This is a genomic window from Streptomyces caeruleatus (genome assembly GCF_001514235.1).
Lineage (GTDB): Bacteria > Actinomycetota > Actinomycetes > Streptomycetales > Streptomycetaceae > Streptomyces > Streptomyces caeruleatus.
Window position 1 is genome coordinate 26,538 of sequence record NZ_KQ948950.1, and the last position, 46,704, is coordinate 73,241.

General features: G+C 70.9%; 49 protein-coding genes, 1 tRNA gene and 1 pseudogene. 23 read left to right on the top strand and 28 right to left on the bottom strand.

The features are described from left to right. Window positions 1-683 (top strand): tetratricopeptide repeat protein (locus AQJ67_RS43075; protein ID WP_159058938.1); only part of this gene is annotated, 683 nt, incomplete at its 5' end. Window positions 684-692: 9 nt separating this feature from the next. On the opposite strand, the gene AQJ67_RS43080 is transcribed toward AQJ67_RS43075, so the two are convergent. The 9 genes from AQJ67_RS43080 to AQJ67_RS43120 form a co-directional block, all read right to left on the bottom strand. Continuing rightward, on the bottom strand, window positions 693-3,233 hold the full coding sequence (locus AQJ67_RS43080; protein ID WP_062725454.1) for a SpoIIE family protein phosphatase: 2,541 nt from the start codon (window positions 3,231-3,233) through the stop codon (window positions 693-695). 50 nt (window positions 3,234-3,283) lie between these two features. After that, a complete protein-coding gene (locus tag AQJ67_RS43085; protein WP_062725457.1) occupies window positions 3,284-4,096 on the bottom strand; it encodes an Fpg/Nei family DNA glycosylase in 813 nt (270 codons plus the stop codon). 119 nt (window positions 4,097-4,215) lie between these two features. Continuing rightward, complete coding sequence (locus tag AQJ67_RS43090; protein WP_062725459.1) at window positions 4,216-5,535, bottom strand: TerD family protein; 1,320 nt, start codon at window positions 5,533-5,535, stop codon at window positions 4,216-4,218. A 25-nt stretch (window positions 5,536-5,560) separates the two neighbouring features. Beyond that, window positions 5,561-7,588: a beta-galactosidase gene (locus AQJ67_RS43095; RefSeq protein ID WP_062725461.1), complete on the bottom strand. Its 2,028-nt coding sequence runs from the start codon at window positions 7,586-7,588 to the stop codon at window positions 5,561-5,563. Next, entirely contained in the window at window positions 7,585-8,901 is a 1,317-nt protein-coding gene (locus AQJ67_RS43100; protein WP_062725463.1) for a glycoside hydrolase family 36 protein, read from the bottom strand. Before AQJ67_RS43100 ends, AQJ67_RS43095 begins: the two co-directional genes overlap by 4 nt. Before the next feature lie 46 nt (window positions 8,902-8,947). After that, on the bottom strand, window positions 8,948-9,838 hold the full coding sequence (locus AQJ67_RS43105) for a carbohydrate ABC transporter permease (protein WP_062725465.1): 891 nt from the start codon (window positions 9,836-9,838) through the stop codon (window positions 8,948-8,950). Then, window positions 9,835-10,824, bottom strand: coding sequence for a carbohydrate ABC transporter permease (locus AQJ67_RS43110; protein ID WP_062725467.1), 990 nt, complete (start codon window positions 10,822-10,824; stop codon window positions 9,835-9,837). Before AQJ67_RS43110 ends, AQJ67_RS43105 begins: the two co-directional genes overlap by 4 nt. Before the next feature lie 79 nt (window positions 10,825-10,903). Then, window positions 10,904-12,217: an ABC transporter substrate-binding protein gene (locus tag AQJ67_RS43115; RefSeq protein ID WP_062725469.1), complete on the bottom strand. Its 1,314-nt coding sequence runs from the start codon at window positions 12,215-12,217 to the stop codon at window positions 10,904-10,906. A 236-nt stretch (window positions 12,218-12,453) separates the two neighbouring features. After that, window positions 12,454-14,310, bottom strand: a complete 1,857-nt coding sequence (locus tag AQJ67_RS43120; RefSeq protein ID WP_062725471.1) for a copper resistance CopC/CopD family protein — start codon at window positions 14,308-14,310, stop codon at window positions 12,454-12,456. A gap of 213 nt (window positions 14,311-14,523) precedes the next feature. Between AQJ67_RS43120 and AQJ67_RS50010 the strand changes: the two genes are divergently transcribed. Next, window positions 14,524-15,048, top strand: a complete 525-nt coding sequence (locus AQJ67_RS50010; protein ID WP_063807424.1) for a hypothetical protein — start codon at window positions 14,524-14,526, stop codon at window positions 15,046-15,048. 126 nt (window positions 15,049-15,174) lie between these two features. Next, window positions 15,175-15,759 (top strand): SUKH-4 family immunity protein, encoded by a 585-nt coding sequence (locus AQJ67_RS43130; RefSeq protein ID WP_079056546.1) that lies wholly within the window; start codon window positions 15,175-15,177, stop codon window positions 15,757-15,759. Between the two features lie 11 nt (window positions 15,760-15,770). Here AQJ67_RS43130 and AQJ67_RS43135 read toward each other — a convergent pair whose 3' ends face one another. Genes AQJ67_RS43135 through AQJ67_RS43160 form a run of 6 tightly spaced genes read right to left on the bottom strand, consistent with a single transcriptional unit; the run spans window position 15,771 to window position 20,829 of the window. Beyond that, the gene (locus AQJ67_RS43135) at window positions 15,771-15,965 is read right to left on the bottom strand and encodes a hypothetical protein (protein ID WP_062725475.1); all 195 of its coding nucleotides are present in this window, start codon (window positions 15,963-15,965) and stop codon (window positions 15,771-15,773) included. A 48-nt stretch (window positions 15,966-16,013) separates the two neighbouring features. Next, window positions 16,014-16,544, bottom strand: coding sequence for a hypothetical protein (locus AQJ67_RS43140; protein WP_159058939.1), 531 nt, complete (start codon window positions 16,542-16,544; stop codon window positions 16,014-16,016). A 43-nt stretch (window positions 16,545-16,587) separates the two neighbouring features. Continuing rightward, window positions 16,588-17,379 carry an SDR family NAD(P)-dependent oxidoreductase gene (locus AQJ67_RS43145; RefSeq protein ID WP_062725479.1) on the bottom strand — a complete coding sequence of 264 codons (792 nt, stop codon included), beginning with the start codon at window positions 17,377-17,379 and terminating at the stop codon, window positions 16,588-16,590. Then, a complete protein-coding gene (locus AQJ67_RS43150; RefSeq protein ID WP_062725480.1) occupies window positions 17,376-17,849 on the bottom strand; it encodes a cupin domain-containing protein in 474 nt (157 codons plus the stop codon). Before AQJ67_RS43150 ends, AQJ67_RS43145 begins: the two co-directional genes overlap by 4 nt. Window positions 17,850-17,858: 9 nt before the next feature. Next, a complete protein-coding gene (locus tag AQJ67_RS43155) occupies window positions 17,859-18,467 on the bottom strand; it encodes a GNAT family N-acetyltransferase (protein ID WP_062725482.1) in 609 nt (202 codons plus the stop codon). Beyond that, window positions 18,460-20,829: a penicillin acylase family protein gene (locus AQJ67_RS43160; RefSeq protein WP_062725483.1), complete on the bottom strand. Its 2,370-nt coding sequence runs from the start codon at window positions 20,827-20,829 to the stop codon at window positions 18,460-18,462. The genes AQJ67_RS43155 and AQJ67_RS43160 overlap by 8 nt, the downstream gene beginning before the upstream one ends. An 84-nt stretch (window positions 20,830-20,913) precedes the next feature. Between AQJ67_RS43160 and AQJ67_RS43165 the strand changes: the two genes are divergently transcribed. The 5 genes from AQJ67_RS43165 (at window position 20,914) to AQJ67_RS50335 (ending at window position 23,795) form a co-directional block, all read left to right on the top strand. Beyond that, entirely contained in the window at window positions 20,914-21,636 is a 723-nt protein-coding gene (locus tag AQJ67_RS43165; protein WP_062725485.1) for a siderophore-interacting protein, read from the top strand. A gap of 177 nt (window positions 21,637-21,813) precedes the next feature. Next, complete coding sequence (locus AQJ67_RS43170) at window positions 21,814-22,407, top strand: HhH-GPD-type base excision DNA repair protein (RefSeq protein ID WP_062725487.1); 594 nt, start codon at window positions 21,814-21,816, stop codon at window positions 22,405-22,407. Window positions 22,408-22,486: 79 nt separating this feature from the next. After that, window positions 22,487-23,167, top strand: a complete 681-nt coding sequence (locus AQJ67_RS43175) for an HdeD family acid-resistance protein (protein ID WP_062725489.1) — start codon at window positions 22,487-22,489, stop codon at window positions 23,165-23,167. A gap of 86 nt (window positions 23,168-23,253) precedes the next feature. After that, window positions 23,254-23,604, top strand: coding sequence for a hypothetical protein (locus AQJ67_RS43180; RefSeq protein ID WP_063807425.1), 351 nt, complete (start codon window positions 23,254-23,256; stop codon window positions 23,602-23,604). A gap of 65 nt (window positions 23,605-23,669) precedes the next feature. Further along, window positions 23,670-23,795 carry a hypothetical protein gene (locus AQJ67_RS50335; protein ID WP_279616928.1) on the top strand — a complete coding sequence of 42 codons (126 nt, stop codon included), beginning with the start codon at window positions 23,670-23,672 and terminating at the stop codon, window positions 23,793-23,795. A gap of 33 nt (window positions 23,796-23,828) precedes the next feature. On the opposite strand, the gene AQJ67_RS50535 is transcribed toward AQJ67_RS50335, so the two are convergent. Together AQJ67_RS50535 and AQJ67_RS50930 are read right to left on the bottom strand one after the other, a co-directional pair. Then, a complete protein-coding gene (locus AQJ67_RS50535) occupies window positions 23,829-23,963 on the bottom strand; it encodes a hypothetical protein (protein ID WP_341846202.1) in 135 nt (44 codons plus the stop codon). Window positions 23,964-24,068: 105 nt separating this feature from the next. Next, window positions 24,069-24,155: pseudogene (locus tag AQJ67_RS50930) on the bottom strand (hypothetical protein); the annotation flags it as partial. Window positions 24,156-24,502: 347 nt separating this feature from the next. Between AQJ67_RS50930 and AQJ67_RS43190 the strand changes: the two are divergent. Both AQJ67_RS43190 and AQJ67_RS43195 read left to right on the top strand, forming a co-directional pair. Beyond that, on the top strand, window positions 24,503-24,799 hold the full coding sequence (locus AQJ67_RS43190; RefSeq protein WP_003999914.1) for a type II toxin-antitoxin system VapB family antitoxin: 297 nt from the start codon (window positions 24,503-24,505) through the stop codon (window positions 24,797-24,799). A gap of 149 nt (window positions 24,800-24,948) precedes the next feature. Next, window positions 24,949-25,569 carry a LytR C-terminal domain-containing protein gene (locus AQJ67_RS43195; protein ID WP_062725494.1) on the top strand — a complete coding sequence of 207 codons (621 nt, stop codon included), beginning with the start codon at window positions 24,949-24,951 and terminating at the stop codon, window positions 25,567-25,569. 67 nt (window positions 25,570-25,636) lie between these two features. Here AQJ67_RS43195 and upp read toward each other — a convergent pair whose 3' ends face one another. After that, entirely contained in the window at window positions 25,637-26,272 is a 636-nt protein-coding gene (gene upp / locus AQJ67_RS43200; RefSeq protein WP_062725539.1) for a uracil phosphoribosyltransferase, read from the bottom strand. Between the two features lie 159 nt (window positions 26,273-26,431). On the opposite strand from upp, the gene AQJ67_RS43205 reads away from it, so the two are divergent. The 8 genes from AQJ67_RS43205 (at window position 26,432) to AQJ67_RS43240 (ending at window position 30,881) form a co-directional block, all read left to right on the top strand. Next, window positions 26,432-26,617 (top strand): hypothetical protein, encoded by a 186-nt coding sequence (locus AQJ67_RS43205; RefSeq protein WP_062725495.1) that lies wholly within the window; start codon window positions 26,432-26,434, stop codon window positions 26,615-26,617. A 315-nt stretch (window positions 26,618-26,932) separates the two neighbouring features. Then, a complete protein-coding gene (locus tag AQJ67_RS43210) occupies window positions 26,933-27,463 on the top strand; it encodes a tRNA adenosine deaminase-associated protein (protein ID WP_062725497.1) in 531 nt (176 codons plus the stop codon). A gap of 65 nt (window positions 27,464-27,528) precedes the next feature. Next, window positions 27,529-27,960, top strand: a complete 432-nt coding sequence (gene tadA / locus AQJ67_RS43215; RefSeq protein ID WP_244190799.1) for a tRNA adenosine(34) deaminase TadA — start codon at window positions 27,529-27,531, stop codon at window positions 27,958-27,960. A gap of 84 nt (window positions 27,961-28,044) precedes the next feature. Then, window positions 28,045-28,129, top strand: a tRNA-Ser gene (locus tag AQJ67_RS43220). Window positions 28,130-28,213: 84 nt separating this feature from the next. Further along, window positions 28,214-28,393 (top strand): hypothetical protein, encoded by a 180-nt coding sequence (locus AQJ67_RS43225; RefSeq protein WP_062725501.1) that lies wholly within the window; start codon window positions 28,214-28,216, stop codon window positions 28,391-28,393. An 11-nt stretch (window positions 28,394-28,404) separates the two neighbouring features. After that, window positions 28,405-28,698 (top strand): Dabb family protein, encoded by a 294-nt coding sequence (locus AQJ67_RS43230; RefSeq protein ID WP_062725503.1) that lies wholly within the window; start codon window positions 28,405-28,407, stop codon window positions 28,696-28,698. A 164-nt stretch (window positions 28,699-28,862) separates the two neighbouring features. Then, on the top strand, window positions 28,863-29,726 hold the full coding sequence (locus AQJ67_RS43235) for an RNA polymerase sigma factor SigF (protein ID WP_208615148.1): 864 nt from the start codon (window positions 28,863-28,865) through the stop codon (window positions 29,724-29,726). A 267-nt stretch (window positions 29,727-29,993) separates the two neighbouring features. Next, window positions 29,994-30,881, top strand: a complete 888-nt coding sequence (locus AQJ67_RS43240; protein ID WP_062725507.1) for an RNA polymerase sigma factor SigF — start codon at window positions 29,994-29,996, stop codon at window positions 30,879-30,881. Between the two features lie 36 nt (window positions 30,882-30,917). On the opposite strand, the gene AQJ67_RS50545 is transcribed toward AQJ67_RS43240, so the two are convergent. Both AQJ67_RS50545 and AQJ67_RS50550 read right to left on the bottom strand, forming a co-directional pair. Continuing rightward, window positions 30,918-31,196, bottom strand: a complete 279-nt coding sequence (locus AQJ67_RS50545) for a hypothetical protein (protein ID WP_062725508.1) — start codon at window positions 31,194-31,196, stop codon at window positions 30,918-30,920. Window positions 31,197-31,250: 54 nt separating this feature from the next. After that, window positions 31,251-31,436: a hypothetical protein gene (locus tag AQJ67_RS50550; protein ID WP_062725510.1), complete on the bottom strand. Its 186-nt coding sequence runs from the start codon at window positions 31,434-31,436 to the stop codon at window positions 31,251-31,253. Here AQJ67_RS50550 and AQJ67_RS50555 point away from each other — a divergent pair. Then, entirely contained in the window at window positions 31,411-31,701 is a 291-nt protein-coding gene (locus AQJ67_RS50555) for a hypothetical protein (RefSeq protein ID WP_062725512.1), read from the top strand. The genes AQJ67_RS50550 and AQJ67_RS50555 overlap by 26 nt on opposite strands. Before the next feature lie 12 nt (window positions 31,702-31,713). On the opposite strand, the gene AQJ67_RS43260 is transcribed toward AQJ67_RS50555, so the two are convergent. Beyond that, window positions 31,714-31,914 carry a hypothetical protein gene (locus AQJ67_RS43260; RefSeq protein ID WP_062725514.1) on the bottom strand — a complete coding sequence of 67 codons (201 nt, stop codon included), beginning with the start codon at window positions 31,912-31,914 and terminating at the stop codon, window positions 31,714-31,716. A gap of 205 nt (window positions 31,915-32,119) precedes the next feature. On the opposite strand from AQJ67_RS43260, the gene AQJ67_RS43265 reads away from it, so the two are divergent. The 4 genes from AQJ67_RS43265 (at window position 32,120) to AQJ67_RS43280 (ending at window position 36,586) form a co-directional block, all read left to right on the top strand. Further along, window positions 32,120-32,584 carry a MarR family winged helix-turn-helix transcriptional regulator gene (locus tag AQJ67_RS43265; protein ID WP_062725516.1) on the top strand — a complete coding sequence of 155 codons (465 nt, stop codon included), beginning with the start codon at window positions 32,120-32,122 and terminating at the stop codon, window positions 32,582-32,584. A gap of 88 nt (window positions 32,585-32,672) precedes the next feature. Beyond that, window positions 32,673-35,114, top strand: coding sequence for an MFS transporter (locus AQJ67_RS43270; protein WP_062725541.1), 2,442 nt, complete (start codon window positions 32,673-32,675; stop codon window positions 35,112-35,114). Between the two features lie 160 nt (window positions 35,115-35,274). Beyond that, window positions 35,275-36,108, top strand: a complete 834-nt coding sequence (locus tag AQJ67_RS43275) for a YceI family protein (RefSeq protein WP_062725518.1) — start codon at window positions 35,275-35,277, stop codon at window positions 36,106-36,108. Between the two features lie 4 nt (window positions 36,109-36,112). Continuing rightward, entirely contained in the window at window positions 36,113-36,586 is a 474-nt protein-coding gene (locus AQJ67_RS43280) for a PPOX class F420-dependent oxidoreductase (RefSeq protein ID WP_062725520.1), read from the top strand. 76 nt (window positions 36,587-36,662) lie between these two features. Here AQJ67_RS43280 and AQJ67_RS43285 read toward each other — a convergent pair whose 3' ends face one another. From AQJ67_RS43285 to AQJ67_RS43315, 7 genes are all read right to left on the bottom strand, one after another. Beyond that, window positions 36,663-37,448: a TetR/AcrR family transcriptional regulator gene (locus AQJ67_RS43285; protein ID WP_062725522.1), complete on the bottom strand. Its 786-nt coding sequence runs from the start codon at window positions 37,446-37,448 to the stop codon at window positions 36,663-36,665. A 145-nt stretch (window positions 37,449-37,593) separates the two neighbouring features. Continuing rightward, entirely contained in the window at window positions 37,594-39,087 is a 1,494-nt protein-coding gene (locus AQJ67_RS43290) for an MFS transporter (protein ID WP_062725524.1), read from the bottom strand. Window positions 39,088-39,215: 128 nt separating this feature from the next. Continuing rightward, window positions 39,216-41,525: an ArnT family glycosyltransferase gene (locus AQJ67_RS43295; RefSeq protein ID WP_079056544.1), complete on the bottom strand. Its 2,310-nt coding sequence runs from the start codon at window positions 41,523-41,525 to the stop codon at window positions 39,216-39,218. Then, window positions 41,522-42,985 (bottom strand): bifunctional glycosyltransferase family 2/GtrA family protein, encoded by a 1,464-nt coding sequence (locus AQJ67_RS43300; protein ID WP_062725527.1) that lies wholly within the window; start codon window positions 42,983-42,985, stop codon window positions 41,522-41,524. Before AQJ67_RS43300 ends, AQJ67_RS43295 begins: the two co-directional genes overlap by 4 nt. A gap of 14 nt (window positions 42,986-42,999) precedes the next feature. Further along, window positions 43,000-44,586 (bottom strand): sensor histidine kinase, encoded by a 1,587-nt coding sequence (locus AQJ67_RS43305; RefSeq protein ID WP_208615149.1) that lies wholly within the window; start codon window positions 44,584-44,586, stop codon window positions 43,000-43,002. Beyond that, window positions 44,583-45,323, bottom strand: coding sequence for a response regulator transcription factor (locus AQJ67_RS43310; protein ID WP_062725543.1), 741 nt, complete (start codon window positions 45,321-45,323; stop codon window positions 44,583-44,585). The genes AQJ67_RS43305 and AQJ67_RS43310 overlap by 4 nt, the downstream gene beginning before the upstream one ends. Before the next feature lie 446 nt (window positions 45,324-45,769). Then, window positions 45,770-46,684, bottom strand: a complete 915-nt coding sequence (locus AQJ67_RS43315) for a DUF2797 domain-containing protein (protein WP_062725531.1) — start codon at window positions 46,682-46,684, stop codon at window positions 45,770-45,772. Window positions 46,685-46,704: the final 20 nt, after the last annotated feature.

The following is a 46,704-nucleotide window of genomic DNA, read 5'->3' on the forward strand; positions in this document are numbered from 1 at the left end:
GTCAGGCGGCCGGAGACATCGAACGGGCCATGCCCCTGCACGAGGCGACCCTCGCCCAGCACAGGCGGGTCCTGGGCGAGACCCATCCAGACACGTTGGTCAGCTGCAACACGCTCGCCTGGGCGTATGCGACGACAGGGAGTCCGAAGCGGGCCGTCCCGCTGTGCGAGAGCGCCCTCGCCCAGCACGAGCGGATCCTGGGCCACACCCACCCGGACACCCTGAACAGCCGCGACACCCTCGCCTACGCCTATGTGACGGCAGGGGACCTGGACCGGGCCGTTCCCCTGTGCGAGAGCACCCTCGCCCAGCACGAGCGGATCCTGGGCGACACCCACCCGGGCACCCTGAACAGCCGGAACACCCTCGCCTTCGCCTACCGGGCGGCCGGGGACCTCGAACGGGCTCTTCCCCTGTACGAGGCGGTCCTCGCCCAGCGCGAGCGGATCCTGGGTGACCTCCACCCCGACACCCTGCACAGCCGCGGCCAGCTTGCCTGGGCCTACCTGACGGCAGGGGACCTGGACCGGGCCGTCCCCCTGTGCGAGACCTCCCTCGCGCAGCACGTGCAGGTCCTGGGCGACACCCACCCCGACACCCTGAACAGCCACCATGCCCTCGTGCTCGCCCGCGCCGCCGCCGCTGCCGCTGCCGCTGCCGCGGAACAGGGTGGCATCCCCTAGCCGGGGACCCTAGCCCGGGACCAGACGCTGTTCCGCCCAGATGGTCTTGCCCTTGGTCGTCTGGCGGGTACCCCAGCGCTGGGTCAGCTGGGCCACCAGGAGGAGGCCGCGGCCGCCCTCGTCGTAGGTGCGGGCGCGGCGGAGGTGGGGGGCGGTGGTGCCGCCGTCGGAGACCTCGCAGATGAGGGAGGTGTCGTGGGTGAGGTGGATGAGGCGCAGCTGGATGGGGGGTTCCGCGTGCCGGATGGCGTTGGTGACGAGTTCGCTGACGACGAGTTCGGTGATGAAGGCGGCGTCCTCCAGGCCCCAGGCCTCCAGCTGGGCCAGGGCGTCCTTGCGGGTCTGGGCGACGGCGGAGGGGTCGTACGGGACGGCCCAGGTGGCGACCTGACTCGTGTCGAGGGCCCGGGTGCGGGCGATGAGCAGGGCGACGTCGTCGGGTGGGCGGGGCGGGAGGAGGTCGGTGAGGATGCGGTCGCACAGGGCGTTGAGGGTCGGCTCCGGGCCGGTGAGCAGGTGGCGGAGGCGCAGGACCCCCTCGTCTACGTCGCGGTCGGGGGACTTGATCAGACCGTTGGTGTAGAGGGCGAGCAGGCTGCCCTCCGGCAGGTCGATCTCGGCCGACTCGAAGGGCAGGCCGCCCAGGCCCAGCGGGGGGCCGGCCGGGAGGTCGACGAGGTCGGCGGTGCCGTCGGGGCTCACCACGGCCGGCAGCGGATGCCCGGCCCTGGCCAGGGTGCAGCGCTGGGAGATCGGGTCGTACACGGCGTACAGACAGGTCGCGCCGACCTCACCGCCGGCGTCGGCCTCGGCGGTCGGCCGGGCGCCCTCCCGGTCGGTGGAGAGGCGGGCGACGAGGTCGTCCAGGTGGGTGAGCAGTTCGTCCGGAGCCAGGTCGATGTCGGCGAGGGTGCGTACGGCGGTCCGTAGCCGGCCCATGGTCGCGGAGGCGTGGATGCCGTGGCCGACGATGTCGCCGACGACGAGCGCCACCCGTGCCCCGGACAGCGGGATCACGTCGAACCAGTCGCCGCCGACACCGGCGTGCGCGCCCGCCGGGAGATAGCGGGAGGCGACCTCCACCGCCGCCTGCTCGGGCAGCCGCTGGGGCAGCAGGCTGCGCTGCAGCATCACCGCCGTACCGCGTTCGCGGGTGTAGCGGCGGGCGTTGTCGATGCAGACGGCCGCCCTGGCCGCCAGTTCCTCGGCCAGCACCACGTCGTCCTGCTGGAAGACCTGCGGCTGGCGGTGGCGGACGAGGACGGCGACGCCCAGGATGGTGCCGCGGGCCGACAGCGGCACCGCCATCGCCGAGTGCATGCCGAACTCGCGGACCCGGGAGGCCCGGACCGGGTCGCGGGCCACCAGCGCGGTGATCGCGGGGTGCGTCATCTCGTACACCCTCGCCTGTCCCGAGCGGAGCGTCTCGACCTGCGGAGAGCCCTCCGGGTACTCGTCCACGGCCCCGAGGGCGACGACCGCCTCCGGCAGGCCCAGGGTCACGGACTGGTGGGCGGCCCGGCGCAGCGCGAGCGGGCCGGCCGGGGGGCCGGTTCCCGGGAGGGGCTCGTGCGGGTCGTCGAGGGAGGTCAGCAGGTCGACGCTGACGAAGTCGGCCAGTTCCGGGACCGTCACGTCCGCCAGTTCCTGCGCCGTACGCATCACATCGAGGGTGGTGCCGATCCGCCGGCCGGCCTCGGCGATCAGCTGGAGGCGCTTGCGGGCCCAGAACTGCTCGGTGATGTCGTGCGCGGTGAGGCAGACGCCCCGCACCTCGCCCGAGGCGTCGCGCAACGCCGAGAGGAAGACCGACCAGGCGTGCTCGCGGTTCTCACCGGTGGCGCGCAGGAAGTTCTCCTGGTACTCCGGCTCGCCGGTCCGCAGTACCCGCGCCATGGCCGCTTCCGCCCGGTCACCCGCCAGGTTGTCCACGATCTCGTTGACGCGCAACCCGATCATGTCCCGCTCGGTGAGGGCGACCGAGCGTTCCATGTCCGCGTTGGCGCGGCGCAGGCGGAGCCGGGTGTCGTAGAGGGCCAGCGCACAGCACGGGGACTGGGCGAAGCTCCAGGTCACGAAGGTGTCGTCGAGCGGCTCGGGCTCCTGCCCGGTCAGGGCGGAGACCAGCAGCCACTCGCCCGCGCCGACACCGGTGCCGGTTCGGGTTCCGGTTCCGGTTCCGGTTCCGGTTCCGGTTGCGGTTGCGGTTGCGGTTGCGGTTCCGGTTGCGGTCTCGGGGGTGCGGTGGTGTGCCAGGACCCTGATCTCCAGCCGTCGGCCGTCGCGGTGCCGGACGGCGACGTCGCCGTGCCATCGGGGCAGCCGTGCGAAGGGGGGCAGCTCCTCGGCGGGGACGGGCTCGGCCAGCAGCTCGGCCGCCGGGTGCCCGACGATCTGGTCGGCCGGGTACCCCAGCAGCCGTTCCGCTCCCGCGTTCCACCCGGTCACCGTGGAGCGTTCGTCGACCGTGACGCGGGCCGTGAGGGCCTCACCGACCACCTCGTCGAGCGGCCGTGTCGTCGTCCGGCCGGTGATGACGGGCTCGTCCATGATCTTTCATCTCGCTTCGGTATCGCGGGGGCCCCGGCACCGCACACGGCTCACGCCTCTCCCCCCTTCCCATCCCCGTTCGTCTGCCCCTGACACCCCGGGCACCACACCGTCGTACGGCCACCCACCCGCGACCGGCGCAGAGCGGCACCGCAGCGCGGGCAGTGCGGGTCGGGGCTGTCGCGGTGGCCGGTGAGCCACCCAGGGCGTGGGGGGACCCGGCCCGCGGTGACCGCGGGGCGCAGGGTGCGGCGCATCTGGGTGTAGAGGCGGCGGCGTTCCGGCTCGGTGAGGGTGTTGGCCGGGGCGGCGGGGCGCAGCCTCGCGCGCCACAGGATCTCGTCGGCCAGGAGGTTTCCGAGACCGGCCAGGACCGACTGGTCGATCAGGACCGCCTTGACGCGGCCGCGGTGCGAGGCGAGCGCGGTCTCGAACTCCGCGCGGTCCACCGTCAGGGCGTCGGGGCCCTGGTGCGCCAGCAGCCGTTCGACGTCGGAGTCGTCGTGGGCCAGCCAGAGGCCCTGGAGTTTGCGCTGGTCGCGGTAGCGGAGCTGGCGGTCGCGGGCCAGGGTGAACAGGACCCGGTCGTGGGGTTCGGGCGTGTCGTCCGGGTGGGCGCAGAGCAGCAGGCCGGTCATGCCGAAGTGCAGCGCGAGGGTGGGGCCGCCGGTGCGGGCCAGCAGCCACTTGCCGTGCCGCCGCGTCCCGGTGATCCGGCGGCCCTCCAGCGCGTCCCGCAGGCCCCGCGCGCTCACCCCGTGCAGGACGCCCGGGTCGCGCACGTCGACGCGACGGATGACCCTGCCCTGCGCACAGGACCGGAGCACCTCGCGGAAGCCCTCGACGTCCGGCAGCTCAGGCATGGGGGCCGGTCTTCGGGGCGCGGATGCCGTGCATCTTTACTGTTTGCCCCTTTTGGCGCTATTTGCACCTCGCGAGATGCTCGGCCCTCGCGAGGTGCTCGGCCCGGCCGGCCCCCGCGTCAGCGCCTCTTGAACTCCACCGGCCCCGCGTTCATCTCCACCGTGCCGTCCGCGTGGAGCACCGGGCGGCGCTCGGTCATCCGACCGCTGTAGGCCTCGACGTGGTGGATCGCGGCCCCGTCGGACTCGGTGAAGTCGACCAGGGCGATGGCCACCCAGTAGCGGGTCTTGGTGTTCTCGAAGAGCGGGACCGTCACGGTCGAGCCGCGGCCGTCGGTGACGACGACCTTCGCGCCGAAGCTGCGGAAGGAGCCGAAGCCGTTGCTGACCGCGGAGTAGGCGCAGAGCAGGACGTAGCCCTGCTGGTCGGGGCGGACGATACGGAGGGTCTCGCGGCCGGGGACCCGGGCGTCGCCGTCGAGGTGGATGAAGGGACGGTTCTTCAGCGAGCCGAGGCGCTTGTAGTAGACGACGTCCCCGCCCTTGCCCTTCTTCGCCGAGTCCGGGTCGGCCGCGGGGCGCGACTTCTTCTTCGGCGTGACGAGGGTGCCGGGCGGCCGCTCGCCGCGTATCGCCTTGGACGCCGGCACGAACAGGGCGTAGAGGTCGAGGTCGGCGCCCCGCCTGCGGCGCTCGTCGCTGCCGCCGTCCCACTCCAGGGTCGCCGTGACCACCAGCTCGCGGTCCGCCTTGTCCAGGCTCATCGAGACCTGGCCGCCCTTGTCGAGGCTGATCTTGCCGAGCGGGGGCTTGCGCAGGCTCATGGGCGGTGCGGCGGGGGCCGCCTGAGCCTTCTGAGGCTGCCGCGCGGACTCCTCGGGTACGTCCGGCGCCCCGGGCCCCTCCTCCGGTTCCGCCTCCGCCTCGGCCACCTCTATGCCGAAGTCGGTGGCGAGGCCGGCCAGCCCGTCGGCGTATCCCTGGCCGATGGCACGCAGCTTCCAGGCCTCGCCCCTGCGGTAGAGCTCCACCAGGAGTACGGCGCGTTCGCCGTCGGTGAGGGCGGGCGGACGGAAGTGGACGGGGTCCGCGCCGAGTTGGGAGGCGCGGACCATGACGTCCTGCACCTCGCGGAAGGTGCGGCTCGTGTCGTCGGGGTCGCAACTGCCGACCAGGACCACGCGGTCCACGTCCGCGGGGAGCGCGGCCGGGTTCATCTCGACACGCTCGGGCCCCTGGGCGTCAGCCGCGACGTGCCGTACGGCACCGGACTCGGCGGACGGCTGGTTGTAGAAGACCAGGTCGTCGTCGGACCTGACCTTGCCGTCCGCCGCCACCAGCAGGGCACTGAGATCGACGGTGCCGCCCACGGCGTGCAGTTCGGCGAGGAGGGGCCCGGAGCCCACCACGGTGTTCCCGCCCTTGCTCAGCTCCGGCATGCCGCCCCCGCCCCTCGAACGCCCCCTACGAAATGTCCTCCCACCCTGCCACTCGGCGCGGCTCCCGCACCACCGCCGTCTCCCCCGCCGCGACGCTGACCGCCCCCGGCACCGGCCTGCCCGTGAGCAGTTCGGTGGCGTCCGACGCGACCGCGACATGGGCGGGTCGGTCGGTGTGGTTGATCAGGAAGAGGTAGTCGGCCTCCGGGCCGCGCCGCAGGACCGCCTCGACGCCCTCCGGGGTGCCGCGCACCGGCTCGACTCCCGCCTCCGCGCGGATACGGTCCATCAGCGCGGCCAGCGTGTCCGGATCCGGCAGCGTGGCGAGGTACCAGGTCACGCCGGTGCCGTGCGCGTTGCGGGTCACCGCCGGGACACCCCTCAGCGGGCCGGAGGTGTACGCCGTGACCGACTCGGCCCCGGCGAGGCGCACCCGCTCCGACCACAGGGTCCCGGCGCCGCCGTCGCTCAGACCCACCGACTCGCCCGGCAGCAGCGGGAACAGCTCGTCGGTGCGCACGCCGAGCGCCTCCCGGAACGCGCCCGGGTAACCGCCCAGCCGGACATGGCAGTTCTCGTCGACCGCGCCGCTGTGGAACCCGACGGCCAGGGTGCCGCCGCGCTCGGCGAAACCGGTGAGGTTGGCCGCGCCCTCGTCGTCCACCAGGTAGAGGCTCGGGGCCAGGACCAGCCGGTATGCCGACAGGTCGGCGTCGGGACGTACGAAGTCCACGGCGACGCCCGCGCGCCACAACGGCTCGTACCAGGAACGGACCAGGTCGTGGAAGCGGAGCTCACCGCTCGGCTGGGAGGGGAGTTCCATCGCCCAGCGGGCGTTCCAGTCCCAGACGATCGCCACCTCGGCCGTGCCGACACTGCCGCGCACCTCGGCGAGCGCCCGCAGGTCCGCGCCCAGTCGGACGACGTCCCGCCAGATCTGGCTGTCCGTGCCCGCGTGCGGAAGCATCGCCGAGTGCCACTGCTCGGCGCCCGCCTTGGCCGCCCGCCACTGGAAGTAGGCGATGCCGTCCGCACCGCGCGCCACATGGGCGAGCGCGTTGCGCCGCAACTCCCCCGGCCCCTTCGCCCGGTTCACCGGCTGCCAGTTCACCGCACCGGTCGAGTGCTCCATCAGCAGCCAGGGGCCGCCCGCGAGGGAGCGGACCAGGTCGCCGCTGAGCGCGAGGTCGATCTGCGACTCGGGGTCGGCGGACTGGAGGTAGTGGTCGTTGGAGACGATGTCCAGCTTCGGGGCCCAGCGCCAGTAGTCGAGGGCGTCGAAGTTGAACATCGCCATGAAGTTGGTGGTGGCGGGGATGTCCGGGGCCGCCTCCAGCAGCACCTCGCGCTCCGCCTCGTACAGCGACAGCAGCTCGTCGCTGCAGAAGCGGCGCCAGTCCAGCTGGTGGGTGGGGTTCGGGACGGCGCCGGTGGGGCGGGGCGGGATGATCTCGTCCCAGTCGTAGTACCACTGGCTCCAGAAACGGGTGCCCCAGGCGTCGTTGAGGGCGGTCAGGTCATCGGCGTACCGCCTGCGCAGCCAGCGGCGGAACGCGGCCGCGCTCTCGTCGCAGTAGCACTCGGCGTTGTGGCAGCCGTACTCGTTGTGGACGTGCCACATCGCCACCGCCGGATGGCCCGCGTACCGCCGGGCGATCTCCCCCGCCATCCGCAGCGCCGCCTCGCGGTACGCCGGGCTGCTCGGGCAGAACGTCTGACGGCTGCCGTACGACAGCCCCCGGCCGTCCTTGTCGACGGGCAGTGCCTCGGGGTGGGCCCTGAAGAACCACGCCGGGGGCGCCGCCGTCGGGGTCGCGAGGTCGGCCGCGATGCCGTGGGTGTGCAGCAGTTCGAGGACGCGGTCGAGGAGGGAGAAGTCGTACGCGCCCTCCTTGGGCTCCAGCAGCGCCCAGGAGAAGATGCCGACGCTGACCATGGTGACCCCGGCCTCGCGCATCAGGCGCATGTCCTCGGCCCAGACCTCCTCGGGCCACTGCTCGGGGTTGTAGTCGCCGCCGTAGGCGATGCCGGGGACGGAGAGTTCGCGCTTCACCGGGCACCTCCGCCGAGGAGACGGCGGGTGGTGGTCACGCCCCACTCGTCCAGGGACAGCAGCCGGTCGCTGGAGGCCATCAGACCGCCGGTCGCCTCGACGTGCGCGGCCCACTGCTCCCGGGTCTCGACGGCCGGGCGGGCCATCAGACAGTCCGGGTCGTTGATCCAGAGCCGGCCGTGCTGCCATTGCCGTCCGGCACCCGTGAACTCGGCGGCGTCCTGGCCGGGCTGGCTGTAGTCGTCGGCCTCGGGACGGCGGTGCGGTGCCGTGTCGGGGCTGACCCGCATCGCGTCGAACAGGCCGATCGACGCGAGCAGGGGTGCGCCGCAGCCCAGCAGGTAGGCGTCCTGGCCGATCGCCTCACGGATCAGCTCGATCCCGGAGCGGTACGCCGTCAGCGCGTCCGCCTCCGCGTCGTGCCGTACGCCGTCCAGGGCGCCCGCGTAGAGGAAGTCCACCTTGAAGTAGTCGTAGCCCTCGGCGCGCAGCGTCCGGAAGACCTCCGTCAGATACGCCGCCGCCTCGGGGTGCGTGGTGTCCAGGACGCGCAGGTCGTGGCCCCAGTTGCGGCCGGCGTGGGTGAAGCCGCCGTCCTCGTCCCGGACCAGCCACTCGGGGTGCTCGGCGGCCAGGTCGCTCGCCGGGTCGACCAGGAACGGCGCCGTCCAGATGCCGGCGCGGCGGCCCCTCGCCCTGATCGCGTCCGCGATGCCCGCGCGGGAGCGGAAGCGGCCGGAGAGGGTGAGCCAGTCGCCGAGGGCCTTCTGGTAGCCGTCGTCGATCTGGACGACGTCGATGGGCAGGTCGAGGGTGTCCATCGCACGGAGGTTCTCGTGGATGTCGTCCTCGGTGACGGCGGTGAAGTACTCGTACCAGGAGCACCAGACGGTGGGCGCCGGGCCGGGGGCGGGCAGCTGGAGGCTGTCGGCCCAGTCTCCGAGCACCGACTGGACGGTGGCGCCCGTCCACTCCTTCACCGGGCCGTCGGCGCTGACCTCCGCGACCGCGCCGTCCGTCACGGTCAGCCGGATCGACGGCACCTCACGCGTCGGGTCGACGGCCGCCCACAGCCGGACCGGCGAGCCGTGACCGGGGTCGAGCGCCAGCAGGCCCTCGCCCTGGAAGGTGTCCTCGGGGGCGGTGACGCCGGGCCGGTAACAGACCGTCGCCCAGTTGTCGTTCGTCGGGCGGTACGGCTTGTCACCGAGGGCGTAGGAGCCGCTGGGGCTCCAGGACTGCCAGCCCTCCTCGTGGACGCGGGCGTTGGCCGGGTCCACGGGCACGGAGGCGACGGGGGTGAAGGGGTGCACGGGTGTCTCTTTCAAGAAAGGGGCCGTCAGCCCTTGTTGACGCGGATCAGCCCTTGTTGGCGCCGAGCGTCAGACCGCTGACGAACTGCCGCTGGAGCACGAAGTACACGATCAGCGTGGGGATCGCGGTGAGCAGGGCGCCGGCGGCGACCAGGTTGGGGTCGGTGAAGTACGCGCCGGTGAGGTTGTTCAGCGCCGAGGTGATCGGCATGTTCTCGCCGGTGGAGATCAGGACGAGGGCCCAGAAGAAGTCGTTGTAGATCCAGATGGAGAGAAGGGTGCCCAGGGCGGCCATCGCCGGGCGGCACAGCGGCAGCACGATCTGCCAGTACTGCCGCCACACCGAGGCGCCGTCGACGAGGGCGGCCTCGGTCAGCTCGTGCGGCAGGCTGCGCATGTAGTTGCTGAGCACGAAGGCGCAGAACCCGGACTGGAACGCGACATGGATGAGGACGAGCCCGAGCGCGGAGTCGTAGAGCTTGCCGCTCATGGTGATGCCGGGCAGGTCGATCAGCAGGTACAGCCGGTACAGCGGGGTGATGATGACCTGCTGCGGGAGCAGGTTGCCGGCCGTGAAGACCAGCAGCAGCGCGAGGTTGACACGGAAGTCGAAGCGGCTGACGTAGAACGCGACCATCGAGGACAGGAACAGCGTCAACAGCACCGCCGGGACGGCGATGATCATCGTGTTGACGAAGTAGTGGCTCATGTCCGACTGCGTGAACGCGTTCGTGAAGTTGTCGAAGTTCAGCGTGTCCGGCCAGGACACGTATCCCTTCTCGCTCGTCTCGCTGTACGGCCGCAGCGCCGAGTAGATCGCCCAGGCCAGCGGCGCGATCCAGACCAGCGCCATGGAGGCGAGGAAGAGGTGCAGCAGGATCCGGCCGGGGCGGACGGGCGTGCGCTGCTTGCCCAGCGTGGCGGTGGGGGTGCTCATGCGCGCCGCTCCTTCCGGAAGGTGGCCACCAGGTAGGGAATGATCACGACGAGGGAGATCAGCAGCAGGACGACCGCGATGGCGGAGCCGTATCCGATGCGGCTGGACTCGCCGATGATGTTGTTGGTGACCAGGATCGAGAGCAGTTCGGTGCCCTCGGCGCCCTTGTTGAAGACGAAGACCAGGTCGAAGCAGCGCAGGGCCTCGATGATGGTGACGACCAGGACGACGGTGTTGGTCGGCCGCAGGGTCGGGAAGATGACGTTCTTGAACGTCTGCCACTCGTTGGCCCCGTCCAGCGCGGAGGCCTCCCGCAGTGAGGGGTCGACGCCCTTCAGGCCGGCCAGGTACAGGATCATCATGTAGCCGGTGTGCCGCCAGGACGCGGCGACGAGAATCGCCCAGAGGTTGAGGTCCGGGTCGCCGATCCAGTCGATGTACTTACCCGGCTCGTTGGCCCCGATGATGCTGTTGATCAGGCCCGTGTCGGGGTTGTAGATCAGCTGCCAGACGAACCCGATCACGGCCATGGACAGCACGACCGGCAGGAAGAACGCGGTCTGGTACACCCTGCTGAACCGGATCTTCTTGTCCAGCTGCACGGCCAGGAACAGGCCGAGCGGCGTCGGGATCACGATCAGCACGACGAACCAGATGACGTTGTGCTCGACGGCGGGCCAGAACTGCGGGTTGTTGGTGAACAGCTCCTTGAAGTTCTGCAGCCCGACCCACTTGATGGAGTCGAAGCCGATGCCGTCCCAGGTGGTGAAGGCCAGCGCGATCGAGGCCAGCGCGGTCACCCAGACCAGGGCGATGTGCAGGATCGTCGGCACACCGGCCATGAACCCGAGGGTGATCCGGTCACGGCGGGTCAGCAGGCGCTTGTGCCCCTGGGGCACCTTCTTGGGGCCGTTCTCGGCGGGGGCAGCGCCCGGAGGCGGCACGGCGGCCGCCTCCGGGTTCTCCTTGGTGATGTCTGTAGTCATGTGAATCAGCCAGATCTGCCGTATCAGTCGGTCAGCCGGTCAGTCGGTCAGTCGGTCAGTCGGTCAGCCGCACAGTCGGTCAGCCGGACGCGAAGATCGTCTTCTTCTGGCGCTCGATCGAGGACAGCAGACTGTCGACGCCCTTGGGGTCACGGATGAACTTCTGCAGCGCGGGCTGCATCACCGTGGAGGTGAAGTCCGGACGGCTGTCGCGGTCCATGAACTGGGTCAGGGACTTGGCGCCGGCGATCATGTCGTACGCCTTCTTCTGGATCGGGGTGTACGACGACGTGTCGGCCTTGGTGGAGGCGTGGACCACGCTCGGGTCGGACTTGAGGTAGATGTCCTCGGCGTCCGGGGTGCCCAGGTACTCCAGGAGCTTGACGGCCTCGGCCTTGTTCTTGGGGCTCTTGCTCATCATGAAGCCGTCGGTCGGCGCCTCGACGGTGTCCTGCCCGTACGCCGGGTCGATCTCCGGGAAGGCGAAGAAGTCGAGGTCGTCCAGGTCGGCCTTGTTGGTGAACTGCTGGGCCACGAAGGTGCCGAGGAGGTACATGCCGGCCTTCTTCGAGGCGAGCGTCTGGGCCGCGTCCTGCCAGGTGCGGCCGACCGCGCCCTCCTGGTGGTAGGGGAGGATCTCCGCCCACAGGTCGAAGGCCTTGCGCACCTTGGCGTCGGTCCAGGAGGCCTTGCCGGCCATCAGCTCGACGTGGAAGTCGTAGCCGTTCTGGCGGAAGTTGATCTGGTCGAAGGTGCCGAGCGCGGGCCAGGCGTCCTTGTCACCGAAGGCGATCGGGACGAGGCCGTCCTTCTTCATCTGCTTGCACAGCGCCACGAAGTCGTCCCACTTGGTGGGGACTTCGTAGCCCTTCTCCTTGAAGACGCTCTTCCGGTAGAAGATCGCCCACGGGTACGTGTACAGCGGCACGAAGTAGTACTTGCCGTCCTCGCCCTTGGCGAGCTTCTGCATCGCCTCGGGGAAGTTGCCCGCGATGGTCTTCCACACGTCGTCGATCGGGGTGGCCAGGCCCTTGGCCGCGAAGAACTGCATCCGGTAGCCGGCGAACCAGGTGAACACGTCGTCCGGCGTGCCCTGGAGGTAGGAGTTGATCTGCTCCTGGAAGGTGTTGGAGTCCTTGGTGTTCACGTCGACCGTGATGCCGGTCTTCTTCTTGTAGGCCGCGTAGATGTCGGCGAACGCCTTCTTCGGCACCGGGTCGGACGCCTTGGAGCCGAGGGTGACGGTCTTCGGGTCACTCGCCGAACCGCTGCCGCCGCAGGCGCTCAGCAGCGGGATTCCGGCGCCGAGGACGGCGGCGCCGCCTATGCCGCGCAGCAGGGAGCGGCGGCTGGGCGAAGGCAGTGAGAGACCGGAGGGAGAGAGGTGCGGCATCTACGGCTCCTGATGGCAAGGTTCGATCATGAGGGTTTGGGCGTTGTCGAAGCCCGTCGTAACCGATCAGAAATCAACTTGACCGAACACGGTGGCGCAATAACAGCCGTTTGTCAGGTCATGCGTCAAGAGATGACGATCGCCGTTTTGGAAACGTGACCGACATCTCGAACCAACCCTCAACACTGTGTTGAACGCCCCCGCGACCCCGCGAAGATCGCCCCGCCGGCGCGGTCTCAGCGCACGACCACCGACTCGGTCTCGCTCACCTGGTCCACCTCCGAGATCCGCACGGTCACCTTCATCTCCCAGGTGCCGGCGATGGGCAGGTTGAGGAAGCTGTTGGCCCAGTAGCCGCCCTTGTCGGTGAGTTCGGCGTCGAGGGGGCCGATGTCCTTGGCCGGGTGGGTGAAGGAGATCCGCAGCTCGGGCACGATGGACACGCCGCCGTCGGGGCCGTAGACGAGCGCCTCGATCGAGTTGTCGCCGACCCGCCCCGGGTCGAGCGTGACCTGCACCTTGCCGTGACCGCCGGGGGTGCCGACGTCGAACGGCACGTTGGTGACGGACGCCCCGATGACCGTGGGCGCCCCCGCCCCCGCGTCGGCCTCCGCCCGGCCGGGCAGCGTGCTGGTGAGGATCGTGGTGACCAGCAGCACCACGGCCCCGACTACGACTTCGGCGAGCACGGAACTGCGCAGGGCGCGACGGTTCGGGTCCGGGGGAGGCGGTACGTCGTCCTGGGGAGACGGTGCGTCGTCCGTGAGAGGCGGTACGTCGTCCGTCGGAGGCGGTACGTCGGACTGTGCCGGCGGCTCGGGAAGCGCCGGTCCCCCGACCGCCTCCGGGACGCGCTCCCCTTCGTGCTCCCGCTCCCGCTCCGGCTCCGGCTCCGGTTCCGGTTCCGGTTCCGGTTCCGGTTCCCGTACGACCGCCTCCGTGTCGGCCGACGTCGCCAGCCGCGCCGTCCAGCGACGCGAGAGGGCCGCCGCCCCGAGCAGCAGGGCGACCGCGACCAGCTTGAGGGTCAGGAGCCGGCCGTACGTCGTGCCGGTGAGGGCGTCCCAGGAGCCGAGGCCGCGCCAGGACTGGTAGACGCCGGTGACGACGAGGACGGTCACGGAAGCGAAGGCGAGCCGGGAGAAGCGGGTCACCGCGGCCGGGGTCGGACGGGCGCGGTACAGCGTCACGAGCAGAGCCGCCAGCCCGCCCAGCCATACCGCCGTGGCGAGCAGATGCAGCGCCGAGGACGTCATCGCCACCGGCACCTGGATGCCCGCGGAGGCGTGTTCACCGGCGGCCCAGGTCATGGCGAGCCCGACGGCGAGTGCCGCGCCGCCCCAGCCGTACGGCTTGCGCCGCCGGGCCAGCCGTACGAGATACCCGGCGGCCACGCCCAGGAGCCCCAGCCTCACCAGCAGGACAGCCCCCGGCCGACTGCTCAGCGTCCGGCTCAGGGAGTCGACGCCCAGCGACCCCAGGGGCCCCTCGCCGGTCTCGTACGGGGCGCGCAGCACCAGCAGGGCGAGGGTGGCGCCGAGCAGCGTCCACCAGCTGGCCCGCAGCAGCCTGCCCAGCACGGGCGCGTCCGGCGGACGGCACAGCGCCACGAAGGTGGCCGTGCCGATGAGCAGGGCGGCGGCGAGGTAGGCCAGATAGCGGGCGATGTTGTAGAGGCCCTTGGTCGCCGGGTCCTCGGTGGGCCCGGGGTCCACGGTGGCCGTGGTGACGGTGGCCTTCCCGACCGAGAACGTGAACGCGCCCGACACCGGATGACTGTCGGCCGACACCACCCGCCAGGCCACGGTGTACGTCCCCTGCGCCAGCTTCCCGGGCAACGTCACCCGGGCGGTCCGGCTGCTGTCCGGGGTGTGCGTCGGCTCACCCGTGCGCAGGCGCCGCCCGTCGGGGTCCAGGACGCGGAAGGAGTCCTCGAGCAGCCCGACGGACTCCGTGAAGGTCAGGGTGAGGTGGCGGGGGGCCGACTTGAGGAGGGCTCCGTCCTCGGGGTCGCTGGCACGGAGGGCCGCGTGGGCCGACGCGGGTCCCGTGCCGCCGAGGAGGAACAGGACCAGCAGGGTGCCCAGCAGCACCAGCCGCTGAAGCCCCCGCCGTCCGCTGGATCGGCGCCGCGGTCGTCGTCGGTCATCGCACCCCACGTGTGTCACATCTCCGTCGTCGGACTGAGGCCTCAGGGACATGTACGGACGGGGAGGCCCAGGGGCTCAGCGTCGGGGCGGCGGTTTTGCGCGATGACTACGCTCTACACTCCCCGGCGCCTTGCTGGGCCATCTGGGAGATGTGCAATGTCCTGTCGAACACTGGCTGTCCTGAGCCTCGTCGCGCTTGCCGTGCTTCCCGCGACCGCCTGCTCCGCGGGCGACTCCGGAGCGCAGGAACCCACGAAGCCCGCCACGCCCAGCGGACCCGCGCAGACCGGAACCGCCCCCTCCGACGCCTCGACGGAGCCGCCCGTGGCGCAGCCCCCGGAGCTGGACGAAACCGAGACCGTTGCCGTGCGGCAGGGGGAGACGCGCGGCAGTCGCAGCCTCGATTTCGGCAAGGGAAGGAAGGGCGACGCGCTCATCGTCGCCGTGCGATGCCAAGGCAAGGGGACCATCAAGGTCACCGTGCGACCCACAGCCGTCTCCTTCCCGCTGGAATGCCACGACAGCGAAGTGACCACCGTCCACAACCAGGTGGACATCGCCGGAGCAGAGGACGAGGGCACCGTCTCCGTCGAAGCACCGACGACCTTGCGCTGGTCCATAACCATCGGTCGCGGCAAGGCGACGGCCGAGGAACCCCCTGAGCCGCCGACGGACGCATAGGTCCGGCAGGGGAAGAGGCGGCGGAGGTCTCCCATCCGATTGACTGGGTCCGCGATGACCGAACGGCGCGCGCTACGACCGGCGAGACGACCGGTGACACGACCCGCGATGCATGGGGGCCACAAGGTGAAGAGCAACGACGTTCCGCTGATACCGGACGCCGCATGGCTGGAGGAACGGCTGGGCAAGGGCTCGCTCTGGCGACCGGGCGAGGGCGATCTGCCGGCCGAGCTGACCCACGCCTCTTCGCGGGAGTTCCTGCTCACGGTCGGATTCCCCGCCGTCCACCTCGAAGTCGTGGGAATCGACACAAGGCACCTGCGGGACGAGGACGGGCTGGAACCGTTCGACGCCGACGAGATCTACGGCGAGCGCTACCCCGACGACGACTCCCCGCCCAAGAACTTCTGCTTCACCATCGCCACCTGCTCCGACCAGCACCTGATGCTCGGCGCGGACCTCGGTGGCATCACCCACTACGACCCCAACGGGTGGGACCACGGCGCCGGGTGGCAGGGAGAGGCCGCCGACAGCCTCCCCAAGCTGGCTGTGCTCCTCGCCCTGATCGCCGAGTCGAGCGACGCGCTGGACTCGGCCGACGACGCGGTACGCGTTGCCGCCGCCGGCGAGTTGCGTAGGCGCATGATCGACGTGGATCCGTTCGTGGACGACTCCGCGTTCTGGGACGGGATTTTCGAGCTGTTCGACTGAGTCCAACGGCGCTAGGACTCCGATGCCTCGGAGAGGATGATCGAGCCTCGGCCGATATTGAGGTACTCCAGGACGTCTTCCAGGATGTCGATGTCGCCCGTCGTGATCGTCACCTGCGGCGCAAAGGTGAAGTTGATGACACACCGCTGCGCCGCCAGGTTGTTCGCGGTCGACAGCGCAAGGTCCAGAAGGGTCTTGATGCCCACGACTCCCCCATCAAATCCAGGTGACTTTTCTATTGCTTTGCTTTTACCTTACCAATACTTGACCTTTGATTTGGCGGTTTCTTGCGTGTCGCCGCGTCGTCCGCGCCGAGCGCCCGTGCCTCGTCCCGGAAGCGCCGGAGGGACGGGGCTGGCGGTGTCCACCCGCACGGGATCCACGCGGCGCACGGCCAGCGGGGCGGAGATCAGCAGTCCCCACGCGGCGGTGATGGCCAGGGCACGGGTCCGGCGTTCCTGCTCATCCCTGGGGCGGCGGGTGATGTGCCGCAGGGCGTATCCGCAGGCGCCGGTACCGACGGCCAGGGAGGCGAGGACCGGACCGGCGTAGAAGGAACCGGGCCAGGGGTCGTGGGACTCGGTCACGCCGTGACAGGTCATCGTCAGCGCGCGTCCCGCCCGGTCCCTGTCGTCCGGGGAGCCGATCGCGGTCGCGGTGACGGGGAGCGCGACGAGCAGGGACACCTCGACGAGGAGCAGCACTGTCAGCCGGGGCGGAAGGTGGTCGCGGATCCGGCGGGGGGGCGAGTCCGGGGGTGCGGACGGCGCCTCGGTACAAAGCATCGGGTGACGGCCGTACGGCGGCAGGGTCGGGACCGACCCACAGTCACCACGGCGGCCGCGCCGACACCCCGCCGTCCACCACCAGGTCGTGCCCCGTGACCCACGACGCGAGCCCCGACGCCAGGAACACGCACGCGTCGCCCACGTCCTCCGGGCGCCCCAGCCTCCCGGTCGGGGCCGCGTGTTCCCAGCGGCGTACGCCGTCGGGCCAGGCTTCCGCCAGCCCCTCCCGGTGAATCAGCCCGGGCGAGACCGTGTTCACGCGGATCCCGAAGGGGCCGTACTCCAGAGCCGCCGCGCGGGCGTGCATCACCACCGCCGCCTTGGAGGCGGAGTAGTGGGCGTGCAGTGGGGCCGGGTGGCTCGCCTCGATGGAGGCGATGTGGGTCACCGAACCGCCCCCGCCAACCGAACCGCCCCCGCCCTGCTCCCGCATGACCTCGACCGCGGCCTGCGTACACGCGAAGACACTCGACAGGTTGGTGTCCACGACCGCCCGCCACTGCGCCACCGACATCCCGGCCAGCTCCCGCGTCGGCTGGACGCCCGCGTTGTTGACCAGCGCCGTCAGCCGGCCGCCACCCCACTCGGCGGCCTCGCCGACCAGCCGCCGGCACGCGTCCTCGTCCGTCAGGTCGGCCCGCAGGACGAGGGCCCGCCCGCCCGACTCCCAAACGCCCCGCGCCACTTCGTCCGCCGCCTCCACCGCCGTACGGCAGTGCAGCACGACCGCAGCGCCCTCCTCGGCGAACCGCGTCGCGATCCCCCGCCCGATGCCGCCGCCCGCGCCCGTGACCAGGGCGACCTGTCCTTCCAGGAGTCCGCGTCCGCTCATGGACGGCACAGTCCCGCGATCCGGGCGGCCTCGGCGGGATAGCGCGCCGTCAGTTCCGCCAGGTCGCCGTGCTCGTAGCTCTCGTAGGTGAAGCCGGGCGCCATCGTGCAGCCGAAGAAGGTCCAGGAACCGCCCGCCGCCACCCGCGCCCCCATCCAGGTCCCGGCCGGGACGGTGAGCTGGATGTGCTGTCCGTGCTGGATGTCGGGGCCTAGGACGGCGGTGCGGGAGGTGCCGTCCGGGGCGAGGAGCAGGATCTCCAGGGGGTCGCCCAGGTAGAAGTGCCAGACCTCGTCGGACGGCAGGCGGTGCAGGGCCGAGTAGTCGTCCGCCGTGAGGAGGACGACTGTCGCCGTGCCCTGCGGGCGCCCGTCGGACCGCTCGGGCCCCGCCCAGGTCTGCCGGAACAGCCCGCCCTCGCGCGGGATCGGCTCCAGGGAGTAGTGCGCGACGAGTTCTTCCGGAGTCACGCCCGAAGGCTACCCCCGGCTCAGGAACGCCAGTTGGGCCTTCTTCTCCGGGATGTACACGTCCGGCAGGTCGACCTCGGGCAGTACCACCACCGGGCCGGCCGTGAAGCCCTGCCTGAGGAAGCGCGCCATGGCCTTGCCGTTGCGCACGTCCGGGTCCACGACCACCCGGCGGCGGCCCAGGGTCCGGAAGACGTACGACGCCACGACGCCCACCAGCGCCGAGGTCCAGCCGGGCCGCCCGCCCTCGGGGCCGGCGGGGGCGAGCAGCAGGTGGATGCCGATGTCGCCTGGCAGGACGTCGTAGCACTCGCCGACACGGTCCGCCTCCGGCTCGTACGTCTGGAGGAGCGCTACCGGGGTGGCGTCCCGCAGGACGAGGAAGGCGTGGTGGGTGTCCAGTGTGTCCATGTGGGCGTAGATCCCGGCCACCTGATCCCTGGTCAGGCCGTTCATGCCCCAGAAGGACGCCCGTTCCTGGCCGACCCAGCCGTGGACGACCTCGGCGTCGGCGGCGGCGTGCGGGTCGAGCGGGCGGATCCGGACCGTACCGAAGCCCTCGATCAGTTCCTCGTGAACCGGCTCGGACAGTTCAGACAACTCGGAGAGCTCAGACATCGGATTCCTTCTCCAGCCTCGTGAAATCGGTGACGACCGGGACCAGGTCCCCCTCCAGCCACAGGGGGAGTTGGTCGCGGTGGTGGGGCGAGCCGGGGATGCCGGAGGCGCCGAGCGGGACCACCCAGAGGCTCGCCTCGCGGTCGGCCAGGTCCCAGACGTAGCGGGCGGCGGGGCCACGCGCGCTGAGGTCGGTCAGGCCGGGGACGGCCGAGGTGCACAGCACGCAGTCGTGGTCGCCGGAGAGGCCGGGTGCGTCGTACGAGGGGTCGGCGAGGGCCCGCCAGGGGGCGAGGCGGTGGGTGTCGCCCCAGGTGTCGTGCCCCGCCCCGGTGGACCGGGCCGCCACCTCCTCGACCGCCGCGCGGACGGTCCCGGGGCGGTCGACGCCGTACAACTCCTCGACCCGCAGGAGGTGTTCCAGCGCGAAGCCGATCCGGGGGAGCAGGGCCAGCCAGGGCAGGAGGACCTCGGGGTAGGCGGGTGGGACGGACAGCGCGGCGAAGGCCGGGTGCGCGGCGAGTCGCCGTACGACCGCTCCGCGCACCGCCGCGTACACGGCCGCGGGCACGCTGCTCGCGTCCATGCGGCGGTCCCAGGCAAGGAGGGTCTGCCGGATGCGGTCGGCCTCGGGGGTGAGGCCGTCCAGGGCGGCCAGGAGGTCCAGCAGCGGGGCCGCGGAGGCCAGTTGGGTGTCCATGTGAATCACCGGCATGTCGGCGGCCGACCAGCGCTCCCTCTCCCCCAGCAGGGCCGTGATGCGGTCCACGCGGTGCGGTGGGGCGAACTCGACGCCCAGGGGTGCGGCGAGGCCGCGATGGTTGGCCATGGCGGCGACGCCGTCGACGAGCCCGCCCCGGGGCGTCTCGTGCCGGCCCTGCCAGTCGTGACCGGGCTCCCAGGCCGGAACGAGCCGGACCCGGTTGGCCTCCGACCGCACCGGCACCGTCCCGGCGACGCGGTGCAGCAGGCCGCCCTCGGTGTCGGCGGCCTGGACGACGTTGACGGGCTCGGCCCAGAGGTCGACGGCCCGGTCGACGTCGGCGACGCGGCGGGCGCGGAGGAGGGGGAGGAGGGCGCTGAAGCCGAGGTCGGAGGTGACGCGGGGCGGGTAGCGGAGGGCGACGGCGAAGGGTGGGTCGTTGTCGTCCAGGGGATCGGGGAGCTCTTCGGGGCCGGGGAGCCCGTCGGGGTCGGGGAGCCCTTCGGAGCCTTCGGCCCCATCGAGCCGTTCGGCTCCCTCCCCGTCGAAGCCTTCGGCCCCGTCGAACCCAGTGGCCCCGTCGAACCCATCGGCCCCGTCGAACCCAGTGGCCCCGTCGACCCCGTCGACCCCATCGCCCCCGTCGACCCCATCGCCCCCTTCGGCCCCATCGCCCCCTTCGACCCCTTCGACCCCATCGCCCCCTTCGGAGCAACCTTCCTGCAGATCGGGAAGCCCCTCCGGCCCCCCGATCACCACCGGCCCCCGCTCCGTCTCGATCACCTCGACCTCGACCGGCTCCTCCCCCGCCACCTCCACGACCTCGGTGTGCCGCACGGCGCGCCGCCACACCCCGTCCGGACCCAGGGCCTCCACCCCGGCCCCCGTACGCCGCAACCGCTCCCGGTACAGGTCCTGGTAGTCGGCCATGGCGTTGGTGATGGCCCAGGCGACCGTGCCGGTGTGGCCGAAGTGGGCGATGCCGGGGATGCCGGGGACGGCGAGGCCGATGACGTCGAACTCGGGGCAGGAGAGGTGGATCTGCTGGTAGACGCCGGGTTCCTCGATGAAGCGGTGAGGGTCGCCGGCGATGATCGGGCGTCCGGTGACGGTCCGTTCGCCGCTCACCAGCCAGCCGTTGCTGCCGGAGGTACCGGGCCCGTCGGTGGCGAACAGCGCGACCGCGTCGGCGCCCAGATGCCGTACGACCTGCTCGCGCCAGAGCTTGGCCGGGAAGCCGGCGAACAGGATGTGGATGCCGAGCCAGACGCCGAGCGGGGTCCAGGGCTCCCAGCGGCCCGGCTCGAGTCCGGTGCGGGCGAACTCCGGCGTACGCCCCGCCCCCTCGGCCAGCGCCTCGTTGACCCCGCCGACGTACGCCCGTACCCACTCCGCCGTCTCCGGGTCCCGCCGCTCCAACTCGGCGAAGCAGCGTCTCGCCGTGTCGTCGAGGCGGGCCCGTCTGACGAACCGGTCCCAGGGCAGGGCCGCGGCGCCGAGGAAGGACGCGGAGGTGCCCTGGGACCGGTGCCGCTCCACCTCCAGCTGCCAGGCCCGGTCGAGGGCGGTGACGCGGCCCTGGACGCGAGCGAGTCGTCTCGCGTCGTCGGCGCGGAGATGCGGAATGCCCCAGGCATCGCGGAAGATCTCGCCGGTCACCTGTGCCCCTCCTTTGCTTTTTGCTTTAGGTTAGCCTTGCCTAAGTCATTGGTGCAGGAATGGTACGTGAAGGGTGAACAAGCCATGGGGCAGGGGCACGGCTGGGAGGGCGCGGTCCTGAAGCTGCTGCGCGCGAAGGACTTCGTGTTCACGGTGACGGGAGCCGAGGACGTCACCGAGCACTACCGCCGGGTCCACCTCGCGGACGGCGGCATGCTGGCCGCGACCGGCGTCCACCCAACCATGTGGGTGCGCCTGTGGTTCGACAACGCGGGCAAGCCCCACCAGCGCGCCTACACCCTGGTCGACCCGGACCCGGCGGCCGGCACCTTCAGCCTGGAGTTCGCCCTGCACGAGGGGTGCGCCAGCGACTGGGCGCGCACGGCCAAGCCCGGCGACACGATCGAGGCGACCATCCACGGCACGGGCTTCGAACAGCCCGACCCCGCCCCCTCCCACGTCTTCGCCGTCGCCGACCCGGCCTCCCTCCCCGCACTCAACTCCCTCCTCACCGCCCTGGACCCGTCCCCGGCCACGGTCTGGTTCGAGGGCGGCGAGCACGACGGTCTCCCCTTCCGCACCACCCCCTCCCGCCACGACATACGAACCCTGCCGAGGCGCGACGCCGGCGCCCACCTGGTCGCCGAGGTAAAGGAGGCCCTGCCCGACCTCCTCAAGGGCACCTCCGACCCGTACGTCTGGATCGCCTGCGACACGGCGACGACCCGGGCCCTGACGTCGTACGTCCGCAAGGAGCTGGGCCTGCCGAAGCAGCGGGTGAACTCGCTGGGGTACTGGCGCGCCTGACGGGCCGGGGCCCCGGCGCCCGGCCCGCCGAAGGCCGCGGGCTCGTGGGGTGGTGGGCGCGAAGTGCGACGGTTTCCGGAAATCTGTCGCACTCCGCGCGCAGCCGACCTGTCCCCGTCGGATTCGCCAGCAGCGCCCACGGCTGCGGGGCAGGGGCCCAGGAGGCATGATCGGGGCATGGACGTCACCCTTCACCTCGCCCAGGACCCCGAGGCCGACGCGCTCCTCGGCCGCAGCCCGCTCGCCGCGCTGGTCGGCATGCTGCTGGACCAGCAGGTGCCGATGGAGTGGGCGTTCAAGGGGCCGCGCACGATCGCGGACCGCCTCGGCGCGGACGACCTGGACGCGCACGACATCGCCGCGCAGGACCCGGACGCCTTCTCCTCCCTGCTCTCGGAGAAGCCCGCCGTACACCGCTACCCCGGGTCCATGGCCAAGCGGATCCAGCAGCTGTGCCAGTACCTCGTCGAGCACTACGACGGTGACGCCGACCTCGTCTGGAAGGGCGTCGACGACGGCCGCGAACTGCTGCGCCGCCTGGAGGACCTGCCCGGCTTCGGCAAGCAGAAGGCCCAGATCTTCCTCGCCCTGCTGGGCAAGCAGCTCGGCGTCCGCCCCCAGGGCTGGCAGGAGGCAGCCGGCGCCTACGGCGAGACGAAGTCCTTCCGCTCCGTCGCCGACATCACCGGCCCCGAGTCGCTGGCCAAGGTCCGGGCGCACAAGCAGGAGATGAAGGCGGCCGCGAAGGCGGCGAAGAGCGCGGGGAAGTAGAGGGGGGCCCGCTCCGTGCTGTCATTCGAGTGGCCCGTCCCCGATGGCGAGGTGGGCCGGGTCGTTCTCAGCATGGATCATGAGCGAGTCACCGACCGGCTCCCCGTGGGGTCGGGACTACGACGACCGGCACGTCCATGCCGGGCACACGCCCGGGCCGGGAACCGGCACGGCCGCCCATGAGCCCGAGCCACCGCTCGAAGGCCCCCTGCACGCCCTCTCCCGCGCCGCCTGGCAGGTCGTCCTCGGCACCGGCGTCTGCTCGCTGGTCCTGGGCGTCCTGGTCCTGGTCTGGCCGGGTGCCCCGCTCTTCGTCTCCGGGGTCCTCTTCGGCCTCTACCTCCTGATCAGCGGCGTCTTCCAGCTGGTCGCGGCCTTCGGCACACACCGGACGACCTCGCTACGGGTGCTGGCGTTCATCAGCGGCACCCTGTCGGTCGTCCTCGGGCTGTTCTGCTTCCGCCGCCCGATGCAGTCGGTCCTGCTGCTCGCCCTGTGGATCGGCATCGGCTGGCTCATCCGTGGCATCTCCCAGCTGCTGGCCGCCGCCTCCGACAAGTCCATGCCGGCGCGCGGCTGGCAGATGCTCCTGGGGATCGTCACCGTCCTCGGCGGAATCGTGCTGATCGACTCCCCGATCGAGTCGGTCACCGTGCTGATGGTGCTCGGCGGCTGCTGGCTGGTCGCGGTCGGTGTCGTCGAGATCGTTCTGGCGCTGCGGATCCGGGGGCGGGCCCGCCAGGTCCCGCGAGAGCTGTGATACGCGCCGCGAACCGGTACGCCGAGCGGGCGGTTCTCCCCCCGAACGGGATGAACCTCGTACGGCCACCGGGGAGATGACCTTCCGTGAGTACCGCGAGTACCGCACGACGCCCCTCGCTCAGCCGCGCCTGGCTGCGGGTCCTCGTGCTGCTGCTCGCCCTCCTGGTACCGGGCGCCCACGCCCAGGCCCACGCCGCCGCCCTGCCCACCGTGGCCGGCGCCATGGGTTCCTCCGGTGAACTCGCCGAGCACGACGTCCTCGACACGGTCCTGCGGCCACCGGCCCGCCCCGACCGGCGCGACGCGTCCCGCCCGGGGCGACGCGGTCCCGGCCCGCTGCCTCGACCGGCACGCACCGCCCCGCCACGGCCGTCGTACGCCTCCCACCTCCCCCGCCTCCCGCACCTCCTGCGCACCGTGGTCCTGCGCTGCTGACCGCCCCGCCCCGTCACGAGGCCAGTCAGTACGAGCGGTACGACACAAGGAGCAGGAGCACCGTCATGCCCACCGACCACTACGCGGTCCTGCGCGCCCTCCTGCGCGCGGAAGCCGTACGCAACACTCCGAAGCCGCAGTCGAAGAAGGACAAACCGCAGCATCCCCCGAAGGACCGGGAGCGCGGCTGAATGCGGGCGCGGCGGAGGCGGGTCTTCTCCGGGTCACCGCCTCCGCCGCGCCGTACCGAACATGCCGCTCCCGACGACCTGTTCCACGACGGACGCCTCGCGCATCCCGTCCGGCCCCTTGGCCCCGCGCGACGCCTCCAGCCTCTCGTCCGCCGACTCTCCGTCCACAGCCTGTGCATACCGCCGGTACGACGCGGACCTGCGCGTGCTGGACGCGGTTGCCCAACTGACCGGCGTCTGCGTCACGAAGAAGACGCCGCCCCCTTTCGAGCGAATCAGCCGCACGGTCTGCGCGATCGAGTCAAGGAAAGCCTTCGACGCTTCGGCCTGTCGGCGTCCCCGACCTCGGGTCACGATCACCAGCTTCGGCCCGGTCCTGCAGGACAGGCCCTAACCCCCGCCGCCCCTACCCGTCCCATCCCTGGGGGCTGGCGCCCCCAGACCCCTGCTGTCGGCCCTACGGGCCTCGTCCTCAAACGCCGGACGGGCTGAAAGAGCAAATTCAGCCCCTCCGGCGTTTGAGGAGCGGGGTCTGGGGCGGAGCCCCAGAAGGATGGGACGGGTAGGGGCGGCGGGGGCGTAACCCTCCGTTCCCCCCACCACTTCCTCCGGCTTTGCCGATTCCTCCCCGTTTGCCACCTCTTTTCCAGCACCGCACTCCGTCGTCATGGCTGCGCCCGGAAGGTCTTGACCGGTAGGCTTTCCGTGTGATCTTCAAGCGCATCGGAAACGGCCGGCCGTACCCCGACCACGGCCGGGAAAGCACCCGGCAGTGGGCGGACGTCGCGCCGCGCCCGGTCCGCCTCGATCAGCTCGTGACGACCAAGGGTCAGCTCGATCTGGAAACACTGCTGGCCGAGGACTCGACGTTCTACGGCGACCTCTTCGCGCACGTCGTGAAGTGGCAGGGCGACCTCTACCTGGAGGACGGCCTCCACCGCGCGGTGCGAGCGGCGCTCCAGCAGCGCCAGGTACTGCACGCGCGCGTCCTCGAACTGGACTGACCCCGCGCCCGGTCCGACGCGGCCGGGGCGTAAGGACGTAGCCAGTTGCCCCTTTCGGGTTGGACCGCGCGGCCTCGAATGATCATCTAGTAGGCATTGCCGCTCGCGCGCACTACGCTGCGCCCATGAGCATGCTGACTCCCCCGGGCATGGGCGGCCAGTACCGGATCAAGGGGGACAAGTACCCGCGGATGCGCCGTCCCCGGCGCCGCGGCAGGCTCGTCGTCGCCACCGTCGCCTCGGCCGCCGCGGTCGGATTGATCGGCTGGGGCACACTGCAGCTCATCGACGTCTTCACGGGCGGCGGTGGAGAGGCCTCGGCGGCAGGCCCGAAGGCCGACTGCCGGACCGGCGCGACCCCGTCCGCCACGCCCACCGCCCCGGCCGCACTGCCCAAGCCGGGCAAGGTCACCGTCAACGTCTTCAACGCCACGACCCGCAGCGGCCTCGCCAAGCAGACCGCGGACGAGCTGAAGAAGCGCGGCTTCAAGATCGGTGACGTGGGCAACGCGGCCAAGGAGTTCGACAAGAAGGTCAAGGGCACCGGCCTCCTGCTGGGCCCGGCCGCGTCCCTGAACACCTCGCTGCCCGTCCTCGCCACCCAGCTCAGCACCGCCGAACGCCGCACCGACCCCGCCCGCGAGGGCGAAGCCGTCGACCTGATCATCGGCAACGGCTTCAAGGAGCTGACGAAGAGGGCGGACGCCGACAAGACCCTGGCCGCCCTGGCCGAGCCGAAACCGACGCCCACTGACAAGAAAGCCTGCTGAAGCGCCCCTCAAGGGGACAGCCGCCACACGACCGTCCCGCTACGGCGCACAGGCGAACGAGCCCGCCCTACTCAGCGGCCCCGTAGAGGCGGTCCCCGGCGTCGCCCAGGCCCGGGACGATGTACCCGTGCTCGTTCAGATGGTCGTCCACCGCGGCCGTCACCACCGTCACCGGCGTCCCCGCCAGCTCCCGCTCCATCAGCTCGACACCCTCGGGCGCGGCGAGAAGCACCACGGCCGTCACATCGTCCGCGCCGCGCTTGATGAGCTCCTGGATCGCCGCGACCAGCGTGCCGCCCGTGGCGAGCATCGGGTCGAGGACGTACACCTGGCGCCCGGAGAGGTCCTCGGGCATCCGCGAGGCGTACGTGGAGGCCTGGAGCGTCTCCTCGTTGCGGATCATGCCCAGGAAGCCCACCTCGGCGGTCGGCAGCAGCCGGACCATGCCGTCCAGCATGCCGAGGCCGGCCCGCAGGATCGGCACCACCAGCGGGCGCGGGTGGGAGAGCTTGACGCCGGTGGTCTCGGTGACCGGGGTCGTGATGTCGACCGCTTCGGTGCGCACGTCCCGCGTGGCCTCGTAGGCGAGCAGGGTGACCAGCTCGTCGGCCAGCCGACGGAAGGTCGCGGAGTCGGTGCGCTGGTCGCGCAGCGTGGTGAGCTTGTGGGCGACCAGGGGGTGGTCGACGACGTGGAGACGCATGTCCACAACAGTAACCGGGCCCGGTGGGCCCAGCGTCCTCACGCGCGGCAAGCCCCGGGCCAACACTTCACCCTCACGCTGGCATCAAACCGCCCATCAGAGGGAAAGTGGGAGGGACGAACCAGGGGTAGTCCGGGGCAGTCCGGGAGTGGTGAGCCCATGCCTGATCGTGAGTCCCCAGCGGACACCGCGCAGGGGGAGGCGGACGCAGCGCGCCGTCGGCGCCGCGCCCAGTTCCTGCGGGAACTCGCCGAGGCCCGCGCCCTGCGGGACCGCGTCCAGCCGCGCCGCGCCAAGGCGGCCCGTCTGCGCCACGCCCTGCGCATGCGAACGTTCCGCTGGTAGGGCGAGGTCCCGGGGAAGATCCGCGTCCGTCGGGGGCGTTGGAGCGGTGGTCGTGCGTGGACAGCGGGAAAAGCCGCGTACGATCCGCACGTGGCGGCAACGAGTGTGCTGGTGAGTCCTTCACGGACGTGCTCGCGGACCCCCTCGGGCCAACGCGATCAAAACTGCCGGACACAGGGAGCCGAAGACGTCCCCTGAACGCCTTGTTTCTGCCACGATTCCGAGTGGGTGGGCTCGGAGCACAGCTCTCCCCGCCCCCAACCTCCGCCGGGGGGACCCCCAACCGGCACGCCTATGACCAGTGGGAGAGTCACGGTGTACTTCGCCGCACTGCTCGCGCGCACCGAAGACGGGTGGGAAGCGAGCGACACAGAGCTCGACGATGTGGAGACCCTGTCGGACCTGGCCGAGCTGGCCCGTGAAGCCTCACCCGAGGACGACACGGTGCTTGTGCTCATCGAGCAGGAGGACGCCTGGTTCGGCGTCGTCCGGATCGACGGCGAGGACGACCCTCGTATCTACGTCTCGGACGCCGCCGCCGCTGCCCGCAGCAGCTACGGGGAGATCCTGCTCACCGACGAGCTGCTCGGAAGGGAGCCCGGCGACGACAGCGCCGACCTGGACTCCCTGGACCTCGACGGCACGGAGGAGCCCGACGGCGACTCCGAGGACGACGAGGACGGCGGCTCCGCCGAAGCCGTTCCGCACAGCCCCGTCGGCGATACCGAGATCCTCGACGACCTCGGCGTCGGCGAGAAGGAGCTGAAGGCCCTGGACGCCGAGGACGCGCTCGGTGCCATCGCCGAGGCGCTGGGCGCCTCGGAGGTGCTGGAGACCGTCCGCTGACCTCGTCCGACCGGGGGTCGGCGCCCGACGTGCCCGACCCCGTACGCGACCGCTGGCGGGCCGCGATGCGGCTCGCCCTGGACCAGGCCGAACTGGCCGTCCGGGGCGGGGACGTTCCCGTCGGCGCCGTCGTGCTGTCCGCCGACGGCACGACCGTGCTCGGCGTCGGCCACAACGAGCGTGAGGCGACCGGCGATCCGACCGCGCACGCCGAGGTGCTGGCGATCCGGCGGGCCGCCGCAGAGGTGGGCGAGTGGCGGCTGGCCGGCTGCACGCTCGTCGTCACGCTGGAGCCCTGCACCATGTGTGCCGGCGCGCTCGTGCAGTCCCGGGTGGACCGGGTCGTGTACGGCGCCCGGGACGAGAAGGCCGGCGCGGCGGGCTCCCTCTGGGACGTCGTGCGCGACCGGCGGCTCAACCACCGGCCCGAGGTGATCGAGGGCGTGCTCGCCGCTGACTGCGCCCGGATTCTCACCGAGTTCTTCCGGGACCGGTGACCCGCGGGCCCTCCGCGGAGGGCGATACGAGCCCGGCGAATACCGATTTCAGAGCACGGCCCGGCGTGCTGTAAGGTCTCCCTCGGTAGCGTGTCCGAGCGGCCGAAGGAGCTCGCCTCGAAAGCGAGTGTGGCGCAAGTCACCGAGGGTTCAAATCCCTCCGCTACCGCTCTCAGAAGGGCCCCGTCGAAAGACGGGGCCCTTCGTGCGATCATGTGCGGTCGATGGGGCAAAAGAGACAGGGGAGGCCGCCGTGGCGGTGAATTCGAAGAAGGTCGCCGTCTACGTCGTCGTGGTCTTCGTGTTCTACGTGATCATCACGGACCCGGAAGGGGCCGCCGACTACGTACAGATAGGGTTCCAGGGCATATCGGACGCCGCCAAGGCCATCGGTGACTTCATGACGTGGGTCGCCAACGGAGGCGGCAGCTAGGGAGTACGCACATGATCCGCCACCTGGTCCTCTTCAAGCTCAACGAGGGCGTCGAGCGCGACGACCCGCGGGTCGTGGAGGGCGTCGAGGCCTTCCGGTCGCTGGAGGGCAAGATCCCCGAGCTGAGGCACTGGGAGCTCGGCTGGAACATCAGCGACCGCCCCATCGCCTACGACTTCGCGATCAACTCCGCCTTCGAGGACACGGCCGCCCTGCGCGCGTACGTGGAGCACCCCGAGCACCAGGCGGGCGTCACGCTGTGGCGGGAGTTCGCCACCTGGGTGATCGCCGACTACGAATTCTGAGGCGCGGCACCCCGGTCCACCCGGAACCCCCAGAGCCCTCCGCCGTAACGACGGGGGGCTTTCGCGTGTCTTACGCACCGATCCATTCCCAACACGGGATTATGCGGTACTTGAACACAATGAACTGTCTTGTGATGCTATGACCGCTTTTGACGGATGAGTTGATGGATCACGAGGTGGAGTTGACCGTGCCGGCCAGTACTGCGCCTCAAGCCCCGACCCACTCACCCCAGGAGGACACTCCCGCGTCCCCGCCGCCCCGCAGCCGCGGCGCCGACACCCGGGCGCTCACCCAGGTGCTCTTCGGGGAGCTCAAGGAGTTGAAGCCGGGCACACCGGAGCACAACCGCGTGCGCGGGGCGCTCATCGAGGCCAACCTGCCGCTTGTGCGCTACGCGGCCGCCCGCTTCCGCTCCCGCAACGAGCCCATGGAGGACGTGATCCAGGTCGGCACCATCGGGCTCATCAACGCCATCGACCGTTTCGACCCGGACCGGGGCGTGCAGTTCCCGACGTTCGCCATGCCGACTGTCGTCGGCGAGATCAAGCGGTACTTCCGCGACAACGTCCGCACGGTCCACGTACCGCGCCGGCTGCACGAGCTGTGGGTCCAGGTCAACAGCGCGACCGAGGACCTGACCACCGCCTTCGGACGCACCCCCACCACCGCCGAGATCGCCGAGCGGCTGCGCATCACCGAGGACGAGGTGCTGTCCTGCATCGAGGCCGGCCGCTCGTACCACGCGACCTCACTGGAGGCCGCGCAGGAGGGCGACGGGCTGCCCGGACTGCTGGACCGGCTCGGCTACGAGGATCCCGCGCTGGACGGCGTGGAGCACCGCGACCTGGTCCGGCATCTACTGGTGCAACTTCCCGAACGCGAGCAGAGAATCCTGCTTCTGCGCTACTACAGCAACCTCACCCAGTCGCAAATCAGTGCGGAACTCGGGGTATCCCAGATGCACGTTTCGAGGCTACTCGCGCGTAGCTTCCAGCGGCTGCGTTCGGCGAACCGGATCGACGCCTAACCGGAAACAGGAGCGAGCGGTCACCGTCCCGAGCGAATCGCTCACCAGGGCGGATCCCGACAGTTCTGGGCCGAAAGACCGTCAGACCCCCTTTATCCAGGGCCGATTCAAGTCTCACATGTCGACATGTCACTACAGCGTGTTGCCGACATGTGACATTCTTCGGGAAGCGCGTTTGCCGTGGCTTCGGCTCCGGTATTCAGGTGAAGGCTGGCGTTCCTCGATCGGAGCGTTCGCCATACCGTCCCGCGACCCAAAGGGGGTGGCATGTCCGCAGACCAGGGCAGCTCGAAGGTGCTCACGCTCACAAAGAGCGAGTCCGCGCCCGACGCCGTTCTCGACGACGTCACGGCTCTGGAGGCCGTGCCGGCCCCGGCCCTTCCGACGTCGGATTCGATCAACACCCGCACCCTGTCCCGCTCCCTGTTCCTGCGGCTCGCCGCACTGGACGAGAACAGCCCCGAGCGCGCTTACGTCCGGGACACCCTGATCGAGCTCAACCTCCCGCTCGTGCGCTACGCGGCGGCCCGCTTCCGCTCGCGCAACGAGCCGATGGAGGACATCGTCCAGGTCGGCACCATCGGCCTGATCAAGGCGATCGACCGCTTCGACTGCGAACGGGGCGTGGAGTTCCCGACGTTCGCGATGCCGACGGTGGTCGGCGAGATCAAGCGGTTCTTCCGCGACACCTCCTGGTCGGTGCGCGTCCCGCGCCGGCTCCAGGAGCTGCGCCTGGCGCTCACCAAGGCCAGCGACGAGCTCTCCCAGAAGCTGGACCGCTCCCCGACGGTGACCGAACTCGCCGCCGTGCTGGGCGTGTCCGAGGAGGACGTGGTCGACGGCCTCGCGGTCGGCAACGCGTACACCGCCTCCTCGCTGGACTCCCCGGCCCCGGAGGACGACGGCGGCGAGGGCTCCCTGGCCGACCGGCTCGGCTACGAGGACACCGCGCTGGAGGGCGTCGAGTACCGCGAGTCCCTCAAGCCGCTGCTGGCCAAGCTGCCGCCCCGCGAGCGGCGGATCATCATGCTGCGCTTCTTCGCCAACATGACCCAGTCGCAGATCGGCGAGGAGGTCGGCATCTCCCAGATGCACGTCTCCCGGCTGCTGACCCGGACCCTGGCGCAGCTGCGCGAGGGCCTGATCTCCGACTGACCCCTTCCGCTCCCTTCATATTTGACGGAGCGTCAGTCACCATGGCCCGATGCTTCGCCGGATATGGACGACCACGACACCCGGCCGTCGGTGCGCCCTGATCGGCGCGTCGACGGCCGTCGTCTGCCTGGGCGGGGTGCTGGCCGCGTGCGGTGGCGGCGGGAGCGGTGACGGGTACGTCGCGACGGGGGCGGCGGGCGGTCCGCCGAGGGTCTCCGCCACGGCCGGGGCGCCGACGGGCGAGGTCACGTTGGTGCCGTTGGTGCCGTTGGTGCCGTTGGACGGGCCGGAGAGCGGCGGCGGTGCGAGCAACATGCCGGGACGGCAGGGGAGTCAGGAGCCGGCGTCCCCGGCTTCACCCGGAGCAGGTCAGAGCCCGGCCCGGCCTTCGAGCGGCCCCGTTTCCACGGCCACCGCAAGCGGCGCGGCCCCACGGCCGGGAAGCTCACCCGAGCCCTCGGCCTCCTCGACGCCCTCGGACTCGGACTCGGCGGCTCCCCCGGCAACCGCCTCGCCGGCGAAGCTGACCGTGAGCGCCCCCGTACGGGAGCCCACGGACCAGCGCTGGTGCGAGAAGGTCACCCTCGGCTTCCGCAACTCGGGCGGCACCGCCGTCCGTTCCGGCACCGTCACCTTCGGCACGCACGTCATCGGCGCGCTAGGCATCGACTGGGCGACGGTCGAGTCCACGGAGAAGCTCCCGGCGCCGATCGGGGCCGGGAAGCGCAAGAAACAGACGTGGACGGTGTGCCTCGACGCCTGGCGTGTGCCGCTGGGCATGCACGTCGAGACGCGGGACGTCACCGTCCGGTGGGAGTAGCGGCCGTACGGCCTACTTGAACGCCAGCCACGCCACCGCGGCGACGACCGCCACGGCGAGGACGACGCCGAGGATCACGCCGATGCGGGGACCGGAGGAGGCGGCGGCCTGCTGCTGACGACCGCCCTGGGGGCCCTCGTCGACGAACGCGCGGAACATCTGGGTGTTGCCTGCGGGGTCGTGGTTGCCCTGGGGGCCCTGGGTGTTAGCCATGGCCTGAGACCCTAGCGAATTAGCCCGTTCGGCCCAAGTGGGGGCTCCCGCCCTGCACAGGGGGTCACAGGACCCACCCCACCTGCACATTTACGGTCGCAATACTTGCCTTTGCCAAGTTTTTGCGGCTCAGCCTCCTCTTTTGTTTGCCTGTAGCAACCAACAGCTTCTATGGTTGCCCTAAGCAACAAACTACGGAGGTGTGATGGCCGAGCAGGCGCAGTACGAGGAGCTGGTCCGTCAGTTCAGCGCCTTCGGTGCCGTGAAGCGGGAGATGGGACGGACGCTGCCGTCCGACTGCCCCGCTGGTTCCGCCGCCGTACTGACCTTGCTGAGCCGCCACGGGCACATGCGCATGAGCAAGCTCGCCGAGCTGCTGGCCGTGGACATGTCGGTCACCAGCCGCCATGTGACGCACGTGGTCGAGCGGGGCTGGATCGAGCGGTCCCCCGACCCGGCGGACAAGCGCTCGCGCATCCTGCGTCTCACGCCCGCGGGCGAGGCACAGGTGGACCGGCTGTCCCGGTGCACCACCGAGATGCTCGCCCGGCGCCTGAGCGACTGGACCGACGACGAGGTGGCCCAGCTCACCCGGCTCATGGCGCGGCTCAGGTCGTGCTTCGACGAACAGTCCCCCCGTACACCCGCGACACCCGCGATCACCCAGTAAGAGAAGGAAGCCCATGGCAACGACCACACCAGCCGGTGTGCGGGCCCACGCCAAGCATTCGTCGGGCGCCCACGCCGACGGCGCTCCGATGTCGCACCGGCAGATCATGGAAGCGCTGACCGGGCTGCTGCTCGGCATGTTCGTCGCGATCCTGTCGTCGACGATCGTCTCCAACGCCCTGCCCGACATCATCAAGGACCTGGGCGGCGGCCAGAGCGCCTACACCTGGGTGGTCACCGCCTCGCTGCTGGCGATGACCGCGTCCACCCCGCTGTGGGGCAAGCTCGCCGACCTCTTCTCCAAGAAGCTGCTCATACAGCTGGCCCTCGTGATCTTCGTGGCCGGCTCCGCGCTGGCCGGTCTGTCGCAGAACGCCGGGATGCTCATCGGGTTCCGCGCGCTGCAGGGCATCGGCATGGGCGGTCTGTCCGCGCTGGCCCAGATCATCCTGGCCGCGATGATCTCCCCGCGTGAGCGCGGCCGGTACAACGGCTACCTCGGCGCCACCTTCGCCACCGCGATGGTCGGCGGCCCGCTGATCGGTGGCGTCATCACCGACACCGACTGGCTCGGCTGGCGCTGGTGCTTCTACGTCGGCGTGCCCTTCGCCGTCGTCGCGCTGATCGTGCTGCAGCGCACCCTGCACCTCCCGGTCGTCCGCCGGAAGGTCAAGGTCGACTGGGCCGGCGCCTTCTTCATCACCGCCGCGGTCTGTCTGCTGCTGGTCTGGGTGACCTTCGCCGGTGACAAGTACGACTGGCTGTCCTGGCAGACGTACGCGATGACGGGCGGCGCGCTGGCACTGCTGCTGATCTTCGTCCTCGTCGAGTCCAAGGCGAGCGAGCCGATCATCCCGCTGCGGCTCTTCCGCAACCGCACCATCACCCTCGCCTCGCTGGCCTCCCTCTTCGTCGGCATCGCGATGTTCGCGGGCACGATCTTCTTCAGCCAGTACTTCCAGCTGGCCCGCAACGAGTCGCCGACCATGTCCGGCGTCCTGACGATCCCGATGATCGTCGGCCTGTTCGTCTCGTCGACCGTCTCCGGCCAGGTCATCACCCGTACCGGCCGCTGGAAGGCCTGGCTGCTGGCCGGCGGTGTCCTGGTGACGGCGGGCCTCGGGCTGCTGGGCACGATCCGCTACGACACCGAGTACTGGCACGTCGCGATCTTCATGGCCCTGCTGGGTCTCGGCGTCGGCATGATGATGCAGAACCTGGTCCTCGCCACGCAGAACCAGGTGGACCCGAGCGACCTGGGCGTCGCCAGCTCGGTGGTGACCTTCTTCCGCTCCCTCGGCGGCGCCATGGGCGTCTCGGCGCTCGGCGCGGTCCTCAGCCACCGCATCACCCACTACGCCGAGGAGGGCCTGACCAAGCTGGGCGTGCAGGGCTCGTCGGGCCACGGGGAGATCCCCGACCTCGACAAGCTGCCCTCCCCCGTTCGCACGGTCATCGAGGGCGCGTACGGCCACGGCGTCGCGGACGTCTTCCTGTACGCCGCGCCGATCGCCTTCCTCGCCCTCCTGTTCGCCCTGTTCATCAAGGAGGTCCCGTTGAAGACGAAGGGCGCCCTGGCCCAGGCCGCCGAGGGCAGCGAGCCCGCGACGCCGGAGCCCGCCCAGACGGCCGCGCCGGCCGCCGCGCAGGAGCGGGTCCCGAGCTGGGCCACCGCCGCCTCCGACACCGAGGTCTCGACTGAGGGCACCCAGAAGCTCGCCGCCGTGGCCACGGTGGCCCGGCCCGAGGAGACCGCCGGTTCGGCCGGCGGGGTGCCCGTCCGTGGTTTCGTCCGGGGCGCCGAGAGCGCGCCCGTGCCGCAGGCCGCCGTCACGCTGATCTCGCTGGCCGGACGGCAGCTGGGCCGCTCGGTGGCGCAGGCCGACGGTGCCTACGCCGTGGACGCGCCCGGCGCGGGCTCCTACGTCCTGATCGCCTCCGCCGACGGCTTCCAGCCGCAGGCCTCCACGATCGTCGTGAACGGCGACGAGCCGGTGGCGTACGACATCCTGCTCAGCGGCACCAGTGGGCTGAGCGGTGTGGTCCGGGCCGCGGGGAGCGCGCTGGCCGTCAAGGACGCGATGGTGATCGTCACCGACGTCCGCGGCGACCTGCTGGCCACGGCCGCCACCGGTGAGCAGGGCGAGTTCAGCTTCGCCGAGCTGGTGCCGGGTGCCGTGACCGTCGCGGTGAACGCCGCCGGATACCGGCCGCGCGCCCTGCCCGTCGAGATCGGCGGCACCGGCGTCACCCGGATCGAGGTCGACCTGGAGGCAGGTGCCCAGGTCCAGGGCGTCGTACGGGCGCCGCACGGTCCGCTGGCCGACGCGCGGGTCACCCTGGTCGACGCGGCGGGCAACGTCGTCGGTACCGCGACTACCGGTCCGGACGGGGCGTACGCCTTCACCGACCTGGACGGCGGCGAGTACACGGTCATCGCGACGGGCTACCCGCCGGTGGCGACCGCGCTGACGGTGACCGGCCGCGGCGCGGACGACCACGACATCACGCTCGCCCACCCGGGCGAGTAGCGTGGCCCGGTCGTGCCAGGCGCCGCGCGGCAGGCGGGAGATTGACGACCGGGCCACCCCCCGGCCCGTGGCGGTTGGCGCGCTCTGAGCGGAGGTGCGCCGCGCCACGGGCCGGATTCTTTTTGGCCAATTTGTAAGTTTTTGCAGGGAGTTGGACGGGATGGGACTGACGGGACTGACCGCGAGGATCCGCACCCGGGACGGATGGGCCGTGTCGCACGCGGTCGTCACCGTGACCGACATGACCGGAACGCAGGTGCTGCGGGCGGAGGCGGACGCGGAGGGGGCCGTACGGGACGCGAACCCGCTGGCCCCGGGGGCGTACACCGTCATCGTCACCGCCGTCGGCTACGCGCCCGCCGCCGCGAGCGCCATCGTCACGGCGAGCGGACGGGCCGAGGTGGGCACGGTGACGCTGGCCCGGCAGGGCGGCACGGAGCTGCCGCCGCCCGGGCCGTGGACCATCGACCCGGCGCACTCCGGTGTGGCCGCCGTCGCCCAGCACCTGGGCATCTCCAGCGTGCGGGGCCGGTTCACGCACTTCGCCGGCGCCATCGAGATCGCGCCGGACGACGTCACCAAGTCCCGCGTGGAGGCCGTGATCCGGGCCGACTCGATCGATACGGGCAACGACATGCGGGACGGGCATCTGAAGTCGCCGGACTTCCTGGACGTGGAGCGGTATCCCGAGATCACGTATCGGTCGACCGGGGTCACGGCGGCCACGGGCTCCGACCGCTGGACGGTCCACGGCGAGCTCGGCATGCACGGCGTCGTACGGCCCGTGGACCTGGACCTGGCCTACCTCGGCACGGGCGCGGACCCCTGGGGCGGGACCCGGGCGGCGTTCCGGGCGACGACGGAGCTGCATCGGGACGACTTCGCCATGAACTACAACCAGGTCGTCCAGGCCGGCATCGCGGCCATCGGGACGACCTTGAAGGTGGAGCTGGACATCCAGGCCGTGCAGGGGGAGTCGCTGCCCCTAGGCTGAGTTCATGGCACCGAACATCGCTACGAACACCCGCGTATCGCTCGAAGAGTTGCTGGACTTCGTACGGCCCCGTCATCGCGCCCTGCTGCTGACCCGGCGGGCCGACGGCAGCCCGCAGGCCTCGCCGTTGACCTGCGGGGTCGACGACTCGGGGCGGATCGTGGTCTCCACGTATCCCGAGCGGGCCAAGACGCGCAACGCCAAGCGGGATCCCCGGGTGAGTGTCCTGGTCCTCAGCGACGACTGGAACGGGCCGTGGGTGCAGATCGACGGTTCCGCGGAGGTGATCGACTCGCCGGAGTCCGTGGAGCCGCTCGTGGAGTACTTCCGGAACATCTCCGGGGAGCATCCGGACTGGGACGAGTACCGGGAGGCGATGGTGAAGCAGGGGAAGTCGATCATTCGGGTTACGCCGGAGTCGTGGGGGCCGGTGGCGACGGGTGGGTTTCCAGCGCGGCTGGTTTCGGACGGCGCCTAAGAACTCGGGAGGTGCGGGCCATCTGGCGACTGCGGGTTCGATGTGGCTGGTCGCGCCCACGCGGCGGAGCCGCACATCAGGCAGAGTCCCGCGCCCCTGATGGGGCGCTTCGCGCCACCATCGTTTCAATGCCTGCCACCAACAGGTCCAGGGCGAACTCGAAGTCCCGTTGCCACATTTCCTCGACCGTGTCGCCGCCGCGGGCCTCCATGAGTTCCGCGGACTCCTGGACGATGTCGGCGGTGTCGGGGGCCTGGGTGACCGTGCTCATGGCGTGCTGGAAGTAGTCGTCCGGGGTCATGCCGAAGGCGGCGCTGCGGGTGATGAAGTGGCCCTCCATCGTGCCGAAGCCGTAGACGAACTGGAAGACGGCGGAGATGGCGGCCACCAGGCCGTGTGCGGGCAGGCCGGTCTTGCGGATGACGCGCTGGACGAGACGGGAGAACTCCAGGCTGTTCGGGCCGATGTTGACGTAGGTGCCGATCAGCGGCGACAGCCAGGGGTGACGGACCAGCAGGTCGCGGTAGCCGCGGGCCAGTGCGCGCAGCTGGTCGTGCCAGTCCTCGTCCGCCTCCGGGTCGGGCAGCGTGAGTTCGCCGAACGCGGCGTCGAGGGCGAGTTCGAGGAGGTCGTCCTTGGTGTCGACGTACCAGTAGACGGACATCGCGGTCACGTTCAGCTCGGCCGCCAGCCTCCGCATGGAGAACTTGGCCAGCCCCTCGGCGTCCAGCAACCGCACGGTGGCCGCGGTGATGCGGTCCCGGTCGAGCCCGGAGGGCTGTCCGCCGCCACGCCCGCCTCGCCGCTCCTTGCCCTCCAGCCAGACACTGGCCCGCGCGGCATCCCGACCTGCCCTAGCCATGGCGCACCTTCCTAGACATTCGAATCGCCGGTCGCGAGAGCGCCCGTCAGGGGCGCGGGGCTCTGCTTGATGTGCGGCTCCGCCGCGTGGGCGCGACCAGCCACAACGGCCCGCAGCCGCCTGACCAACCGTATGCCCCGAGCTCTTAAGCGGTATCTGCCCTCTCGGCCCGCCGCAACAACGCCCCGGCGACCAACCCACCGAGCAACACCGCCAACGCCCCCACCAACAAACTGGTCTCCAGCCCGGAGGAGAACGCCTCCAGCACCCGCTCCCTCTCCCCAGCCGACCCCGCAGCCGCCAACGCCCCCGGCAGGGACGCCGCCACCACCGGAATCAGCGCCGCGAACCGGGAGTTGAGCAACGCCCCCAGCACGGCCACCCCCAACCCCGTGCCGAACTCCGCCACCATGCCGTTGATCCCGCCGCCGACCCCCGCCTTCTCCGGCGGAATCGCACTCATGATCGCGTGCGACATCGCCGGACTCGCCACCGCGGCCCCGGTACCGATGAGCACCAGGCCCAGCAGCGTGCCGGTGTAGTCGCCGGAGGGCATCAGGGCGATGGAGGCGAGGCCGCAGGCCATGACCGCCATGCCCAGCCCGATGGCGAGCGGCATTCCCAGCCGGGCCGCCACCTTCGCCGCCACACCGGTGAAGTTCAGCGCCACGATCATCAGGGCGAGCGGAGCCGTCCGCAGGCCGGCCTCCAGGGGCTCGTAGCCGAGGACGAACTGCATGTGCTGGGTGAGCAGGAAGAGCGAGCCTCCCATCCCGAAGGTGATCAGCACACCTCCCGCGATCGCTCCCGTGAACTGCCGGTTCCGGAAGAAGTGCAGGTCGAGCATGGGGTACGGGATCCGGCTCTCCCAGTACGCGAAGACGCCCAGCACGACGACCGCCACGGTCGCCGTCACCAGGACCCGGCCGGACGCCCAGCCGTGCTCGGGCCCGGAGATGATCGCGTAGACCAGGGCGGCCATGCCGATCGTGGAGAGCACGGCGCCCAGCAGGTCGGGGCGGTCGCCCTGCGGGTTCTTGGACTCGGGGACGAGCACTATGACGGCCACCAGGGCGAGCACCGCGACCGGGATGTTGATCAGGAAGATCGCGCCCCACCAGAAGTGGTTCAGCATGAAGCCGCCGAGGAGGGGGCCGGCCGCGAAGCCCAGTGAGTTCACCGCGGCCCAGATGCCGATCGCCTTCGGCTGCTCCTCGGGCGTGAAGATCTGGATCGCCACGGCCAGGACGGTGGTCATCAGCAGCGCGCCGCCGACGCCCATCCCGGCGCGCGCGGCGATCAACTGACCCGTGGAGTCGGCGAGACCGGCCACGAGCGAGCCCACGCCGAACAGTGCCAGGCCCGCGGCCAGCATCTTCTTACGGCCGTAGCGGTCGGCGGCGCTGCCCGCGGTGAGCAGCAGACCCGACTGCACGAGCGAGTAGGCGTTGATCATCCACTGGATGTCGGAGGTGCCCGCGTCCAGCTCTCGGGTGAGCGAGGGGATGGCCACGTTCAGGACGGTGTTGTCGAGCACCACGGTCAGCACCGCGAGGCAGAGGACACCGAGGATCAGCCAGCGCTGCGGGTGGCCGTCCTCGGCCGGGGCCAGGGTCTTTTCCTGGGGAGACGTCGACATGCCATACACCGTAGAACATCTCCCATACACCGTACAACGGAGTTACGGGAACACGGGAATACGGGAATACGGGAAAGGGCGGCGGCCCTGTACGGCCGCCGCCCTCCTTCTCCGGTTCTCCGGCTACGTCAGCTGCTCGCCTTCTGCGTCAGGTCGTAGAACGTCGCCGAACCGACCGTCACCTTCTTGAAGTTGGCCTGGACCCATTCGCTGATCTGCGAGGACGTGCCGCTGCTGCTGCCGCCCATGCCGCCACCGAAGCCGCTGGAGATGAAGTAGTGGATCTTTCCGTCCGCCACGTACTCCTTGAACTCGGCCAGCGTCGGGGACGGGTCGGTGCCGTTGAAGCCGCCGATCGCCATGACCGGGTCGCCGGTGGCGAGCTGGTAGCTCGCGGCGTTCTGGGCGCCGATGGCCGCGGCCGCCCAGGTGTAGTCACCCACGTTCTTCTCCAGGAGAGCCTTGGCCTCGTCGCTGACGCTGGCGCCGTTGAGCAGACCGCCGACCCCACCGCCGCGGCCCATGCCGCCGCCTTCGCCCATCTGACCACCGCCGGGCATACCGCCCTGCTGGTTCCGGCCTTGCTGGTTCTGGCCTTGCTGGTTCTGGCCTTGCTGGTTCTGGGTGTTGCCGTTGCCGTTCTGCTGGTTCTGGCCACCCTGCTGGTTGTTCTGACCCTGCTGGTTCTGCCGGCCCTGCTGACCCGGCATGCCGCCGCCGAAGCCCCCACCGCCGCCGCCACCGGGGCCGCCGCCACCGCCGGGGCCACCCCGACCACCCGCAACTGACGGGCCGGCGGTCACGATCGAACCGGTGTGGCCCTCGTTCACCGTGGTGAGGGTGTACGCGGCCGGGCCTGCCAGTGCGGCGGCGAGGCCGAGGCCGACGACGCCCAGGGTGAGCTGACGGCCGAGTTTGCCGGCGAAGACCAGGCCCAGCGCCGCCGTCAGACCGCCGACCAGGACGACCCACTTGAGCCAGGGCAGGTAGTCGGAGGAGCGGTTGAGCAGGACGTAGCCCCAGACCGCGGTGGCCGTCATCGCGGCCGCGAGGCTCAGCGAGGCCCAGACCTTGTCGCGCTTCTCCCAGAGCAGGGCCGCACCCATGCCGATCAGCGGGGCGATGTAGGGGGCGAGGGCGACGGTGTAGTACTCGTGGAAGATGCCCTGCATATAGCTGAAGACCAGCATGGTCGTGATCAGCGCGCCGCCCCAGACGAGGAACGAACCGCGGGTCACCGACGTCCGGCGGGCCTTGCGCGTGGCCACCAGGGCCGCGACCAGCAGGATCAGAGCGGCCGGGATCAGCCAGGAGATCTGGCCGCCGATGGAGGAGCTGAAGAGGCGGTCCCAGCCGGTCTCGCCCCAGTTGCCGCCGCCGTTTCCGCCGCCACCACCGCCGACGCTGCCGGTCTCGTCGCCGTTGAGGCGGCCGAGGCCGTTGTAGCCGAAGGTCAGTTCAAGGAAGGAGTTGTTCTGGGAGCCGCCGATGTAGGGGCGGGAGGAGGCGGGCCACAGCTCGACGATGGCGACCCACCAGCCGCCGGAGACGACGATCGCGGCGAGGGCCGCGGCCAGCTGACCGATGCGCTTCCTCACCGGCACCGGCGCGCAGACCGCGTAGACGATCGCGAGCGGCGGCAGGATCAGGAAGGCCTGGAGGGTCTTGGCGAGGAACGCGAAGCCGATCGCGACTCCGGCCCACACCAGCCACTTGGTACGGCCGTCCTCCAGGGCACGGATGACGAGGTAGCAGGCCACGGCCATCAGCAGGGCCAGCATCGCGTCCGGGTTGTTGAACCGGAACATCAGCGCCGCGACGGGGGTGAGCGCGAGCACCGCGCCCGAGATCAGACCGGCCGCGGGGCTGAACCGGCGGCGTACGGCCGCGTAGACCACGGCCACCGTGCCGACGCCCATGAGGACCTCGGGGAGCAGGATCGCGAACGAACTGAGGCCGAAGAGGCGGACCGACAGGGCCATCGGCCACAGGGAGGCCGGCGGCTTGTCGACGGTGATGGCGTTGGCCGCGTCCAGCGAGCCGAAGAAGAAGGCCTTCCAGGACTGGCTGCCGGCCTGGACGGCCGCCGAGTAGAAGGAGTTGGCGTAGCCGGAGGCGCTCAGGTTGTAGAGGTAGAGCGCGAGGGTGGCGAGGAGGAGGCCGAGGAAGGCAGGGCGCGCCCAGCGGGGGTCCTCGGGGCGGCCGCGCCACAGCCGCCGTACGAAGGGCTGCCTGGGTTCACCGGCGTCGGGAACGGGTGTGCCGGGCGGGGGTGTCGGGGGCGGACCCCAGGTGTCGGGGCTGCCGCCTCTGTCGCCGTTGTGCTGCCCGCTCTGCCGGGCCGGCTCGGTCTGCTGGGTCTGCTGGGCCGGCTCGGTCTGCTGGGCCTGCTGGGTCTGTTGGGTCTGCTGGGTCTGCTGGTCGTAGTGGACGGTCATCGGGAGTCCCTAGAGTCGGTGTCGTGCGGGCGCACCGGCTGCAGCTGCACGGTGGCGTCCCGCCAGGTGCCGTCCGCGGCTGCACCGGCGCGGAACTGGGCGGTGTCGTACGGGTACTGGGGCGTGCGCTGCGGCAGCGGGCCGTAGGGCACCGGGGTCTGCCGGGTGGAGTAGGTGGGCGAGGAGGGGTTGTGCGCGGCGACCACCATCGGGTCGCCGCCTTCGCGGTCCGGGAAGACCCACGCGCGGAAGAGCAGGAAGCGCAGGACCGTGGCCGCGAGGTTGGCGGCGATGAGGACCGCGAGTTCGGTGGAGTGCGCGGGGTCGCTGCTGGCCGCGTTCAGGGCGGCGAGCGAACCGCTGGTCAGGGCGAGACCGATGCCGAAGACGACCAGGCCCTGCGCCTGGTGCCGTACGGCCCCGCCGCGGCCGCGCACTCCGAAGGTGAGGCGCCGGTTGGCGGCCGTGTTGGCGACCGCGGAGACCAGGAGGGCGAGCGCGTTGGCGACCTGGGAGCCGGTGAAGACGCGGAAGCCGGTGTAGAGCAGCAGATAGAACAGGGTGGACAGGGCGCCGACGACACAGAAGCCGACGAGCTGACGGGCCAGTCCCTTGGGTACGTCCTTGATCTCGCGGTCGCGGGGGTCGTCGCCGAAGGGCCGGGCGATCCGGTCCAGCGGCAGCGAACCGGTGGCCAGGGCCCTGCCGACCCGCCACACGCCCTTGAGGTCGTCGGTCGCCGTCTTCACGATGTGGACGGTGGAGTTCGGGTCGTCGACCCAGTCGACCGGCACCTCGTGGATCCGCAGCCCGGCGCGCTCGGCGAGCACGAGCATCTCCGTGTCGAAGAACCAGCCCGTGTCCTCGACCAGCGGCAGCAGCACCTGCGCGACATCGCGCCGTATCGCCTTGAACCCGCACTGGGCGTCCGAGAAGCGGGCCTGGAGCGAGCCGCGCAGGATGAGGTTGTAGGCCCGGCTGATGAACTCCCGCTTGGGGCCGCGCACCACCCGCGAGCTACGGGCCAGCCGGGAGCCGATCGCCAGGTCCGAGTGGCCGGAGATCAGCGGGGCGACCAGGGGGAGGAGGGCGTTGAGGTCGGTGGACAGGTCCACGTCCATGTAGGCGAGGATCGGGGCGTCCGAGGCGGACCAGACGGTCCGCAGCGCCCGGCCGCGGCCCTTCTGCTCCAGCCGGAACGCCCTGACCTCCGGGAGCTCCGCCTCCAGCCGCTGGGACACCTGGGGGGTGGTGTCCGTCGACGCGTTGTCGGCGATCGTGATGCGGAACGCGTACGGGAAGGTGCGCTTGAGGTGATCATGCAGTCTCAGCACACACGGCTGGAGGTCCTTCTCCTCGTTGTAGACGGGGATCACTACGTCCAGGACAGGCGTACCGGCGTCGCCGGCCGGGAGGTGCTCCCGCGCCGGCAGGGTGCCGGGAGAAGAGTCGGTTCGCATGGAACCGACTTTCGTCAGGCGCCCTGTTCCGCCCATGTGGTGACGCTGTGTTGTGCCTGTGAGTGCTGTTGCCAGCTCATTTCGGGCCGCGGCTGCGCGGGCAGCGCCGGCAGATGCACCGTGAACACGGTCCGTCCGGGCACGCTGTCGACGGTCACCGCACCGCCGTGCGCGGTCGCCACGGCCTGCACGATGGCGAGGCCCAGGCCGGTCGAGCCGGAGGCACGCGAGCGCGAGGAGTCGCCGCGCGCGAACCGTTCGAAGACGTGCGGGAGCAGATCGGCCGGGATGCCCTGTCCGTTGTCCTCGACGTCCACGCACATCCACGGACCGCGCCGCTGAACACGGGCGGTGACCGTGGTCCCGGGTGGCGTGTGCTTACGGGCGTTGCCGAGCAGATTGACCAGCACCTGTTGCAGCCGGGCCGCGTCCGCGGACACGAGCGCGGGTTCGTCGGGCAGGTCGAGCCGCCAGTTGTGGTCCCTGCCGGCCGCGCGGGCGTCGCTGATGGTGTCGACGACGAGCGGGATCAGGTCGGTCTGCTCGAACTGGAGGGGGCGGCCCGCGTCGAGCCGGGCAAGCAGCAGGAGATCCTCGACGAGGAGGGTCATCCGGCCAGCCTCGGACTCGATCCGCCCGAGGGCGTGTCGGGTGTCCGGCCCGACCTCTTCCCTTCCCCGTCTGGTCAGCTCGGCGTACCCCCGGATGGACGCGAGCGGCGTACGCAGCTCATGGCTGGCGTCCGCCACGAACTGCCGTACCCGCGTCTCGCTCTGCTGCCGCGAGTGCAGGGCCGCGTGGACATGGTCCAGCATCCGGTTCAGGGCCGCCCCGACCTGCCCGACCTCGGTGTGCGGGTCGGTCTCGGACTCGGGCACCCGCTCGCTGAGGTTCACCTCGCCGGTGTGCAGGGGGAGTTCGGAGACGCGGGTGGCGGTGGCGGCGACTCGGCGGAGGGGGCGGGTGGCCACGCTGATGAGGACGGAGCCCGCGATGGCGGCGGCGACCAGGCCGGCGCCGGTGACGCTCACCTCCACGAGGATGAGCGTGCTGATGGTCGTGGTGACGGACTCGGTGGGCAGGGCGACGTAGTAGCCGCCTCCATCGGGTCCGGGGACGTACTGCACCCGGTACTCGCCGAGGCCCGGGACCTCGACGGTGTGCGTGCCCGTGGCGGGCACCTTCGCGAAGGCGGACTTCTGTTCGTCGGTGAGCGCGACGGGCGAGTTCGGCTGGAAGGGACCGTCGTCGCTGGAGGCCTTGGCGATGAACGCCCGGGTGACCGTGCCGTTGGTGCCGACCTCGGCGGCGATGGTCTGCGGCTGTGCCGGTCCTTTGACGAAGCCGGTGAGTCTGTCCCGCCCGTCGGGGTCGTCCTCAGTGCCGGGCTTCATGGGTCCCGACAGACGCTTGCCGGCTTCGTCGACCTGCCCGTTCAGCTGCTCGTACAGATGCGACCGCAGCGCGAGCGTCGTCACCGTACCGATCACCGCACACACCACGGCGATCAGCACCACCGACGCGACGACGAGCCGCGCCCGCAGTGTGCGCGGCTGACCCGCCCGTCTCTTCTGCGTACGCGGTCGTCGCCGCCCGCTCATGACGCCGCGGGCTTGATGAGATAACCGGCACCACGCCGGGTGTGAATCATGGGTTCGCGACCGGCGTCGATCTTCCGACGCAGATAGGAGATGTACAACTCCACGACGTTGGCCTGACCGCCGAAGTCGTACGACCACACGCGGTCGAGTATCTGGGCCTTGCTGAGCACGCGCCGCGGATTGCGCATCAGGAAGCGCAGCAGCTCGAACTCGGTGGCGGTGAGGTGGATGTTCTCCCCGCCCCGCGACACCTCGTGGCTGTCCTCGTCAAGCGTCAGGTCCCCCACGACCAGCACGGAGTCGGACCGCCGGTCGGCCGCCCCGGACCGCCGGATGAGCCCGCGCAGCCGCGCGACGACTTCTTCGAGCGAGAACGGCTTGGTGACGTAGTCGTCCCCACCCGCGGTGAGCCCGGCGATACGGTCCTCAACCGCGTCCTTGGCCGTCAGGAACAGCACCGGCACGTCCGGCAGTTCGCGGCGCAGCCGCCCGAGGACGGCCAGCCCGTCCATGTCCGGCAGCATCATGTCCAGGACGACGGCGTCGGGCCGGAACTCCCGCGCGGTCTGGACGGCACCCGTGCCATCCCCCGCACTCCGGATCTGCCAGCCCTCATAGCGCAGGGCCATCGACAGAAGTTCGGTGATCGACAACTCGTCGTCCACCACAAGCACTCGGACGGGGCTCCCGTCCGGCCTCAGCAGTTCGGTGCGCCCCTGGGGCGAGGTCGTGGTCATGCTGGACACGATGTCGGGGTCCTCTGAGAACACGCTTTCTGAAACCTGTGATTTTCCTGAGAAACGCACAGGTGGTTCTCAGGGAGCGCTTGGGGAGTGGTTGGGGAGTGGTTGGCCTACGCCGCTACCGGTTGCTCGGGCGGCCGCGCTCCCGACCATGACTGGACGGCGGACCGCCGACAGCACGCGCGAACCGGCACATCCCCAGCCCTCGACGACGCGGCTGGTTGTGGGGGCTGTGCAGGTCCGAATTCCTGCCGAGTGCACACAGACATCCCGGATCACTCCGGGGACCTCGCGTCTCAGGAACGTGCAGCACGTGAAGTGCGTACTCGCCCTCTGTCTGGCTCGGAGGCGCCCCCTTACAGTTGTGCGGCGACGCACGGATCGACTCGGGGGCGGGCATGGAGACCATGCAGCGTGTGATCCATCGGAGCGGGTGACCCTCAGAACAACCCGTCCTGCACCCCCACCCCCCGCTCCCCGAACTCCCGCACCGGCACCGTCACTCCCCCCACCCCACCCGCCGGCACCAGCTCCCACCCCGTCATCAACCGCGTATCAACCACGACCACCCCGCCCCCACCCTCTCCACCGAGACCACCGTCTCCCTCCCCACCCGTGTCCAGATGCAGATCCGGCCCCGCAGCAGCCACCAACCGCCCGCTCACCACCCCGCCCGCGACAAGTTCCGCCACCGCCCCGACGGCAGGTGGCAGGTCGGCCAGGCCGAACACCCCGGCGTGGTCGACCGGTTGGCAGGGCGCGGGGGTGAGGGACTCCGGCCAGCCCGGTAGGGCGACTGCGCGGGCGTGCAGGGACGTCACCTCGGTCGCCCGCTCCTCCGCGGACGTCGGCAGGGCGGACCGTACGGCCCGTTTGTCGGCGTAGGGAATGCGGTCCGGTACCCGAAGGGCGGCCCGCAGGAGTTCCTCGGTGCGGCGGGCCGCCATCAGGGGGCCGGCGCCGAGCCAGGTGAAGCAGATGGCTCCCTGTTCCAGAAGCCGGGCCGAGCCGCGTTCGAGGGCGGTGATGCCGACCTTGGTCATGCCGGGGCCGAACCAGGCCAGATAGACGTGGTAGGGACGGGGGTCGTCCGCGATCGTGTCGGCGGCGACCGAGTGCGCCCGGTCCAACCGCGCGCACTCCTCGCAGCGCGCCCCCGTACTGCGCCCCGGCACGGTCGCGCGCAGCGGACACGCGTGTCCCCGTGCTCCCACGCAGGTCCGCGCTCCCCCTTCCGCGACCGCGAAGGCCACCCGTTTCCCCCAGGTCAGCGAGGAGCGCCGACCGCCGCTCCACGCCAGCTCAGGGCCGTCCGCCGACCACCGCAGCCCCTTGCATCTCCATGCCTGTGCCATCGCTCCCGAGCGTAGAGGCA

Bases quoted from the DNA above. Each gene is read 5' to 3' on its own strand.
- AQJ67_RS43275 (WP_062725518.1), top strand. From the start codon at position 35,275: ATGGGACTGACGGGACTGACCGCGAGGATCCGCACCCGGGACGGATGG.
- AQJ67_RS43080 (WP_062725454.1), bottom strand. From the start codon at position 3,233: ATGGACGAGCCCGTCATCACCGGCCGGACGACGACACGGCCGCTCGAC.
- tadA (WP_244190799.1), top strand. From the start codon at position 27,529: ATGCGGCTCGCCCTGGACCAGGCCGAACTGGCCGTCCGGGGCGGGGAC.
- AQJ67_RS43310 (WP_062725543.1), bottom strand. From the start codon at position 45,323: ATGACCACGACCTCGCCCCAGGGGCGCACCGAACTGCTGAGGCCGGAC.
- AQJ67_RS43165 (WP_062725485.1), top strand. From the start codon at position 20,914: ATGGGGCAGGGGCACGGCTGGGAGGGCGCGGTCCTGAAGCTGCTGCGC.
- AQJ67_RS43295 (WP_079056544.1), bottom strand. From the start codon at position 41,525: ATGACCGTCCACTACGACCAGCAGACCCAGCAGACCCAACAGACCCAG.
- AQJ67_RS43155 (WP_062725482.1), bottom strand. From the start codon at position 18,467: ATGTCTGAGCTCTCCGAGTTGTCTGAACTGTCCGAGCCGGTTCACGAG.
- AQJ67_RS43235 (WP_208615148.1), top strand. From the start codon at position 28,863: ATGGATCACGAGGTGGAGTTGACCGTGCCGGCCAGTACTGCGCCTCAA.
- AQJ67_RS43230 (WP_062725503.1), top strand. From the start codon at position 28,405: ATGATCCGCCACCTGGTCCTCTTCAAGCTCAACGAGGGCGTCGAGCGC.
- AQJ67_RS43175 (WP_062725489.1), top strand. From the start codon at position 22,487: ATGAGCGAGTCACCGACCGGCTCCCCGTGGGGTCGGGACTACGACGAC.
- AQJ67_RS43260 (WP_062725514.1), bottom strand. From the start codon at position 31,914: ATGGCTAACACCCAGGGCCCCCAGGGCAACCACGACCCCGCAGGCAAC.
- AQJ67_RS43170 (WP_062725487.1), top strand. From the start codon at position 21,814: ATGGACGTCACCCTTCACCTCGCCCAGGACCCCGAGGCCGACGCGCTC.
- AQJ67_RS43090 (WP_062725459.1), bottom strand. From the start codon at position 5,535: ATGCCGGAGCTGAGCAAGGGCGGGAACACCGTGGTGGGCTCCGGGCCC.
- AQJ67_RS43140 (WP_159058939.1), bottom strand. From the start codon at position 16,544: ATGCTTTGTACCGAGGCGCCGTCCGCACCCCCGGACTCGCCCCCCCGC.
- AQJ67_RS43270 (WP_062725541.1), top strand. From the start codon at position 32,673: ATGTCGCACCGGCAGATCATGGAAGCGCTGACCGGGCTGCTGCTCGGC.
- AQJ67_RS50010 (WP_063807424.1), top strand. From the start codon at position 14,524: ATGTCCTGTCGAACACTGGCTGTCCTGAGCCTCGTCGCGCTTGCCGTG.
- AQJ67_RS43105 (WP_062725465.1), bottom strand. From the start codon at position 9,838: ATGAGCACCCCCACCGCCACGCTGGGCAAGCAGCGCACGCCCGTCCGC.
- AQJ67_RS50335 (WP_279616928.1), top strand. From the start codon at position 23,670: ATGCCCACCGACCACTACGCGGTCCTGCGCGCCCTCCTGCGCGCGGAA.
- AQJ67_RS43085 (WP_062725457.1), bottom strand. From the start codon at position 4,096: ATGCCTGAGCTGCCGGACGTCGAGGGCTTCCGCGAGGTGCTCCGGTCC.
- AQJ67_RS43300 (WP_062725527.1), bottom strand. From the start codon at position 42,985: ATGCGAACCGACTCTTCTCCCGGCACCCTGCCGGCGCGGGAGCACCTC.
- AQJ67_RS43195 (WP_062725494.1), top strand. From the start codon at position 24,949: ATGGGCGGCCAGTACCGGATCAAGGGGGACAAGTACCCGCGGATGCGC.
- AQJ67_RS43280 (WP_062725520.1), top strand. From the start codon at position 36,113: ATGGCACCGAACATCGCTACGAACACCCGCGTATCGCTCGAAGAGTTG.
- AQJ67_RS43240 (WP_062725507.1), top strand. From the start codon at position 29,994: ATGTCCGCAGACCAGGGCAGCTCGAAGGTGCTCACGCTCACAAAGAGC.
- AQJ67_RS43305 (WP_208615149.1), bottom strand. From the start codon at position 44,586: ATGAGCGGGCGGCGACGACCGCGTACGCAGAAGAGACGGGCGGGTCAG.
- AQJ67_RS43315 (WP_062725531.1), bottom strand. From the start codon at position 46,684: ATGGCACAGGCATGGAGATGCAAGGGGCTGCGGTGGTCGGCGGACGGC.
- AQJ67_RS43205 (WP_062725495.1), top strand. From the start codon at position 26,432: ATGCCTGATCGTGAGTCCCCAGCGGACACCGCGCAGGGGGAGGCGGAC.
- AQJ67_RS43115 (WP_062725469.1), bottom strand. From the start codon at position 12,217: ATGCCGCACCTCTCTCCCTCCGGTCTCTCACTGCCTTCGCCCAGCCGC.
- upp (WP_062725539.1), bottom strand. From the start codon at position 26,272: ATGCGTCTCCACGTCGTCGACCACCCCCTGGTCGCCCACAAGCTCACC.
- AQJ67_RS43265 (WP_062725516.1), top strand. From the start codon at position 32,120: ATGGCCGAGCAGGCGCAGTACGAGGAGCTGGTCCGTCAGTTCAGCGCC.
- AQJ67_RS43145 (WP_062725479.1), bottom strand. From the start codon at position 17,379: ATGAGCGGACGCGGACTCCTGGAAGGACAGGTCGCCCTGGTCACGGGC.
- AQJ67_RS43290 (WP_062725524.1), bottom strand. From the start codon at position 39,087: ATGTCGACGTCTCCCCAGGAAAAGACCCTGGCCCCGGCCGAGGACGGC.
- AQJ67_RS50545 (WP_062725508.1), bottom strand. From the start codon at position 31,196: ATGTTGCTCGCACCGCCGCCGCTCTCCGGCCCGTCCAACGGCACCAAC.
- AQJ67_RS43110 (WP_062725467.1), bottom strand. From the start codon at position 10,824: ATGACTACAGACATCACCAAGGAGAACCCGGAGGCGGCCGCCGTGCCG.
- AQJ67_RS43285 (WP_062725522.1), bottom strand. From the start codon at position 37,448: ATGGCTAGGGCAGGTCGGGATGCCGCGCGGGCCAGTGTCTGGCTGGAG.